General features: G+C 68.3%; 52 protein-coding genes (1 of these 52 running past the window's edge). 42 read left to right on the forward strand and 10 right to left on the reverse strand.

Annotated elements, in window-relative coordinates:
* The first annotated feature begins 42 nt into the window (after nucleotides 1-42).
* Both ctaC and ctaF read left to right on the forward strand, forming a co-directional pair.
* Nucleotides 43-1,155, forward strand: a complete 1,113-nt coding sequence (ctaC, locus tag ACTIL2_RS04010) for an aa3-type cytochrome oxidase subunit II (protein WP_442336168.1) — start codon at nucleotides 43-45, stop codon at nucleotides 1,153-1,155.
* Between the two features lie 36 nt (nucleotides 1,156-1,191).
* The gene (ctaF, locus tag ACTIL2_RS04015) at nucleotides 1,192-1,623 is read left to right on the forward strand and encodes an aa3-type cytochrome oxidase subunit IV (protein ID WP_442336169.1); all 432 of its coding nucleotides are present in this window, start codon (nucleotides 1,192-1,194) and stop codon (nucleotides 1,621-1,623) included.
* A gap of 82 nt (nucleotides 1,624-1,705) precedes the next feature.
* On the opposite strand, the gene trpD is transcribed toward ctaF, so the two are convergent.
* On the reverse strand, nucleotides 1,706-2,797 hold the full coding sequence (trpD, locus tag ACTIL2_RS04020; RefSeq protein WP_442336170.1) for an anthranilate phosphoribosyltransferase: 1,092 nt from the start codon (nucleotides 2,795-2,797) through the stop codon (nucleotides 1,706-1,708).
* A 368-nt stretch (nucleotides 2,798-3,165) separates the two neighbouring features.
* Here trpD and ctaE point away from each other — a divergent pair, with 368 nt between their 5' ends.
* From ctaE to qcrB, 4 genes are all read left to right on the forward strand, one after another.
* Nucleotides 3,166-3,777, forward strand: a complete 612-nt coding sequence (gene ctaE, locus ACTIL2_RS04025; RefSeq protein WP_442336171.1) for an aa3-type cytochrome oxidase subunit III — start codon at nucleotides 3,166-3,168, stop codon at nucleotides 3,775-3,777.
* Nucleotides 3,778-3,850: 73 nt separating this feature from the next.
* Entirely contained in the window at nucleotides 3,851-4,759 is a 909-nt protein-coding gene (gene qcrC, locus ACTIL2_RS04030; RefSeq protein ID WP_442336172.1) for a cytochrome bc1 complex diheme cytochrome c subunit, read from the forward strand.
* Entirely contained in the window at nucleotides 4,756-5,964 is a 1,209-nt protein-coding gene (gene qcrA / locus ACTIL2_RS04035; RefSeq protein ID WP_442336173.1) for a cytochrome bc1 complex Rieske iron-sulfur subunit, read from the forward strand. Before qcrC ends, qcrA begins: the two co-directional genes overlap by 4 nt.
* On the forward strand, nucleotides 5,961-7,607 hold the full coding sequence (qcrB, locus tag ACTIL2_RS04040) for a cytochrome bc1 complex cytochrome b subunit (protein WP_442336174.1): 1,647 nt from the start codon (nucleotides 5,961-5,963) through the stop codon (nucleotides 7,605-7,607). The genes qcrA and qcrB overlap by 4 nt, the downstream gene beginning before the upstream one ends.
* Nucleotides 7,608-7,788: 181 nt before the next feature.
* Here qcrB and ACTIL2_RS04045 read toward each other — a convergent pair whose 3' ends face one another.
* Complete coding sequence (locus ACTIL2_RS04045) at nucleotides 7,789-8,367, reverse strand: 3'-5' exonuclease (protein ID WP_442336175.1); 579 nt, start codon at nucleotides 8,365-8,367, stop codon at nucleotides 7,789-7,791.
* 395 nt (nucleotides 8,368-8,762) lie between these two features.
* On the opposite strand from ACTIL2_RS04045, the gene ACTIL2_RS04050 reads away from it, so the two are divergent.
* From ACTIL2_RS04050 to ACTIL2_RS04070, 5 genes are all read left to right on the forward strand, one after another.
* Entirely contained in the window at nucleotides 8,763-9,377 is a 615-nt protein-coding gene (locus ACTIL2_RS04050; RefSeq protein ID WP_442336176.1) for a C40 family peptidase, read from the forward strand.
* Between the two features lie 188 nt (nucleotides 9,378-9,565).
* Nucleotides 9,566-10,708, forward strand: a complete 1,143-nt coding sequence (locus ACTIL2_RS04055; RefSeq protein ID WP_442336239.1) for an NlpC/P60 family protein — start codon at nucleotides 9,566-9,568, stop codon at nucleotides 10,706-10,708.
* A 19-nt stretch (nucleotides 10,709-10,727) separates the two neighbouring features.
* Complete coding sequence (locus ACTIL2_RS04060; RefSeq protein WP_442336177.1) at nucleotides 10,728-11,918, forward strand: glycosyltransferase family 4 protein; 1,191 nt, start codon at nucleotides 10,728-10,730, stop codon at nucleotides 11,916-11,918.
* A 54-nt stretch (nucleotides 11,919-11,972) separates the two neighbouring features.
* Nucleotides 11,973-12,935, forward strand: a complete 963-nt coding sequence (locus ACTIL2_RS04065; protein WP_442336240.1) for an ROK family protein — start codon at nucleotides 11,973-11,975, stop codon at nucleotides 12,933-12,935.
* Nucleotides 12,936-12,940: 5 nt separating this feature from the next.
* The gene (locus tag ACTIL2_RS04070; RefSeq protein ID WP_442336178.1) at nucleotides 12,941-13,720 is read left to right on the forward strand and encodes a lysophospholipid acyltransferase family protein; all 780 of its coding nucleotides are present in this window, start codon (nucleotides 12,941-12,943) and stop codon (nucleotides 13,718-13,720) included.
* Here ACTIL2_RS04070 and ACTIL2_RS04075 read toward each other — a convergent pair.
* Together ACTIL2_RS04075 and ACTIL2_RS04080 are read right to left on the reverse strand one after the other, a co-directional pair.
* Complete coding sequence (locus tag ACTIL2_RS04075) at nucleotides 13,717-14,025, reverse strand: hypothetical protein (protein WP_442336179.1); 309 nt, start codon at nucleotides 14,023-14,025, stop codon at nucleotides 13,717-13,719. The two genes, ACTIL2_RS04070 and ACTIL2_RS04075, sit on opposite strands and share 4 nt — an antisense overlap.
* A gap of 11 nt (nucleotides 14,026-14,036) precedes the next feature.
* Nucleotides 14,037-15,311 carry a glycosyltransferase 87 family protein gene (locus ACTIL2_RS04080; RefSeq protein ID WP_442336180.1) on the reverse strand — a complete coding sequence of 425 codons (1,275 nt, stop codon included), beginning with the start codon at nucleotides 15,309-15,311 and terminating at the stop codon, nucleotides 14,037-14,039.
* Nucleotides 15,312-15,380: 69 nt separating this feature from the next.
* Between ACTIL2_RS04080 and ACTIL2_RS04085 the strand changes: the two genes are divergently transcribed.
* From ACTIL2_RS04085 to ACTIL2_RS04095, 3 genes are read left to right on the forward strand one after another with little or no spacing between them, the layout of a single operon-like run.
* Nucleotides 15,381-16,532: an acyltransferase family protein gene (locus ACTIL2_RS04085; protein WP_442336181.1), complete on the forward strand. Its 1,152-nt coding sequence runs from the start codon at nucleotides 15,381-15,383 to the stop codon at nucleotides 16,530-16,532.
* 25 nt (nucleotides 16,533-16,557) lie between these two features.
* Nucleotides 16,558-17,064 carry a polyadenylate-specific 3'-exoribonuclease AS gene (locus ACTIL2_RS04090; protein ID WP_442336182.1) on the forward strand — a complete coding sequence of 169 codons (507 nt, stop codon included), beginning with the start codon at nucleotides 16,558-16,560 and terminating at the stop codon, nucleotides 17,062-17,064.
* Between the two features lie 48 nt (nucleotides 17,065-17,112).
* Nucleotides 17,113-18,501 (forward strand): class II 3-deoxy-7-phosphoheptulonate synthase, encoded by a 1,389-nt coding sequence (locus ACTIL2_RS04095; RefSeq protein ID WP_442336183.1) that lies wholly within the window; start codon nucleotides 17,113-17,115, stop codon nucleotides 18,499-18,501.
* A gap of 8 nt (nucleotides 18,502-18,509) precedes the next feature.
* Here ACTIL2_RS04095 and pknB read toward each other — a convergent pair whose 3' ends face one another.
* Nucleotides 18,510-20,723, reverse strand: a complete 2,214-nt coding sequence (pknB, locus tag ACTIL2_RS04100; RefSeq protein WP_442336184.1) for a Stk1 family PASTA domain-containing Ser/Thr kinase — start codon at nucleotides 20,721-20,723, stop codon at nucleotides 18,510-18,512.
* A gap of 84 nt (nucleotides 20,724-20,807) precedes the next feature.
* Between pknB and ACTIL2_RS04105 the strand changes: the two genes are divergently transcribed.
* Nucleotides 20,808-21,200 (forward strand): Rv2175c family DNA-binding protein, encoded by a 393-nt coding sequence (locus ACTIL2_RS04105; RefSeq protein WP_442336185.1) that lies wholly within the window; start codon nucleotides 20,808-20,810, stop codon nucleotides 21,198-21,200.
* On the opposite strand, the gene ACTIL2_RS04110 is transcribed toward ACTIL2_RS04105, so the two are convergent.
* Together ACTIL2_RS04110 and ACTIL2_RS04115 are read right to left on the reverse strand one after the other, a co-directional pair.
* Nucleotides 21,114-22,718 (reverse strand): alpha-(1->6)-mannopyranosyltransferase A, encoded by a 1,605-nt coding sequence (locus ACTIL2_RS04110; RefSeq protein WP_442336186.1) that lies wholly within the window; start codon nucleotides 22,716-22,718, stop codon nucleotides 21,114-21,116. The two genes, ACTIL2_RS04105 and ACTIL2_RS04110, sit on opposite strands and share 87 nt — an antisense overlap.
* 7 nt (nucleotides 22,719-22,725) lie before the next feature.
* A complete protein-coding gene (locus ACTIL2_RS04115; protein WP_442336187.1) occupies nucleotides 22,726-23,850 on the reverse strand; it encodes a polyprenyl synthetase family protein in 1,125 nt (374 codons plus the stop codon).
* Nucleotides 23,851-23,977: 127 nt separating this feature from the next.
* On the opposite strand from ACTIL2_RS04115, the gene ACTIL2_RS04120 reads away from it, so the two are divergent.
* On the forward strand, nucleotides 23,978-24,976 hold the full coding sequence (locus ACTIL2_RS04120; RefSeq protein ID WP_442336188.1) for a methylenetetrahydrofolate reductase: 999 nt from the start codon (nucleotides 23,978-23,980) through the stop codon (nucleotides 24,974-24,976).
* Between the two features lie 4 nt (nucleotides 24,977-24,980).
* Here ACTIL2_RS04120 and ACTIL2_RS04125 read toward each other — a convergent pair whose 3' ends face one another.
* Nucleotides 24,981-25,595 carry a GNAT family N-acetyltransferase gene (locus tag ACTIL2_RS04125; protein ID WP_442336189.1) on the reverse strand — a complete coding sequence of 205 codons (615 nt, stop codon included), beginning with the start codon at nucleotides 25,593-25,595 and terminating at the stop codon, nucleotides 24,981-24,983.
* 146 nt (nucleotides 25,596-25,741) lie between these two features.
* Between ACTIL2_RS04125 and ACTIL2_RS04130 the strand changes: the two genes are divergently transcribed.
* The 24 genes from ACTIL2_RS04130 to ACTIL2_RS04245 all read left to right on the forward strand — a co-directional run bounded on the left by ACTIL2_RS04130 (nucleotide 25,742) and on the right by ACTIL2_RS04245 (nucleotide 54,655).
* On the forward strand, nucleotides 25,742-26,173 hold the full coding sequence (locus ACTIL2_RS04130; RefSeq protein WP_442336190.1) for an SAV_6107 family HEPN domain-containing protein: 432 nt from the start codon (nucleotides 25,742-25,744) through the stop codon (nucleotides 26,171-26,173).
* Between the two features lie 146 nt (nucleotides 26,174-26,319).
* On the forward strand, nucleotides 26,320-26,706 hold the full coding sequence (locus ACTIL2_RS04135; RefSeq protein ID WP_442336191.1) for a DUF3040 domain-containing protein: 387 nt from the start codon (nucleotides 26,320-26,322) through the stop codon (nucleotides 26,704-26,706).
* A 300-nt stretch (nucleotides 26,707-27,006) separates the two neighbouring features.
* Complete coding sequence (locus ACTIL2_RS04140; RefSeq protein ID WP_442336192.1) at nucleotides 27,007-28,515, forward strand: MFS transporter; 1,509 nt, start codon at nucleotides 27,007-27,009, stop codon at nucleotides 28,513-28,515.
* A gap of 564 nt (nucleotides 28,516-29,079) precedes the next feature.
* The gene (mraZ, locus tag ACTIL2_RS04145) at nucleotides 29,080-29,511 is read left to right on the forward strand and encodes a division/cell wall cluster transcriptional repressor MraZ (RefSeq protein WP_442336193.1); all 432 of its coding nucleotides are present in this window, start codon (nucleotides 29,080-29,082) and stop codon (nucleotides 29,509-29,511) included.
* A 201-nt stretch (nucleotides 29,512-29,712) separates the two neighbouring features.
* Complete coding sequence (gene rsmH, locus ACTIL2_RS04150) at nucleotides 29,713-30,753, forward strand: 16S rRNA (cytosine(1402)-N(4))-methyltransferase RsmH (RefSeq protein WP_442336194.1); 1,041 nt, start codon at nucleotides 29,713-29,715, stop codon at nucleotides 30,751-30,753.
* A gap of 12 nt (nucleotides 30,754-30,765) precedes the next feature.
* Nucleotides 30,766-31,494 carry a hypothetical protein gene (locus ACTIL2_RS04155; protein WP_442336195.1) on the forward strand — a complete coding sequence of 243 codons (729 nt, stop codon included), beginning with the start codon at nucleotides 30,766-30,768 and terminating at the stop codon, nucleotides 31,492-31,494.
* Between the two features lie 70 nt (nucleotides 31,495-31,564).
* A complete protein-coding gene (locus ACTIL2_RS04160; protein ID WP_442336196.1) occupies nucleotides 31,565-33,577 on the forward strand; it encodes a peptidoglycan D,D-transpeptidase FtsI family protein in 2,013 nt (670 codons plus the stop codon).
* Nucleotides 33,574-35,133, forward strand: a complete 1,560-nt coding sequence (locus tag ACTIL2_RS04165) for a UDP-N-acetylmuramoyl-L-alanyl-D-glutamate--2,6-diaminopimelate ligase (RefSeq protein WP_442336197.1) — start codon at nucleotides 33,574-33,576, stop codon at nucleotides 35,131-35,133. Before ACTIL2_RS04160 ends, ACTIL2_RS04165 begins: the two co-directional genes overlap by 4 nt.
* Complete coding sequence (locus tag ACTIL2_RS04170; protein WP_442336198.1) at nucleotides 35,130-36,635, forward strand: UDP-N-acetylmuramoyl-tripeptide--D-alanyl-D-alanine ligase; 1,506 nt, start codon at nucleotides 35,130-35,132, stop codon at nucleotides 36,633-36,635. Before ACTIL2_RS04165 ends, ACTIL2_RS04170 begins: the two co-directional genes overlap by 4 nt.
* Nucleotides 36,636-36,645: 10 nt before the next feature.
* Nucleotides 36,646-37,746, forward strand: coding sequence for a phospho-N-acetylmuramoyl-pentapeptide-transferase (gene mraY / locus ACTIL2_RS04175; protein ID WP_442336199.1), 1,101 nt, complete (start codon nucleotides 36,646-36,648; stop codon nucleotides 37,744-37,746).
* Between the two features lie 26 nt (nucleotides 37,747-37,772).
* Entirely contained in the window at nucleotides 37,773-39,206 is a 1,434-nt protein-coding gene (murD, locus tag ACTIL2_RS04180) for a UDP-N-acetylmuramoyl-L-alanine--D-glutamate ligase (RefSeq protein ID WP_442336200.1), read from the forward strand.
* Nucleotides 39,181-40,653 (forward strand): peptidoglycan glycosyltransferase FtsW, encoded by a 1,473-nt coding sequence (locus ACTIL2_RS04185; protein WP_442336201.1) that lies wholly within the window; start codon nucleotides 39,181-39,183, stop codon nucleotides 40,651-40,653. The genes murD and ACTIL2_RS04185 overlap by 26 nt, the downstream gene beginning before the upstream one ends.
* Nucleotides 40,654-40,658: 5 nt before the next feature.
* Entirely contained in the window at nucleotides 40,659-41,762 is a 1,104-nt protein-coding gene (gene murG / locus ACTIL2_RS04190) for an undecaprenyldiphospho-muramoylpentapeptide beta-N-acetylglucosaminyltransferase (protein WP_442336202.1), read from the forward strand.
* Nucleotides 41,759-43,246, forward strand: coding sequence for a UDP-N-acetylmuramate--L-alanine ligase (murC, locus tag ACTIL2_RS04195; protein ID WP_442336203.1), 1,488 nt, complete (start codon nucleotides 41,759-41,761; stop codon nucleotides 43,244-43,246). The genes murG and murC overlap by 4 nt, the downstream gene beginning before the upstream one ends.
* Nucleotides 43,247-43,280: 34 nt before the next feature.
* Complete coding sequence (locus ACTIL2_RS04200) at nucleotides 43,281-43,934, forward strand: cell division protein FtsQ/DivIB (RefSeq protein ID WP_442336204.1); 654 nt, start codon at nucleotides 43,281-43,283, stop codon at nucleotides 43,932-43,934.
* Between the two features lie 151 nt (nucleotides 43,935-44,085).
* Complete coding sequence (ftsZ, locus tag ACTIL2_RS04205) at nucleotides 44,086-45,378, forward strand: cell division protein FtsZ (RefSeq protein ID WP_442336205.1); 1,293 nt, start codon at nucleotides 44,086-44,088, stop codon at nucleotides 45,376-45,378.
* On the forward strand, nucleotides 45,359-46,123 hold the full coding sequence (pgeF, locus tag ACTIL2_RS04210; protein WP_442336206.1) for a peptidoglycan editing factor PgeF: 765 nt from the start codon (nucleotides 45,359-45,361) through the stop codon (nucleotides 46,121-46,123). Before ftsZ ends, pgeF begins: the two co-directional genes overlap by 20 nt.
* Before the next feature lie 46 nt (nucleotides 46,124-46,169).
* Nucleotides 46,170-46,745, forward strand: coding sequence for a cell division protein SepF (locus ACTIL2_RS04215; protein WP_442336207.1), 576 nt, complete (start codon nucleotides 46,170-46,172; stop codon nucleotides 46,743-46,745).
* A 5-nt stretch (nucleotides 46,746-46,750) separates the two neighbouring features.
* The gene (locus ACTIL2_RS04220) at nucleotides 46,751-47,050 is read left to right on the forward strand and encodes a YggT family protein (RefSeq protein ID WP_442336208.1); all 300 of its coding nucleotides are present in this window, start codon (nucleotides 46,751-46,753) and stop codon (nucleotides 47,048-47,050) included.
* Nucleotides 47,051-47,229: 179 nt separating this feature from the next.
* Nucleotides 47,230-48,261: a DivIVA domain-containing protein gene (locus ACTIL2_RS04225; protein WP_442336209.1), complete on the forward strand. Its 1,032-nt coding sequence runs from the start codon at nucleotides 47,230-47,232 to the stop codon at nucleotides 48,259-48,261.
* Between the two features lie 17 nt (nucleotides 48,262-48,278).
* Nucleotides 48,279-48,437 (forward strand): hypothetical protein, encoded by a 159-nt coding sequence (locus ACTIL2_RS04230; protein ID WP_442336210.1) that lies wholly within the window; start codon nucleotides 48,279-48,281, stop codon nucleotides 48,435-48,437.
* Between the two features lie 225 nt (nucleotides 48,438-48,662).
* The gene (gene ileS, locus ACTIL2_RS04235; protein WP_442336211.1) at nucleotides 48,663-51,851 is read left to right on the forward strand and encodes an isoleucine--tRNA ligase; all 3,189 of its coding nucleotides are present in this window, start codon (nucleotides 48,663-48,665) and stop codon (nucleotides 51,849-51,851) included.
* 177 nt (nucleotides 51,852-52,028) lie between these two features.
* On the forward strand, nucleotides 52,029-53,315 hold the full coding sequence (locus ACTIL2_RS04240) for an HNH endonuclease signature motif containing protein (RefSeq protein WP_442336212.1): 1,287 nt from the start codon (nucleotides 52,029-52,031) through the stop codon (nucleotides 53,313-53,315).
* A 23-nt stretch (nucleotides 53,316-53,338) separates the two neighbouring features.
* Nucleotides 53,339-54,655, forward strand: coding sequence for a DNA polymerase IV (locus ACTIL2_RS04245; RefSeq protein WP_442336213.1), 1,317 nt, complete (start codon nucleotides 53,339-53,341; stop codon nucleotides 54,653-54,655).
* Here the strand turns inward: ACTIL2_RS04245 and ACTIL2_RS04250 are convergent.
* Entirely contained in the window at nucleotides 54,639-55,520 is an 882-nt protein-coding gene (locus ACTIL2_RS04250) for an asparaginase domain-containing protein (RefSeq protein ID WP_442336214.1), read from the reverse strand. The two genes, ACTIL2_RS04245 and ACTIL2_RS04250, sit on opposite strands and share 17 nt — an antisense overlap.
* Before the next feature lie 86 nt (nucleotides 55,521-55,606).
* On the opposite strand from ACTIL2_RS04250, the gene ACTIL2_RS04255 reads away from it, so the two are divergent.
* A complete protein-coding gene (locus ACTIL2_RS04255; protein ID WP_442336215.1) occupies nucleotides 55,607-56,191 on the forward strand; it encodes a hypothetical protein in 585 nt (194 codons plus the stop codon).
* Here ACTIL2_RS04255 and ACTIL2_RS04260 read toward each other — a convergent pair whose 3' ends face one another.
* Nucleotides 56,192-57,163 (reverse strand): hypothetical protein, encoded by a 972-nt coding sequence (locus ACTIL2_RS04260; protein WP_442336216.1) that lies wholly within the window; start codon nucleotides 57,161-57,163, stop codon nucleotides 56,192-56,194. It lies immediately after the preceding gene.
* Between the two features lie 40 nt (nucleotides 57,164-57,203).
* On the opposite strand from ACTIL2_RS04260, the gene lspA reads away from it, so the two are divergent.
* Nucleotides 57,204-57,671, forward strand: the 5' portion of a protein-coding gene (lspA, locus tag ACTIL2_RS04265) for a signal peptidase II (protein WP_442336217.1). 57 nt of this gene lie beyond the right edge of the window; only the first 468 of its 525 coding nucleotides appear in the window; the start codon lies at nucleotides 57,204-57,206; its stop codon lies beyond the right edge, outside the window.

The following is a 57,671-nucleotide window of genomic DNA, read 5'->3' on the forward strand; positions in this document are numbered from 1 at the left end:
GTCCCGATGAACACGACGTGTGATTGAGGAAGGCATACTCGCGTGGAACAGCGAATAGTTCACGGTAAGGGCCGCAAGCTCGGCCTAGCCGGAGTGCTGGGACTTGGCTCCCTTGCCCTGGTCGGCTGCGATATCGCACCCCCCGACAACGGATTCTTCCATGCGCTGCGCATGGGGTGGCCGGACGGAATCACCACGGAGGCCCACGAGATGGGCAACTTCTGGGTGTGGACCTGGGTCGTGGCCTGGGTCATCGGCATCATCATGTGGGCCCTGATGTTCGTCGTGATCTTCCGCGACGGTGCGAAGCGCGCGGAGAAGCAGGGCAAGCCCGAGTTCCCGCGTCAGACGGCCTACAACGTCCCGCTGGAGCTGACGTTGACCGTTATCCCTGTGCTGATCGTGATGGGGCTCTTCTTCTTCACGGTCCAGACCCAGGACAAGGTCACCGCCCTGGACAAGGACCCCGAGGTCACCGTCGACGTCACCGCCTACCAGTGGAACTGGAAGTTCGGTTACGGCGAGGTCGCCGGCGGTCTCACCGAGGACGGCCAGACCTACGAGGGTGTCGACGAGGACCGCTCGGAGGCCGCGGAGGCGAACGCCGCCGTCCCGCAGGACGACCGTGACGAGCACGGCCAGTCCGTCGGGCCGATCCACGGCAAGTCCGAGGACGACTTCACCTACCTCAACTACAACCAGATCGAGACCCTGGGTACCTCCGAGGAGGTGCCGGTGCTGGTGCTGCCGACGGATACCCCGATCGAGTTCAACCTGGCGTCCTCCGACGTCATCCACTCCTTCTGGGTCCCGGAGTTCCTCTTCAAGCGCGACGTGTTCCCGCACCCGGAGGCCAACCAGTCCGAGCGCAGGTTCCAGATCGACGGGATCGAGGAGGAGGGCGCCTTCGTCGGCCGCTGCGCCGAGATGTGCGGTACCTACCACGCCATGATGAACTTCGAGCTGCGTGCCGTCAGCCCGGACGCCTTCAGTGACTACCTCGAGTTCCGCGAGAACAACCCGGACGCCAGCAACGCCGATGCGCTGCGTGAGATCGGCGAGGAGCCTTTCGCGACCTCCACCCAGCCGTTCCTGCCGGGCCGTGACGCGACCCGTGGCACCGGGGACGACAACATCATCGACCGTTCCGCCTGAGCTGGCAGAGCGCTACAGAGACACTAGGAGACAACAATGCGGCAGACAGCCAAGTTGATGTACGGACTGACACTGTTCCTCGCAGTGATGACGGTGGTGTACTTCTACGCGACGTCGCAGCTGAACGACGGTGCCAACCAGCAGGGCACTGAGTGGGCCGGCGGAACCGGAATGGTTCTGGCCACGCTGCTGACCCTCTTCCTCGGCGTGTACTTCCACCTGAGCAACGCCAAGGCCGACATCGAGCCGAAGGACTGGGAGGAGGCCGAGGTCGAGGACGGCGCCGGTGTGCTGGGCTTCTTCGCCCCGAGCTCGGGCTGGCCGTTCCTGATGTCCATCTCGATCCTGACGATGGGCTTCGGCATCGCCTTCTTCCACATCTGGTTGATCCTGCTCGGCGCCGTGATGCTGATCTGGTCGACCACGATGCTCAACCTGCAGTACGGCCTTCCCCCCGAGAAGGAGTAGTCCGGCACGCCGGACCGCACGAGAAAAGCACCCGCATCTTCCTCGCGGGTGCTTTTCTCGTGCGTGGTCGGCGCTCCAGGGGTCAGCGGCCGATGATCTCGTGCATCTTCTCCGCGGCGCGTCCCGACTCCAGGGCGTCCCGGGCGACCTCGACCTGCTCGCCGAGGACCGTCTTCAGGTCGCTGTCCTCCCAACCGTGCACGGCCGCCAGTGCCCCGGCGGCGTTGAGCAGGACGGCGTCCTTGATCGCGCCCTCGAGCTCGCCTGCCATCAGACGGCGGGCGACATCGGCGTTGAATGACGGATCCCCGCCCCTCAGTGCGTCATCGTCGTAGATGTCCAGGCCGAAGGACCGGGGGTTGATGGTGAACTCGCCGGTGCGTCCTGCGCTGTCGACGGTAACGACCTCGGTGGGGGCGCAGACGCTGATCTCGTCCATACCGTCCAGTCCGCGGACGATGAGCGCGCGGACACCCTGGTGGGCGAACGCGCCGCCCATGATGGGCATCAGGTCACGGAAGGCGCAGCCGATCAGCCCGTACTTCGGGCCGGCCGGATTCGTCATCGGCCCCAGGAGGTTGAACAGGGTCGGCACGGCGAGCTCGGAGCGCACCGGGCCGGCGAAGCGCATCGCCGGGTGGTAGGTCTTGGCGAACATGAACGCGAAGCCGGTGCGCAGTGCGTCCTCGTGGATGGTCTCGGGGGAGCGCTCGATGTCGAGGCCCAGGGTCTCGAGAACGTCGGCGCCACCGCATTTCGAGGACGCCGCGCGGTTGCCGTGCTTGACCACGGTCACCCCGGTCGCCGCAACGACGAAGGACGCCATGGTCGAGATGTTCACCGTGTGGTGGCCGTCGCCGCCGGTGCCGACGATGTCGACGGCGTCGGGGATGTCACTGAAATCCACCGGGGTGGCGAAGTCGCGCATGGCACCGGCCGCGGCGGACAGTTCGGCCGCGGTGATCCCCTTGACACGGAGACCGAAGGAGAACGCCGCGAGCTGCGCGTCGGTGGCGTTGCCCTCCATGATCCGGCTCACGGCCCAGTTCACCTGTGACTCACTGAGCTCCTCGTGGCGCCCGATGCGGTCGAGGACGCCGGGCCAGGTGAAGTAGCTCTCGGGGAGACGGTCGCTCCCCAACGGGGGTACGTGGTCCGGCCGTGTGTCGGCCATGGCTTCGGTCCTCTCGGTCGATGGTGTGGACCCTGACAGTCTATTACGGGGGAGGGGAGACGACCCCGTTGGGTGGGGAGAGGGTGCTGCGGGTAAGCTGTGGGGAACGCGTGGCAGCGGTGCCCACGTCCGGGGGTGGACGGGCCCGGTGTGACCCGTGGGGCCGTGGGGACGGCGGGTGGGGAACCAGTGGTTCACCTGCGGCAATGGCACCGCGTCGTAAGCGGGACCCCCAAAGTTCCCGACTAGCCCCATTTGTGGTGAGTTGCCAGGAAATCTGAAGAGGCGACCTGCACTTTTCCAGAAACACCGCTGTATCGCGGGGTTGCGAATCGACTACGCGGCCAGGGTCCGCCATACTTGTACGCGTGACGAGCGCAGTTGGAAACCAAAGCATGGCAGCACCACAGCGTGCCGTGACGCTGAACCGACCGAACATGGTCAGCGTCGGCACGATTGTGTTCCTGTCCCAGGAATTGATGTTCTTCGCGGGCCTGTTCGCGATGTACTTCGTCTCGAAGGCGAACTCGAACGGAAACTGGCCCTCCGAGCCTACCGAGCTGAACGTCCCGTTCGCTCTGGCGATCACCGTGATTCTGGTGTCGTCGTCGTTCACCGCCCAGTGGGGGGTGTTCGCCGCGGAGCGCGGCGACGTGTTCGGCCTTCGGAAGTGGTACGCACTCACCATCGTGCTCGGGACGATCTTCGTCCTCGGGCAGGGGTACGAGTACGTGGCCCTCGTGCAGGAGGGCACCACGATCTCAAGCAGCGTCTACGGGTCGGTGTTCTTCATCACCACCGGCTTCCACGGCGCACACGTCATCGCCGGCGTGCTTGCGTTCGTGGTGGTCCTCCTCCGCACGGTGAAATCGAAGTTCACTCCGGCCCAGGCCACCTCCGCCGTCGTCGTGTCGTACTACTGGCACTTCGTCGACGTCGTGTGGATCGGACTGTGGATCACGATTTACTTCATCCAGTAGGCCGAACGGGCCGGTGTGTGACGCTCGGCCGTTAAGCCCATCGCCTTCCAAATGACGAGTTAAAGGGAACAAGATGGATATCAACAATCCGACTCCCGAGGGGGAGCAGCCGGCGGCGGAGACCGCTCCGGCATCCACAACAGGCAGGAAGCGCCGTAACCGGCGCAAACTGCGCCGGACCCTGGCCGGAGCGCTCGCGCTCGTGCTCGGCCTCAGCGGTGCAGGCCTGTTGGCCCAGGCGTTCACGCCGGACCCGCAGTCCGCTACTGCGCAGCAGGACGCGGAGTCGATGGTCCGCCAGGGCCAGGAGATCTACGAGGTCGCCTGCATCACCTGCCACGGTGCCAACCTCCAGGGTGTCCAGGACCGCGGTCCGTCCCTGGTCGGTGTCGGCGAAGGAGCGGTCTACTTCCAGGTCCACTCCGGCCGTATGCCGATGAAGCGGAACGAGGCCCAGGCCGAGCGGAAGGACGCCCGTTTCAACGAGGCTCAGACCCTGGCGCTCTCCGCGTACGTCAACGCCAACGGCGGTGGACCCGGCCTCGTCAAGGACGATGACGGCGAGATCGCCATGGACTCGCTGCGTGGCTCGCACAACGAGGACGGCAAGATCGACCCGCAGGATGTCTCCCGCGGCTCCGACCTGTTCCGGCTGAACTGCGCGTCCTGCCACAACTTCACGGGACGTGGTGGCGCACTGTCCGGCGGTAAGACCGCCCCGCCGCTGGACGACGCGAATGAGCAGGAGATCTACCAGGCCATGCTCACCGGCCCGCAGAACATGCCGAAGTTCTCCGACCGTCAGCTCACCGCCGACGAGAAGAAGGACATCATCGCATTCATCAAGTCCGCCAAGGAGACCCCCAACCCCGGTGGCCTCGGCCTCGGCGGTATCGGCCCGGTCACTGAGGGCATGCTGATGTGGATCGTCGGGATTGTCGTGCTCATCGGCGCGGCCATGTGGATTGGAACTCGGTCATGAGCGAGAGCAACAGCACCTACTCAGAAGAAGAGATCAAGGGCATGAGTGACGAGGAGCTCGCCCGCCTCGGTACCGAGATGGACGGCGTCACCGTCGCCTTCCGCAAGGAGCGTTTCCCTGTCGAGGGCGACCCCGCCGAGAAGCGTGCCGCCCGCGGCATCGGTTTCTGGTGGGCGCTGGCGGTCGTGTTCGGCCTCGCGTTCGTCGCCGTGTACCTGTTCTGGCCCTGGGAGTACAAGCACCTGGAGGAGGACGGCCTCTGGTTGTACAGCCTGTACACCCCGGCGCTCGGCGTGACCTCGGGTCTGTCGATCATCTTCCTGGGAATCGGCGCCGTCCAGTTCTCCAAGAAGTTCATCCCCGAGGAGATCGCGGTGCAGAAGCGCCACGACGGCCCCTCGGACGAGGTCGACCGCCGGACGATGTCCGCGTTGCTCAATGACGCATGGAAGACGTCGACCATGGGCCGCCGCAAGGTTCTCATGGGTCTCGGTGGAGCAGGCGCCGCCCTGGCCGGCGTCGCCATCGTCCTTCCCCTCGGCGGCATCATCAAGAACCCGTGGAAGCCGACGTCCGCGATGGGCATCGCCGGCGACGGCACCCTGTGGACCACCGGCTGGACCCTCACCGATGAAGGGGAGAAGGTCTACCTGGGCCGCGACACCGGTGCCATCGCCGAGGAGCACGACGGTCACTGGACCACCCAGGGCGTCAACCGCCTGGTGCGGGTGCGTCCGGAGGACCTGGACTCCGGTGCGATGGAGACTGTGTTCCCGATGACGGAGGAGATGGTCAACGACCACGACGCCTTCGACGCGGAGCACGACGTCTACGAGGAGCAGATGCACTCCATCCACGGTTCCCGCAACGCGGTCATGCTCATCCGCCTGCGTCACGAGGACGCGCTCAATGCGGTCCAGCGTGAGGGCCAGGAGGACTTCCACTACGGCGACTACTACGCCTACTCGAAGATCTGCACCCACATCGGCTGCCCGACCTCCCTGTACGAGCAGCAGACCAACCGCATTCTCTGTCCGTGCCACCAGTCGCAGTTCGATGCACTGCACTGGGGTAAGCCGGTGTTCGGCCCGGCCGCCCGCGCACTGCCCGAGCTGTCCATCAACGTCGATGAGGACGGGTTCCTGTACGCCGACAAGAACTTCGTCGAGCCCGTCGGCCCTGCCTTCTGGGAGCGTCAGTCATGAGCACACCCACCAAGCCTTCCCACCTGGCCCAGGCGGCCAACAACTTCGATGAGCGCTACACCGCGGCCAGCGGCCTGCGCAAGCAGATCAACAAGGTCTTCCCGAGCCACTGGTCGTTCATGCTCGGTGAGATCGCGCTGTACTCGTTCATCATCCTCCTCCTGTCGGGTGTCTACCTGACGCTCTTCTTCGACCCGTCACTGTCGAAGGTGATCTACGAGGGCGCCTACGCACCGCTCAACGGTGTGGAGATGTCCCGCGCGTACGAGACGGCACTGAACATCTCCTTCGAGGTCCGCGGCGGCCTGTTCATCCGCCAGGTCCACCACTGGGCGGCACTGCTCTTCGCGGTGTCGATCATGGTCCACATGATGCGCATCTTCTTCACCGGCGCATTCCGCAAGCCCCGTGAGGCGAACTGGGTCATCGGCTGCGTCCTGCTGCTGCTGTCCATCGCCGAGGGCTTCATGGGCTACTCCCTGCCGGACGACCTGCTCTCCGGCGTGGGCCTGCGCATCATGTCCGCGATCATCATCGGCCTGCCGATCATCGGCACCTGGCTGCACTGGATCATGTTCGCCGGTGACTTCCCGGGTGACATCATCATCCCGCGTCTGTACATAGCGCACGTGCTGCTGATCCCCGCGATCCTGCTCGCATTGATCGCGGCGCACCTGGCGCTGGTCTGGTACCAGAAGCACACCCAGTTCCCCGGACCGGGCCGCACCGAGCGCAATGTCGTCGGTGGCCGCGTGATCCCGGTGTTCGCCGTGCACTCGGTGGCCTTCGGTCTGATCACCTTCGGCTTCGTCGCCCTGCTCGCCGGTGTCTTCCAGATCAACGCGATATGGAACCTGGGACCGTACAACCCATCGCAGGTCTCCGCCGGTTCACAGCCCGATATCTACATGTTGTGGACGGACGGTGCAGCCCGAATAATGCCGGCCTGGGAGTTGTACCTGGGCAGCTACACGATTCCTGCGGTCGTCTGGGTGGCCCTGCTGCTGGGAGCCCTGGTGATGCTGCTGTTCGCGTACCCGTGGATTGAGCAGCACTTCACCAAGGACACGGCACACCACAACCTGCTGCAGCGTCCGCGGGACGTCCCGGTGCGCACCGGACTCGGTGTCATGGCGATGGTCGCCTACATGATCCTGACGGTGTCGGGCGGTAACGACCATGTGGCGGCGTTCTTCGATATCTCGCTCAACGCGATGACGTGGGTCGGCCGTATCGGGTTCGTCCTGCTGCCACCGCTGTCGTACTTCATCACCTACCGGATCTGTCTGGGCCTGCAGCGCTCCGACCGTGCGGTGCTGGACCACGGTATCGAGACCGGCACGATCAAGCAGCTGCCCAACGGTGGCTTCATCGAGGTCCATCAGCCGCTGGGCCCGGTGGACGAGCACGGTCACCCGATCCCGCTGCCGTACGCCGGCGCCGCGGTTCCGCGCAGGCTCAACCAGCTCGGCTTCGCCGGTGAGCCCGGCCGTGGCTCCCTGTTCTCCCCGGACCCCGAGGACATCGTGTCCCAGGTCGAGGAGATCGAGGAGGAGAACGAGAAGGAGCACAAGGAGATGCTGGAGCGTCTCCAGGAGGAGAACCGCCGCCAGTTCGGCGACGAGGGTCACGAGAACCCGTAACCTCCCGCCTCCCGAAGGCGTCGAGTTCGCCCGCGTCCGCCGAGAACCACCCCACAGCCCCGAATGGGGCGTCGTGGGGTGGTTTTCTGTGTCGGCACCGACCTGTGGTGCCACACATGTCGACATCTGACCCCGAGGCGGGTCATCTCTTGCCCGGATGCAGCAACCTCCGGGACTGTGGTCAGGACGCGGCGCGCTGCTCCAGGTACCGCAGCAGGTCCACGGTCGCCAGGACGTCCTCGGACGCGCGGTGTGCCGGACGGTGGGGCAGTGCGAGGGTGTCAGCGAGGGTGGCCAGCCGGTAGCGTCCCACCTCCGACCGGGGGATGAGTTCCCTGGCGCACTCGGCGGTGCACAGCGTGGAGTGAGGGGGCATCCCTGTCCCGTCGGACGTCGTCCCGCGCGTCCTGCGGAGCTCGCCGTTGAGGAAGGCGAGGTCGAAGGCGACGTTGTGGCCGACCACGGTGCGTCCCCCGATCATCCGCAGGATGCCGCCCAGGACCTCATCCATGGCCGGGCGCCCGGAGAGTTCGTGGTCGGCGATCCCGGTGAGTTCCGTGATGACGTGGGGGAGCGGGACGCCGGGGTCCACCAGGGTGGCGACGGTCTCCCGGACCTCCCCGTCGACGACATGGATGGCGGCGACCTCAATGACGCGGTCGGACGCCGGTTCCAGCCCCGTTGTCTCGCAGTCGATCACCACGCATTCCCGGACGGCGGCACGGAGGCGCTGTGGAAGCGGAAGGGACGGTTGAGGCACGGCTCCATAGTAGAGGTCTGCCATGGCGGTGGTACTGATGTGACTGCTGTGAAGGCGTGCGGGGCCCGATCCTGAAATGTGATGAGTATCACAGTAACGCTCGTTTCCGGCACCTTTGCCGGTCCCGCAGGGGGTGTCGGAGACCGCGTCGATGGTACGTTGTTCCAGCGCAGGCAGCATGTTTGCAGGCCCCTCCTGTGGGGGCTCCCATAAGGTGTAGCTTTGGTCGCGATTGAATAACGGTTGAATAACGAAGCGCTCACGGTGACATCACGGCCGAAGAGTTGGACATGTCCGAGATCATTTCGTAATCTTCTCGTGACCTTAAGGGGCAACCGCAGAGACAAACGAGAGAGCGGCCCCCGACAGCGACCAGGAAAGGCACTATCCACCTCATGGGCAAGCACAGTCTGAAGAAGCACCACTCCCGCCGCAACGCCGTCGCCGTGGCTGCCGTGGGAATGGGCGCCATGATCGCCCTGCCCGCGACCGCGCAGGCCGTGACCGTCCAGGTCCCGGGCACCGACGTCTCCGTCGATGTTCCGGACGAAGCCGTCGACTTCGCCAACCAGCACGTCGACGCCGACGCCTACCTCGCCCAGGCGAACCAGGTGTCCGCACCCTCCGCCCCGGCACCGTCCGCCCCGGCACCGTCCGCCGAGAACAGCACCGGCCAGAAGATCGCCGACGCCGCCCTGTCCAAGCAGGGTGCCCCCTACTCCTGGGGTGCCACCGGCCCGGACGCCTTCGACTGCTCCGGTCTGACCAGCTGGGCCCACCAGCAGGTCGGGAAGTCCATCCCGCGCACCTCCTCCGATCAGGCTGCGTCCGGCACCCCGGTGTCCCTGGACAACCTGAAGCCCGGCGACGTCGTCTCCTACTACGGCGGCGCCTCCCACGTGGCGATCTACATCGGCGACAACAAGGTCGTCCAGGCCGTCAACGAAGGCACCCCGGTCCAGGTCAATGACCTGAACTACATGCCGGTCAACAACGCGGTCCGTTTCTAGACCCTCCGCTTCCCCCGGAAGTCCCCGGGGACAGTCCCGCGGCCCCGTCGACGCACCTCCATTGAGCAGTGCACGACGGGGCCGCATGCGGTACCAGCAAAATTACAAAAGAGTAACGGCTCTGTGGCATTATGGCCATATCCAGATCGACAGTCTAAAGAGGACCATCACAAGTGAGTAACCACCGTATGCGGGGGGCCGCCCCGATCGCCGGCAGCCGGACAGTCCGGGCGATCGCCGGACTCGGAATTACATCAGTGCTCGCGCTCGGGACCGCAGCCGTCGTCGGCGCAGACCCGGCCGACAATGCAGGCGGGGGTAACCATGCCGATGCTGGCGCTGTCGACGCCTCCCCGTTGCCCGATGACGCGGACGGCCTCCTCGAGCGCCTGGGTGAGGTCTCCCGCCAGGCACAGGCCACCAGCGACGAGGTCGAGGAGAACCGTATCGCCCTCGACGAGACGCGCGAGCGGCTCGACCGGGTCAACCGTGACTCCGAGCACTTCTCCGCCGAGGCCGACCGTGCCCGTGAGGCCGTGGAGCAGTCCCGTGGCCCGGTGACCGAGCTCTCGCAGTCGATGTACCGCGGTGCCGTGATCGACCCGGTGACCGCGGTCGCCGGCGCCGCCAACCCGCAGGACGCCATCGACCGCCGTGCCTTCGCATCGGCGCTCAGCGCCGACCGCACCGGCAAGGTCACCGATCTTCGGGAGAATCTCTCGGAGGCGGCGGACCTGCAGTCCCGTGCACAGCGTGCCAAAGCCACAGCGGACTTCCAGCTCTCCGATCTGACCACCCGCGAGAAGCATCTGGACGAGCGTTCCAGTGACCTCGACGGCCTCAAGGAGGAGATCTCGAAGGCGGTGGACGGTCTCAGCCCCGAGGAGAAGCAGCGCTGGGTCGACCGCAACGGCCCGATCGACATCGACGTCGAGGAGTTCCTCGGCGATATGGCCGACAGTGCCTCGGAAGGCGCCTCCGACGCGGTGGATGCCAGCGGTGCCGTGGGCGCGGCACTGAGCAAGCTCGGTTCCCCGTACTCCTGGGGAGCGGCCGGCCCGGACTCCTTCGACTGCTCCGGTCTGATGCTGTGGGCGTACGAGCAGAGCGGGCAGAGCATTCCGCGGACCTCCGCCGCCCAGGTCTCCGGTGGTACCTCCGTCTCCCGCGGGGACCTGCAGCCGGGCGACATCGTCGGCTTCTACCCCGGTGTGACCCACGTCGGCATGTACATCGGCGACGGCCAGATCGTCCACGCCTCCGACTACGGGATCCCTGTCCAGGTCGTCAGCGTGGACAGCATGCCGTTCGCCGGCGCCGCCCGCTACTGACCCCCGTCCCCTCCTCTCCATGTCGGAACGCGGCCGAGTCCTCCTCGTCACCAACGATTTCCCGCCGACTTTCGGCGGCATCCAGAGCTACCTGCGCGACTACTGCGCGGAACTGGAGCGCCGCGAACCGGGCAGGTTGACGGTTTTCGCCTCCACCCAGGACGCCGCTGCCGCCACCGGGTACGATTCCGCGCTCCCCACCGACGTCGTCCGCTGGCCACGGAAGGTCATGCTGCCCACCCCGGCGACGGCACGCCGGATGGCACAGCTGATCCGCGAACGGGACATCGACACCGTCTGGTTCGGCTCGTCGACGCCCATGGCGCTCATGGCCGGTGCCGCGCGTAGGGCCGGTGCGTCCCGCATCGTCGCGTCCACCCACGGCCACGAGGTCGGCTGGTCCATGGTCCCGGGGGGACGCAGCGTCCTGCGCGCGATCGGCCGCCGCACGGACTGCCTGACCTATGTCTCCAGGTACGCCCGCAACCGGTTCTCCGGTGCCTTCGGCCCGTCCGTCGCCTGGGAACCGATGCCGGGCGGGGTGGACGCCGGAGTCTTCCGTCCCGACCCGGCGGGCCGCACCGTGGTCCGCGCGCGCCACGGCATCGACGACCGGAAGGTGATCGTGTGTGTGTCGCGCGTGGTACCCCGTAAGGGCCAGGATACGCTGGTCGAGGCCATGCCACGGATCCTGCAGCACGTCCCGGACGCCCACCTGCTGGTCGTCGGCCCCGGCGACTACGCACGCGAGCTCTCCGGGCGTGCCCGGACACTGGGCATCACCGACCACGTCACCGTCACCGGCCCGGTCGACTACGGCGAGCTGGTGGCGCACTACTGCGCCGGCGACGTTTTCGCCATGCCGGTGCGCACCCAGGGCGGCGGTTTCAGCGTCGAGGGGCTCGGGATCGTCTTCCTGGAGTCCCAGGCGTGCGGCGTTCCGACGATCGCCGGTGAAGGGGGAGGGGCCCCCGAGACCGTGCAGGACGGGGTCACCGGCGATGTCGTCGACGGCACATCGACCGGTGCGGTGGCCGACACCGTGGCCGCCCTCCTCGACGATCCGGTTCGGGCGCGTGGGTACGCCGACCGCGGACGGACCTACGTGCGGGACGCCTGGAACTGGGACGTCCTCGGCGCGCAGCTCTCCGCCGTGCTCGACGGGGACGCCGCGCGTCCGCACCGGCACAGTTGGAACTGGCGTGCCTGACCGATACGCTGGACAGGTTGCGTTAAGGGTGTGTACGGCGGACAGGAGGACGAGATGGTGGATGGTCTGACCATCGGGATCGACATCGGTGGCACGAATCTCCGTGCCGCCGTGGTCGACGCGGACGGCCGGGTCCTCGACATCGAGCAGCTGCCCACGCCCAGTTCCGTCGGTGCACTGGAGAAGGCCATCAGCAACGCGGTCTCCGCACTGCGTTCGCGCCACGAGGTCGTTGCCGTCGGTCTCGCCGTCGCGGGGTTCATCACCGCCGAACAGGACCGGGTGCGCTTCGCCCCGCATCTGCCGTGGCGGGACAGTGACGTCCGCGACCGGTTGACCGCCCGACTGGGACTCCCGGTCGTCCTGGAGCATGACGCGAACGCCGCCGCCTGGGGAGAGCAGATCCTGGGTCCGGGCCAGGATGCGGACACGTGGGCCCTGTTCGCCGTCGGTACCGGCATCGGTGGGGCGCTGGTGCAGGACGGCGTGCTCTACCGTGGCGCCTACGGCACCGCCCCGGAGTTCGGCCACCTCACCGTCGTCCCGGGCGGGCGTGCCTGCCCCTGCGGGAAACGCGGCTGCCTGGAGCGCTACTGCTCCGGCAGCGGCCTGGAGCTCACCGCCCTGGAGTTCATCGCCACCGGACGCCACCCGGACAGCGTGCTGGCCCAGATGTTCCACTCGCGTCCCGAGGAGATCACCGGGCGCAGCGTGGTCAGCCTGGCCCGTGACGGTGACCCGCTGGCCATCGAGGTCATCGATGATTTCGCCCTGTGGCTGGGCCGTGGGCTGGCCGTCGTCCAGGACGTCCTCGACCCCGAACTCATCGTCCTGGGTGGAGGTGTCGCCGCCGATGCCGACCTGTACCTGCCGACCGCCCGCGCGGAACTGGCGGCCGGCGTGGTCGGTGCGGGGTACCGTCCGGTCGCGCGGGTCGAACCGGCCGCACTGGGCTCGGAGGCAGGTATGATCGGTGTGGCGTTGCTGGCGTCCACAGTGACTTCACGAAAGGGATAGGGAACGTGCAGAACCGTACCTACTGGTGGCTGAAGAACGTTGTTGTCGGGCCGTGGCTGTGGTTGATCAACCGCCCGTACGCCGCAGGGCTCGACAAGATCCCGTCCGAGGGGCCGGTGGTGCTGGCGTCGAACCATCTGGCGGTCATGGATTCCCTGTACTTCCCGCTGCTGTCGAAGCGGCAGCTGACTTTCCTGGCGAAGAAGGAGTACTTCACCACCCCGGGTTTCGCCGGGGGCATCCAGAGATGGTTCTTCTCCTCGGTCGGCCAGGTGCCGATCGACCGCGGTGACAAGAGTTCGCAGGACGCGGCCCTGAACACCGCACTGACGGTGCTGGAGAAGGGGGACCCGCTGGGCATGTACCCGGAGGGCACGCGCTCACCGGATGGGCGCCTGTACCGCGGCAAGACAGGGATGGCGCGGATCGCCCTGAACTCGGGTGCCCCGGTGTACCCGGTGGCGATGATCGACACGGAGAAGGCGAACATCGCCGGATCGTGGCTGCTGCGACCCCACCGCATCGGCGTGGTGGTCGGTGACCCCATTGACCCGGCGGATTTCAGGGAGGGCGGGGACGAGTACGCCCAGGCCCGTGCGCTGACGGACTACACGATGGAACGCATCGCCGAGCTTTCCGGCCAGGAGTACGTGGAGGGCATCTACGCCGCGGACGTGAAGAAGGCCCTGGAGGCGGGGGAGGGCTACCCGCAGGGCATGGAGCCGGGGACGGGTCGGACGCTGGCCACCAAGCCGACGCCGCGGTTCCTGCGCTACCGGCTCTAGGCTGGTCCGTCCGAGCCCGCCATCAGGAAGAAGGCGAGGACGGCCGCCGCCACCAGAGTCATTGTCCCTATGATCCAGGTCGCCCGGACGACGGATTTCGTGTTGCCCTCAGCTGTGGGATGCACCAGTGCCAGGACGATGGCGACGATGGAGAGCGGGACAGCCACGAAAGGATTGGGGATCAACAGCACGGCACCGAGGACGGCAGCGGTGATGCCTGAGATCATCAGCCAGTCGCGGGACTGCTTGGTGGGGGATGATCCCGGGGTGCGGGGAACTGAGTCCGGTGGAGAGACGGTACCCATGCTTGCTTCACCTATCTGCGTTGAGGGGGCGTGTCTTCAGGGTACCTTGCCGGGCCGACGGAAGCAGGCCCGTTACTGCGATGGGCCGCCCCGGCGACCACGAGCCAGAGCAGTCCCACCAGGACGAACTCCGACCCCAGCACCTTCATCCACAGAGTCCAGCCCGACTCCACCCCGCCGCCGGACTCGAGGAAGACGTGCACCGGCAGGACGAGGGAGATGACGGCCAGCGGAACGGCCACCACCAGCGCCACCCGCCCCGTACGTGCGTCCGACCGCCGCGACGGGAATGCAGCGGCCCCCGCGACTAGCAGCATGGGCAGTACCCACACCCAGTGGTGCGACCAGGACACCGGTGACGCGAGCAGACCCAGCAGGGCGTTCGTGCAGACGGCACCGGCGAACGCCCCCGCCGCGAGCTGGTGGAGCATCACCAGGACAATGGCCACCACCACCGCCACGACCAGGACGTACCAGATCCAGGTCTGCGCCGGATCACCGGTGAACCGGGCGACCAGCCCGCGCAGGGACTGGTTCGCCCCGTAGGCCAGGTCACCGATCCGCCCCGGGTCGCTGAGCGTGTCGGTCCAGTACGTGCGGGAGTCGGAGGGGAGGACCACCCAGGCGAGCGCGGAGAACACGATGCCGGAGACCACACTTGTCGCGGCCTCCCTCCACTGGCGGCGCAGCAGGAAGTACAGGCCGAAGACCGCCGGGGTGAGCTTGACCGCCGCCGCCAGTCCGACCAGCATGCCCCGCGGCCACGGGGTGCGGGGCAGAAGCAGATCCGCGACGACCAGCAGCATCAGGAGGATGTTGATCTGCCCGAACTGCAGGGTGTTGGTCAGCGGCCACAGCCACACGGCGGCAGGCAGGGCCAGGACACCACAGGCCAGCGACTGGGGCCCCGTGATCCGCCGGCCGTACTGCCCGGCGAGGCTGTACAGGACCACCGACACCGTCAGGGCGATGGCGATCACGCTCACCGTGGTGAACGCGATGTAACCCACACTCGAGGACAACTGCGCCAGGGGCACGAACGCGAGCGCCGCCAGCGGCGGGTAGGTGAAGGGCAGCATCATGTTCATGGCGGGGAACGCCCCTTCGTACAGTGCCGCGCCGTCGAGCACGGCACGCCCACCCGCCCGGTAGACCTCGAAGTCGATGTTGACGGTCGACGCGTGGTCACTGACGGCGGACCGGAACACCCCGGCCAGGGTGGCGGCAACCACGACGGCGACGTACCAGATGACGAGTGTGCGCGACCGTGCGCTGCGAAATCCCACGACCAGTGAGCTTACCCCCACCCGGTGCGAATTGATCACCCGCCCGGGATGCGGCACGCTGTATCCCCAGTGTCCGACGACAGAGGGAACCCACCGAACAAGATCCGGGCCCACCGCAGACAGCGGGGCCCGGGCACGTTCGCACGCCCGAAGGGCCAGGCGACGGGGATCCGGCTGTACTGGGCGGACTGCGCGAAGGGCATGTCCATCATCGGCGTGTGCTACATGCACGTCATCACCGGTGTTCCCGGCGGTCAGGACGGGGCCTGGAAATGGTTCAACGAGTTCCTGGACCCGATCCGGATGCCGATGTTCTTCCTGATCTCCGGTCTGTTCGCGCACCGCGTGATCGAGCGGACCATCGGTGACCTCTGGTACCGCCGCCTGTGGTTCCTGCTGGTGCCCTACCTGGTGTTCACCCCGTTCGTCGCGGCGTCCCGGCTGTACATCGACGGCAAGCTGTTCATCGACGGCAATGTCAGTGCGGCGAACCTGGTGCGGTCGATCGTCGTGGGCGATCCCGGCGTGTGGTTCCTCTACGCGCTCATGGTGTTCAACATCGTCGCCTGCCTCACCCGGAAACTCCCGCCTCTGGTGGCGGTCTGCTTCTCGGTGCTGCCGGCGGTGGCCGTCGCGCTGGCGGGCCTGTCGTCCTACAACGAGATCACCCACCTCACCGGGTACCTCCCCGCGTTCTTCCTGGGGCTGCACTTCCGGCAGGTGTTCATCCGGCTGGCCGGCCTGGCCGCCGATGTGCGGGTGATTGCCGCCTGTGCGGCCGTGTTCGTCTGGTGGGAGTGGATCGTCGACCTCGCCGCCGAATTCGTGGCCCCGGACGGGTGGAGCACCACCGAACAGTCGGTGATGAGCCTGCTGGGCATGGTCCGCATTCTGACGGCCGTGCCCCTGGGCATCCTGCTGGCCGTGTGGATATCCCGGATCCCGCTGGTCTCCAGCATCTTCGCCGCGATCGGACGCAATACCCTGCCCATCTACGTCTCCCACCAGCTCATGCTCTTCCTGGTCTACGACCGGCTGCTGCCGTGGCTCGTCGGGCTGGACGAGTCGACCTGGGGGTTCGTCATGCAGACGGATCCGCGCATTGTCATCGGTCTGGTGACCTGCGTGCTCAGTGGGCTGCTGTTCTACGGGATCGGCCGTGTTCCGGGACTGCGGTGGATCCTTTACCCGCCGCCGCTGCCCCGACGGCAGCCGGACTGAGCACCGCGGTCTAGACTGACCTACCGTGCGCTACTTCTACGACACCGAGTTCATCGAGGACGGGACCACCATCGACCTGGTGTCGATCGGCGTGGTTGCCGAGGACGGACGTGAGTTCTACGCCGTCTCCACCGAGTTCGATGAACGGCGGGCGGGTGACTGGGTCCGGCGCAACGTCCTGCCGCTGCTCCCGCCGCGCTCCAGTGCGGCGTGGATGTCGCGGGAGGAGATCCGCGGGGAACTGTTCTCATTCCTGCTGCCCGGCCACACCGAGGGGGACTGGCTTCGGGCGTCTGACCGCCCTGAACTGTGGGCCTGGGTCGGTGCCTACGACCATGTCGCCTTCGCCCAGTTGTGGGGGGACATGACCGAACTCCCGCGGGAGCTTCCCCGGTTCACCCGGGAGCTCAAGCAGTTCTGGGAGGACGCGGGACGCCCCAGTCTCCCCGAACAGTCCTCGCCCGCGCATGATGCGCTGGAGGACGCCAGGTTCAACGTCGTGAAGTACCGGCTGTCTGCCCAGGCACGTTAAGACCTCCCAGTTCACAATCCGGTAACCGCATCTCGTATGATGACGCGCATGGGTTGGACTATTGACGCACCACTTGACGAACTCCCCGATCTGCCGCCGCTGCCCGGCGATCTCGAGCGGGACTTCCAGGACGCTGTCTCGCGCGACGCGAAACAGCAGCCGTCCTGGGACCAGGGGCATGCTGACCGCGTCCGGAAGATCCTGGAGTCCGTGCCGCCGATCGTGGTGGCCCCGGAGATCCGGCGTCTGAAGGAGCAGCTGCGCGACGTTGCCCTGGGCAAGGCGTTCCTGCTGCAGGGCGGCGATTGCGCCGAGACCTTCGAGACCAACACCGAGCCGCACATCCGTGGCAACGTCAAAACACTGCTGCAGATGGCGGTCGTGCTGACCTACGGTGCTTCCACCCCTGTGGTGAAGATGGCCCGCATCGCCGGCCAGTACGCCAAGCCGCGTTCGGCCGACCGCGACGGCAACGGCCTGCTGAACTACCGCGGCGACATCGTCAACGGCATCGAGGCCACCGAGGAGGGACGCCGCCACGACCCCTCGCGCATGGTGCGCGCCTACGCGAACTCCGGTGCGGCGATGAACCTGGTCCGGTCACTGACCGGCTCCGGCACCGCCGACCTGGCGAAGCTGCACGAGTGGAACCGCGAGTTCGTGGCGAACTCGCGTGCAGGTGCCCGCTACGAGGCGCTGGCCGGGGAGATCGAGCGTGGCCTGGAGTTCATGGCGGCCTGTGGCGTGTCGGACGAGACCCTGCGTACCGCCGACATCTACTGCTCGCACGAGGCCCTGTTGCGCGACTACGAGCGCGCGATGCTGCGCCTGGCCCACGGCGAGGACGGCGAGGATGTCCTGTACAACCTCTCGGCCCACCAGCTGTGGATCGGTGAGCGCACCCGTGGCATCGAGGACTTCCACGTCGCCTTCGCTGCGCTGATCGGCAACCCCGTCGGTGTGAAGATCGGCCCGACGACGACGCCGGAGGAGGCCGTCGCCTACGTCGAGAAGCTGGACCCGGACAATGAGCCGGGACGCCTGACCCTGATCAGCCGCATGGGCTACGACAAGATCCGTGAGGCCCTGCCCCCCATCGTTGAGGCTGTCGAGGCCACCGGGCACAAGGTCATCTGGCAGTGCGACCCGATGCACGGCAACACCTACACCTCCTCCAACGGCTACAAGACCCGCGACTTCGACCGCATCATCGACGAGGTCCAGGGCTTCTTCGAGGTCCACCGTGCAGCTGGCTCCCACCCGGGCGGCGTGCACATCGAGTTCACCGGTGAGGACGTCACCGAGGTCGTCGGCGGCGCCCAGGACATCACCGACCTGGACCTGCCGTCACGCTACGCCACGGTCGTCGACCCCCGCCTGAACACCCAGCAGGCGCTGGAGCTGTCCTTCCTCGTCGCGGAGATGCTCCGGAAGTAGGGGGAGCCCTACAGCGTGTGCAGCGTGACCGTGTCGCCGAGCGCGGCACGTCCGGTGGGGCCGGGGGACTGGGTGATGACACGGCCGTCGTCCCGGCCGTCCACCTCGATCTCTAGCCCGGCGTCCTCCAGGATGTCCCGGGCGCTGTCGACCGAGCGTCCGATGACGAACGGCACGCGCACCATCGTGGACTCCTGGATCGTCACCGTCGTGTCCGCCGACGGGTCGACGCGGGTGCCGGAGGACGGCTCCTGTGCGGCGATGTCCCCGGCGTCGACATCCGTGTCCGAGACACCCTCGCCGGTTGTGGGGGACAGTCCGGCGTCACGGAGCTCCTCGGCGGCATCGTCAGCAGACATGCCCTCCACGTCCGGAACCTCGATCGCGTTCGACAGGATCAGGGTCACCGGCGAGTTCCCGGGGATCTCGTGCCCGGCGTCCACCCCGGTGCCGATCACGTCGCCACCGTCGACGTCCCCGTCGAAGCGCTCCTCGACCTCGCCGACCTCCAGGCCGGCGCGCTCGATCGCGCGGCGTGCCTGGTCCTCGGACATGCCGGAGACATCCGGCACCGTCACCGGGGCGACACCCTTGCTGATCTGGACGGTGACCTCCGTGCCGGTGTCCACCGTCTCCCCGGCGTCCGGGGAGACCTCGGCGACGATGCCGGACGGGACGTCGTCGGAGTAGACCTCCTCGCCGACCTCCCAGGTCAGCGTCCTGTCCTCGAGTCTGGCCTGGTAGGCGGACAGGTCGTCCGCCGCACCCGGTTCGGGCACGGTGGGCTGGCCCTTCGACACCAGCACGGAGACCTCGTCGCCGCGCGGCACCCGTTCGCCCTCGCCGGGGTCGGTGCCGGTGACGGACTGCTCCGGTTCGTCGTCGGAGAAGACCTCGGCGACCGTGGCGGAGAACCCGGCGGCCTCGATGGCGGCCTGGGCGCCGGAGACGTCCTGGCCCAGGACCTGGGGGATCTCACCGTAGCGTCCTGAGGTGACCCACCATCCGGCCACGGCGACCGCTCCGATGAGCAGGACCAGCAGGACGCCCCAGACGATCGCGGAGGCGGGGCTGCGGTTGGTCAGCGGCCGCTTCTTCGGTGCGGGGGGTTCAGGTTCCTGTGCCGCCTGTGCCTCCGGCGGTCCCTGGGCGGGGGGAGCCGGTTCGTAGGCGGGTTCCTGCTCCGCCTCCGCCCCGTACTCGGGCACCTGGGGTACCAGGGAGGTCTCCGCGGTGTGCTGGGTCGGCTCCGCTGCATCGAACATGCTGGTCGCCATGGCGTCGTCGTCCCAGCTCAAACGGTCAGCGGCGACCGATCCTGCCAGTGCGCGTCGCACGGCGGTGTCGGCCGGGGCGGGCACCTGGAAGTCGGGAAGCCCCAGGTCCTTCGTGACGGTGCCAACCGCGGAGAGGAAGTCCCCGCCGTCGGCGAACCGGGCACCGGGGTCACGGTCGGTGGCGCGAAGCACCAGGTCGTCCAGCTCCGGGGGCACCCCGGCGATCACCGAGGACGGGGGAGGGACGTCCTGCTCCAGGCGCATCAGGGCCGTCTCATCCGGGGTGGCGCCCTTGAACGGTGTCCGCCCGGTCAGCAGCTCGAAGAGCAGGATCCCGGCAGCGTAGACGTCCGCCTCCGGTCCGATGGCGCTGCCGCGGACCTGCTCCGGGGCCAGGTAGGCGGCGGTGCCGATGATCGGGGCACCGGCGGCCACGTCCCGGTGGGCCGGACGCACCAGCCCGAAATCGGCGAGCTTGACCTGGTGGTCGTCGCGGATCAGCACATTGTCCGGCTTGACGTCCCGGTGCACCATCCCGGCGTCGTGCGCCAGTGCCAGGGCCTCGAGCACCGGCCCCATCACCGCCAACGCGGCGTGCGGGGGCATGGGGCCACGCTCCCGCAGAAGTTCGCGCAGCGTCCCGCCCGGAACCAGTTCCATGACGAGGAAGACGTGGTCGCCGTCCGGGGACCGGTCCACCCCCTGGTCCACGACATTGACCAGACAGGGGTGGTTGAGTCTGGCCACCGCGCGGGCCTCGCGCTCGAACCGGGCACGGAAAGTGGGGTCCTCGGCGAACCCGGGATCCATCACCTTGGTCGCCAGATCCCGGTCCAGACGGGTGTCCACACAGTGGTAGACCACGGACATTCCCCCGTGGGCGATGGTTTCGCCGATCCGGTACCGGTTGTCCAGCAGATCACCTGCGCGCAGTTGCGGCTCCACGATTCTCGGCCCGCCTCCTTTCAATCAACAGCTAACCGGGAAGTATACGCAGGGCCCGGACGCACAAGGGTTAAGGTGGGCAGTGTGAGTACGAACGAGAGCACAGCGAAGATCCTGTCCGAAGCCGTTTCCGGGGTCCCGGCCGGCGAACCCGTCCTGAATGTCCCGGACGTCGCCGAACTGCTCGGGGTCATCGTCACCCGGGTGATGGACGACCTGGGCCAGCACCGCCTGATCGCCGTCGAAGTCGACGGGATCCGGCACATCCCGGCCCGCTTCTTCACCGACGGGGGCGAGATCAACAAGTTCGTGCCCGGGCTCATCGCCCTGCTGTCCGACGGCGGGTACTCGGACGAGGAGATCCTCGACTTCCTCTTCACCGCGGACGAGTCACTTCCCGGACGCCCCGTCGACGCCCTCCACGGGCACCTCGCCCGGGAGGTCATGCGCCGGGCGCAGGCCATGGCCATTATCTGAGGCCTGTTCCCGCATCAGGCAGGCCCACGCGGCCCACCACATCACCAGGCCGACGATGACGATCCACCACAGGTCGTAGAGACGGATTCCGCCGCCGCCGTCGAACATCATCGACAGCATCATCGTCACCCACGCCACGGCGAACAGGCCGCGGCGGTCGCGGAGCCACACGCCCACCAGCGCCAGCGGCGCCAGGTAGTACCACGGCAGGACCACCGCGTTGAACAGGCAGGTCACGAGGTAGGCTGCCGTGGCACCGATCACGGCGTCCCGGGTGCCCCGGCGCCAGACGAGCCAGCTGACCACCAGGCCGAGCACCATCAGCACCGTCGTGACGGGCCGGATGACGTCCAGGACGTTGTTGAAGAAGATGTCGTCATCGATCAGCCGGAGCGGACGGGCCACGAGCCCGGCGAGGAACGACGGCACCGCCAGTGGGTTGATCACCTTCGAGTTGCCGCTGATCTCCGCGATCCAGCCCCACGTCTGACCGCTGGCCCAGGTGATCAGGGCCACCGACCCCGCCATCGCCGCCAGGGAGGCCAGACCGCCGCCGACCAGGGTCCTGAACCGCGGCCACGTGAACTGCCGCAGGTCGCGCAGGACCTCCCGCGAGGAGCGGCGCTCCCCGCCGTCCCCGGGGAGCGCCCCGGCCCGGCGGGCGACGACGATCCACACCAGGAACGGCAGGGCGAACAGGGCGGTGGCCTTCAGTGCCACGCCGACCCCGATCAGTGCCGAGCCGGCCAGCAGGCCCCGCAGTGGCGCGGACGTGATGCCCACCAGCAGTCCGGCAACCACCAGCGGCATCATCATGACCTCGCTGTGCATCCCGCCGATGTAGTGGATCACCGCCAACGGGTTGGCCACGCCGATCCACACGGCGGTGTCCGGGGAGGCGCCGAGCCGGCGGGCCAGGGCGGCGACCGCCCAGACCAGTGCAGCGAAGCAGGCCACGGACACGATCTTGTAGACCAGCACACCCATGGTGATGTTGTCGCCGGTGATCCGGGTGATCCACTCGCCGATCCAGAGGTGCATCGGGCCGTAGGGGGTGGTGGTGTTGCGCCAGTCGGCACTGACCTCGAAGAACAGTGGTCCCGGGTTGGCGGATGCACCCACGTCGTAGGCGTTCAGGCCGTCGCGGGCCAGGGTGCCCTGCATCAGGTAGGAGTAGACGTCGCGGCTCATCAACGGCCCGGCGAAGACCAGGGGGGCGACCCATGCGATCAGCGGCCCCCGCCCCAGCGGCTCGCCCAGCCTGACCACCCGGCCGCCGATGATGATCCACGACGCGATGAGCATCAGGATCGATATCCACATCACCACGATGACGATGCCGTAGAGGTGTCCGAAGCCCAGGTTCGTCCACCCGATCTGCTGCAGCAGTCCGCCGCGGTCCCGCGTCGCCCCGACCGAGTACGAGCACAGGGCCAGCAGGACGGACCCGACGAGCCCCAGCATGATCGCCCTCCGGCGGGATATGTCCCGTAACCGGGCACCCAGTTGCTTCACCACGTGGCCGTCAGCTCCTTCGATCGGTGAGGCTCTCGGCGACCTCCACGAGTTCGGCGGTGACCCCGGCCCCCAGGCCACCGGAACGCAGGGTGCCGGTGGCGCGGTCGGTGAGCGTCCGGATCCGGGACTCGGAGTCGGCGGCGGCGCCGGAGTCCACGATGATCTGACGTAGGGAGTCCACCTCGTCCTCCGTGGTCACCGTCCCGATGCCCGCCCGGAGCCGTGCCGCGGCGACCGGATCGGAGTGGTCGGCCGCACGCAGGGCGTTCATCAGGAGGTAGGTGCGCTTCCCGGAGCGCAGGTCGTCGCCGGACGCCTTGCCGGTGACCACCGGGTCACCGAACACCCCGAGGTGGTCGTCCTCCAGCTGGAAGGCGATGCCGACATCGCGGCCGACCTCGCGAAGCAGGCCGATGGTGGTGTCGTCGGCGTCGGCGAGGGCGGCGCCGAGGTGCAGCGGGCGTTCCACCGTGTACGCGGCGGTCTTGTAGGTGTTCACCTTGTAGGGTGCCCCAGGGTCCTCGGAACCGCTGGCCTCCACGGAGATGTCGAGCATCTGCCCGGCGACGACCTCGGTACGCATCCTGCGCCACGGTTCCCGGGCACGGGCCAAGGCGGTCGCCGACACACCCGAGTCGCAGAGCATGTCATCGGCCCAGGCGAAGGCCAGGTCGCCGACGAGGATCGCCTGGCTCACGCCGTAGTCGGCGGCGTCGCCGAGCCACGCGTCCCCACGGTGGCGCGTCTCGAAGGAGCGGTGGACGGTCGGACGTCCGCGACGGGTGTCGGAGTGGTCGATGATGTCGTCGTGGATCAGGGCGCAGGCCTGGATGAACTCCAGGGAACTGACGGCGCCGAGGAGGCCGTCGGGCCCGGTGCCACCATCGAGCCGACCACCGCCGCCGTCGAGTGCGGCGCGGACGCCGGCCCAGGCGAACAGGGGACGCAGCCGTTTGCCGCCCACCGTGAACCCCGCCAGTTCGGTGATGCCCTGCTGCACGACCGGGTCGATGCCGTCGAACTCGTCGTGGCGTGCGGCGAGGAAGCCGCGGAGTGTGTCGTCGACGGCCGGCGGAACCTCGGCCAGTGGGCTGTCGACGTGCCAGGTCGGCGGCGGTACGGCATCGGCCATCGGTGGGTTCCTCCAGGGGTGGGTCGTCGGGGGTCGGGGTCGGTACACCCCAATAGTAGGGACCGGTGGGCGCAAACCGGGCCTCGCCCTGCCGGAGGGTGCCCACCATTCTCTAGGATGGGGTGCCATGTCACTGGAATCTTCCCGCGAGCCGTTCCAACCGGCCCCGCCGAGCCTGCAGGTCGCGGTGACGGACACACTCACCTTCGGGACACCGGGGCGTGTCCCGTTCTCGGTGGAGTTCATGCCACCCCGCGATGACGCCGCGGAGCAGCGGCTGTGGTCGGCGGCCGAGGCGTTCCACGACCTGGGGGCGAGTTTCGTCTCGGTCACCTACGGGGCCGGCGGGTCGAGCCGGGAGAGGACGGAGCGCGTCGCGACCAGGTTGGCGATGAAGCCGCTGACCACACTGCTCCACCTCACGCTGGTGGACCACACCGTGGACGAGCTGCGCGGCATCCTGAGCGAGTTCGCGTCCCTGGGCATGACGAACCTGCTCGCCCTGCGCGGCGACCCCCCTGGCGACCCGATGGGGGACTGGGACCCGGTCGACGGCGGACTGGACTTCGCCCTGGAACTCATCGAACTGGCGCGGTCGATGCCGGAGTGCGCCGACTTCGACATCGGGATCGCGTCCTTCCCGGAGGGGCACTACCGCGCACCGACGCTGGAGGACGACACGCGCTACACGTTGGCGAAGCTGCGGGCGGGTGCGAACTACTCGATCACCCAGATGTTCTTCGACGTCGACCATTACCTGCGTCTGCGCGACCGGCTCGCCGCCGACCCGGTCCACGGCGCCAAGCCGGTCATCCCCGGTCTGATGCCGATCACCTCGCTGCGGTCGGTGCGCCGCCAGCTGGAACTCTCCGGCGCGTCACTCCCCTCGGACCTGGAGTCGCTGTTCACCCGGGTCGCCGCGGGCGACGAAAAGAAGAATGCGCCGGCCATCCGTGAGGCCGGTATCGAGGTCACGTCGAGGATGGCGGAGCGGCTGATCGCTGAAGGTGCCCCCGACCTGCACTTCATGACAATGAACAATGTGCGTGCGACCCAGGAGGTCCTGCACAATCTCGGGATGGCCCCGGCGTGGGGTCCGGAGCTCGGCCAGGACATGGTGCGCTAGTCCGCTAACCGGCGGTCCTGTCGAGGGAGAGGATGCCGAACGGCCGGGTGTCCGAGCCGAAGCGGAAATCCCGCAGGACGTCCCGGAAGCCCAGTGAGCGGTAGAGTGCCCACGCCGCGTTCCCCTCATCGGCGACCTCGGGGGTGGAGAGCATTGCCCGACGGCTGTGGAGCTGGGGGAGCAGCAGGTCGAGCATGCGGTGGCCGATGCCGTGGCCCTGGAAGTCGGGGTGGACGTGCACCTCCGAGATCTCGTCGTAGTCGGAGAGGATCTCGGCGACCTCGGGCGCCGTCAGTCCGCGGCCGCGGAGTCCGCGGTTGACCTCGCCGTACAACCAGGTACTGCGACTGCCGGGGAAGCCGTAGGCGACGCCGACGCCCCGGTGGCCGGGGTTCGACGGGTCGGCGGGCGTGTCCCGGGGGTGCTCCAGCGCGATAACGCAGACGAAGCCCTGCTTGCGTGAGTTGGCGGCCCACAGTAACCGGCGCTGCGTGAAGGCGGAGCGTGGGTAGGCCATAGCGTCGAGGTGGAGGTCGACGAGTTCGTCGACCCGCGACAGGAAGTCCCGCACCGGGAGGGTGCACACGCTGATGCTGCTGTCATCGTTCACCGTTACCATCCTGCCAAACCGGGGGTCGTCGGGAGGCGGAGTGGTCAAATACGAACATGTGTTCGAGGCGTACCGGGGTGTGTCCGTGGTCGCCCGTAACGTCCATGACCAGATGGCGCGGAGGACACCGCACCACACGAGGAAAGGAACCGGTCATGTCGCAGGGAACGGCATCCACGGTCGCCAGGTTGAGCCGGTCCGGCAGAGGAGGGGCGGCGCTCCCGGAGACCTTCATCATCGAAGCCGAGCGTCTGCTGGAGCGAAGCCGGCTGGAGCCGGACACCGAACAGCAGCTGACCTGGGCCTACCGCGGTGCACTGCGGGCCGCCGGTGCGGTCATCCAGTACGCCCGCAAGAAGCGTCGTCGGCTGCCCGCCGGAAGTGCCTGGGCGCGGGTGCGGGTCCTGGCGGAGGACATGGACCACTGGTGCGATCTCTTCGAGAAGCACTCCCGTCTGGTGACCAGGACCGAGATGGGGTTGGAGCCTGACCTGGCGGAGAGCGTGGTGGCCGAGGTCTACCGCGATGCCTGTGACTTCCTCGATGACGTGCGGGGAATGGTCGGGTATCTGCCTGAGGTGGCATGAGGTGGTCGGCAGTGCGCTGGGGTAGGATGGGTACAGCAACATCGGCGGACGTGCCTGTGGCGGCGCGGGAACTTTTTCCCGGCGCCGGGCGTTGACACTGATGACAGGAACTTCACCTACACCCGACACCTCAGGGGAGGACGATCGTGGCCCTTTCAGAACAAGAACGGCGCATGCTGCAGGAGATTGAGCAGGCGCTGATCGCCGAGGACCCGAACCTCGCCAAGCAGGCCTCGGGAAGTGAGACCCAGGGCGGGCTGAACATCGGTATCCGTTCCATCGCCGTCGCACTCCTCGGACTGTGCATCCTCTTCGCCGGCATCGCGCTGTCGCAGAACAGTCTCTGGTTCGTCATCCTCGCGGTGGCCGGGTTCCTCGTGATGTTCGGCGGCGGGCTCCTCGCCTTCCGCTCCTCGGGCCCGAAGAAGTCCGAGAAAAATGGAGGGGCACCGTCCGGCGGAAAGACCGGGAATGGTGGCAACGGGGGCGTCGCTGACCGCATGGAGGACAGCTTCCGTAAACGCTTTGAGTAATCAGCGTTAACCACTCCGTCACCACGGAGAATAGCGGGCCACGGGTATTCCCCGTGGCCCGCTTCCTTTATTCTCTACCGGAGTCACTGACCCTCACGCAGACCCTTGACCTGCACTTTACGTGAGCGACGTTCACCTCTTTTCAATTCTCTGATCCACTGGATTTTTCATCTCATCGCGCTATAGTGGCCTACCGTCCATTGCTGAACCGACCGATTCAGGAGGCTGCAGGAGCACAGGATCCGTTGGAGGGACGGGCTTATTCTCCCGTCCGAAACAAGCGATGAGGAGTGAACTCCTTTGAAGAATAAAGAACGCGGGGCATCGCCCCGACTTGAGTTCGGGCACGTGAATGTCGTGTCATCTAAGAAGATCCGGCCGGCCATCAGGGGGACGGTAGTCGGCAATTTCATGGAGTGGTACGACTTCGGCATCTACGGGTACCTCACGGTCACCATGTCGTCCATCTTCACCGAAGGGTTGCCCGAGCAGTGGCAGCTCCTGGCTGTGATGTTCGGTTTCGCCGTCAGCTACCTCGTCCGGCCGCTGGGCGGCATAGTGCTCGGCCCGTTGGGGGACAAGATCGGACGCCAGAAGGTCCTCTACGCCACGATGGTGATGATGGCCCTGTCGACCGCGTTGATCGGACTGCTGCCGACATCCGCGGCAATCGGTGGCTGGGCACTGGTGCTGCTGTACCTCCTGAAACTCATCCAGGGGTTCTCCACCGGTGGTGAGTACGCCGGTGCAACCACGTACATCGCGGAGTTCTCCCCGGACCGTCGACGGGGATTCTTCGGGTCCTTCCTCGACATGGGTTCCTACATCGGCTTCGCCGCCGGAGCCATGGTTGTCGCCATCACGACATGGATCGTGGAGGCCCAGGTCGGGCCCGGCGGCATGGAGGACTTCGGCTGGCGCATCCCCTTCCTGACGGCGATTCCCCTGGGGATCATCGCGGTCTACCTGAGGACGCGTATCCCGGAGACCCCCGCCTTCGAGGACAACCGGGATGACGAGGCGGACGAGATCGTCAAGGACACGGACGACCCGCTGGCCCGGCTGACGCTGGCCGGCGTCGTGCGGCACCACTGGAGGGCCCTGGTCATCGGGTTCACCATCGTGGCCGCCACGAATACCGCAGGCTACGCGTTGACCAGCTACATGCCGGTGTACCTCGAGGAGCAGATCGGTATGCACTCGGCCTCCGCCGCGGCGGTCACCGCCCCGGTGCTCGTCGTGATGTCCCTGTCGCTGCCCTTCATCGGAAGGTGGAGTGACCGGCGTGGCCGCAAGCCGGTCTACGCCGCTGCGGTGCTGTGCACCCTGGTCCTGATGGTCCCGGCGTTCCTGATCATGAACACGGGATCGACCACGGCCGTGGTCATCGCGTTGATCCTGGTGGCCATCCCGACCGGGCTCTTCGTGGCACTGTCGGCGTCCGCCCTGCCGGCACTGTTCCCGACGGCGTCACGCTTCAGCGGGATGGGGATATCCTACAACCTCGCGGTGTCCATCTTCGGTGGAACGACCCCGCTGGTCACGCAGTTCCTGCTGCAGCAGACCGGACTGGACATCATTCCCGCGCTGTACATCATGCTGTTCTCGGCGATCGCGGGTATTGCCCTGCTGTTCATGACCGAGTCGTCACGTCGTCCGCTGATCGGTTCCTTCCCGACGGTGGAGACCGACAAGGAGGCGCACGCCCTGGTGAAGAACCAGGACAATGACCCCACGCTCGACCCGGACGTTATGCCGTTCACCGACGAGGAGCGGGCCGCCTGCTCCGAGAAGGTGGGCGCCCCGTAACGGTCACGGGAGGGACCAGGGGGGATTGAAGGACCGGGCACGCGGCCCGGCCGGTTGAGTACGTCAACCGGCCGGGCCGCGTGCGTGGTCGAGGGGTGGCGTGAGACCGCACATGGGTAACGGGCATGGGGTCCCGGTTCCCGATTCCCCACTTCCCCCCACCGGCTAACCGGCACACGGCGGGCGGGGCGGGGGCAGGGCTCCACGAACTGGGGTTTCTTCGTTCCGGGTGACGTGTTGGAGGTGGGGGACCCGGGTGACGGCGGACGGTGGGGCGCCGTGTCCGGAGTGTTGCCCCACCCGCGCCCCACCTTTCACCACTGGCCACCATGTGGCTATAATCCCATGTCAGTGAGGTTGACTGGGATTCTCTGCCGGTCGCGCCTCTGCAAGTTCCTGCAGAAAGCCGCGCGTGGGGTAGCCACTGTGGTTGAAAGTGGGGTATTGTGGGGCGCGTTGGAGCGAAGAGGGTTCCAGCGACAACTTCACAGAGAACGCACACGGCAGCAATGATTCAGTGCCACCAGCGCCAACAGGACCGGATGACCGGGGAAGGGAGCCGACGTGTTCTTCGGTACCTTCACCCCGAAACTCGACGACAAGGGTCGGTTGACCCTGCCGGCGAAATTCCGTGACCAGCTGGGTGACGGCCTTGTCGTCGTCAACGGCCAGGACCACAGCCTCGCGGTGCACACCAGGGCCGAGTTCCAGGTCCGTGCGGCGAAGGCGGCGGCCGCCTCGCGGTCGAATCCGCGGGCCCGCGCCTACGTCAGGAACCTGGCGGCCAGCGCCGACGAGCAGGAACTCGACAAGCAGGGGAGGATCACCCTCTCCGCCGGGCACCGCAGCTACGCCGGGTTGGACAGGGAATGCGTGGTCATCGGATCCGTCGACTTCATCGAGATCTGGGACGCCGACACCTGGCGGACCTACCTCGACGAGCACGAGACCGACTTCGCCGAAGGTGACGACGACTCCCTCGCCGGAATCCTCTGACCCTGACCGGTTGACCGTGTGCCCCCCCGCAGACGCCGGCGGGACTGTGTGCCGGCCCTCATCTGCGCGGACGACCCCTTTTGATGTACTTCCCCAACGTCAAACCGGGCCCGTGCAGGTGAGGCCCCGTGTACAGTCCCGCCGGCCCACGCACACAAGGACACACCACCCGTACAACCACCACCGCAGAAGGAGATGACCATGACCGACAGTGACGCGCCCCGGCGGGTCTCCGGTGAGCACGGTCATGTCCCGGTCATGCGTGACCGCATGGTGGAACTGGTTGGTGGGGCACTCGGGGGTGCGGACGGCACGGACACCCCCTCCGCCCCGATCATTGTCGACGGGACCCTGGGCGCGGGTGGACACACCGAGGTCTTCCTCGAGGCATTCCCGCAGGCCACGGTCGTCGGCCTGGACAGGGACCCCGCCGCCATCGCCCAGTCCGAGGAACGCCTCGCACGCTTCGGCGACAGGTTCGTCGCCTACCGCACCCGGTTCGACGGACTCGGTGACGCCATCGACGACCTCGTTGACCGGGGACGCATCCCGGCGTCCGCCAGGGACAGCGGGATCTCCGGCTACCTCTTCGACCTCGGCGTCTCCTCGATGCAGCTCGACCAGGCCGACCGGGGCTTCGCCTACGCGCAGGACGCCCCGCTGGACATGCGCATGGACCCGGAACTGCCGGTGACCGCCGCCGACATCCTCAACACCTACGCCCACGGCGATCTGGCCCGCATCCTCAAGACCTACGGCGATGAGCGTTTCGCGGGGAAGATCGCCTCCGCCGTGCTGCGCGAGCGGGAGGTGGAGCCGTTCACGACCTCGGGTCGTCTCGTCGACCTGCTGTACCGCACCATCCCGGCGGCGACCCGCCGCACCGGCGGCCACCCGGCGAAGCGGACCTTCCAGGCGCTGCGCATCGAGGTCAACGCCGAGCTCGATTCGCTGGCGGCGGTCATCCCGGCGGCGACATCCCGCCTGCACACCGGCGGAGTCGCCGTTTTCATGAGTTACCAGTCGCTGGAGGACCGCATCGTGAAGAAGGCCCTCGCCGGTCTCACGGTGGACCGCACACCGCCAGGCCTGCCCGTCGAACTGCCCGAGTACGCCCCCGATTTCGCCCAGGTGACCCGGGGGGCGGAGAAGGCCTCGCCCGCGGAGATCGAGCAGAACCCGCGCGCCGCCCCGGTCCGGGTCAGGGCAATCCGCAGAATCCGTACACCCCGACACGCTTGAGTGAGGTAATCGATGAGTACCACCACAGCCGCGCCGTCCCGCACGTCCACGAAGCCCCGTCCGGCGGCCGACCACGCCGGGACGTCCTACGCGGATCCCGGGACCAGGCGTACTGGCGGCGGTAGGACCGGTCGTCGTACCCCGTACACGAGCCCGGTGCGCCGCCCCGGTTCACGTCAGCAGCTCACGGTGCGCGGCCGGCGCGTCACCGGCCGCAACCCCCGGGACCGTTCCGTCGTGTGGACCTGGGTGGTCCTGGTGGCGCTCTTCGTTGCGGGGGTGACCATGGCGATGTACCTCTCGGGGCGCACCACCGAGCAGTCCTTCGAGCTCTCCGAGGCCAGGGAGACGAGCACCACCCTGTCGAACGAGATCGAGTCGCTGAACCGTGACGTGGAGCATGCGTCATCGACGCAGAACCTCGCCGCCGAGGCGACGCGGATGGGCATGGTCGTCCCGGGCCAGACCGGGGTGCTGAACGTGGACGGCGAGAACGTCGACGAGGTGCGCCCCGCGGATTCCGCGGAGGGCACGCCGCTGACCGACGTCAACGGCGACGTCCGGTCGCAGGGCCCCACCAGTGATCCGGAAGACACCAGCCAGGTCCCGGGTCTCGCGCCGCAGGCGCTCGAGGACCGTGACGCCGCCGGGCAGGACGCGGAGGGTCGGGAGGCCCCGGACGGCCAGGCTGCCCCGCAGGCGCCGGCGGCCCCGACCGGGGATCTGCCCTACGCCCCGTGACACGCATGGTGTAGCTGCGGATCCGACACGCCCTTTCCAATGACCCGGGTTCGGTGTCCCCACGGCGACAATGGACGGCGGACTGACACTTACCGTCACACACAAGTACCAACCGGCGCAGCGGAACGGAGGCGATCACGTGGCTCACGGCGAGGCACGGGGCAGGAAACCGGGCAACTCCTGGAGCTCCTGGAACACCCTCGACACCGGCGCGTCGCGGTTCACCCGCCGGGGCGGGATCGTGGTCATCATCGTGGTCGTCCTGGTCGCCGCACTGATCCTGCGCCTGACGTGGGTTCAGCTGGTCAAGGGACCTGAGTTGTCCGCGATGGCGAGTGAGCAGCGCACCGCCGTGATCTCCGAACCAGCGCACCGGGGCGGCATCGTGGACCGCAACGGCCAGCAGCTGGCGTACACCATGGAGGCGCGCTCCCTGTCGGTGAACCCGCACCTGCTGATGGACTGGATGGAGGAGAACCACAACCTCCACAGCGACACGGTCTCGCCGCCGGAGGAACGGCTGGAGGAGATCGTCACCGGACTGCCGGAGATGCTCTCCGAACTCCACGAGGACACCGAGGAGACCGGCAACGAGGATTCCGGGGACGACGAGGAGAGCGTCGACAACGTGCGCGAGGAGGACATCCGCGAGAAGCTCACCTCCGACTCGACCTACGAGGTCCTGGTGCGCGACGTCGACCCGGACGTCGCCGAGCAGATCGTCGACGAGTACCCGGAGATCACCGCAGAGCGCCAGGACATCCGCCAGTACCCCAACGGGGCGGTGGGGCAGAACGTCGTCGGCAAGATCAGCCGCGACAACGAGGGCCAGTTCGGCATGGAACTGTCGCAGGATTCCCGGCTGCAGGGCACCAACGGCTCGCGCACCGTGGATGTCGGGGCCAACGGCCTGGCGATCCCCGGTTCGACCCGCGACCGTCACCCTGCCGTCGACGGCGACACCTACGAGCTGACCATGGACCTGGAGGCGCAGACCTACATCCAGCAGCTCGTCCAGCAGGCGAAGGACAACTCCGGTGCGGAGTCCGCCAATGCCGTGGTGCTCGACGCGGAGTCCGGCGAAGTGGTCTCCATGGCCTCCTCGGACACGATCAATCCCCAGGGCGACCTGGAGGAACAGCTGGATGACGGCAAGGTCTTCGGCAACCGCGTGGTGCAGGACGCCTACGAGCCGGGCTCGGTGGCGAAGGTGATCACCGCGGCCGCGGCGATCGAGGAGGGCAAGACCGCGCCGGACGAGGTCCTGCAGGTCCCGGGGAGCATCGACATGTCCGGCGTCACGGTGAAGGACGCCTGGGACCACGGCGAGGTCCCGTACACCACCACCGGCATCTTCGGGAAGTCCTCCAACGTGGGCACCCTTATGCTCGCCGACCGGGTCGGGGAGGACGCCTTCGCCGACTACATCGACAAGTTCGGCGTGGGCCAGGCCACCGATGTCGGACTGCCCAGCGAGACCAGCGGCTACGTCCCGGACCTGTCGCAGTGGTCCGGCGGCACCTTCGCCAACCTCCCCATCGGGCAGGGCATGTCGATGAGCCTGCTGCAGATGGCGAGTATCTACCAGGCCGTCGCCAACGACGGTGTGCGCATCAACCCCAGCATCGTGCGGTCGGCCACCGATTCCTCCGGCGCGGAGATCCCGCAGGACGAGCCGAAGAGCACCGAGGTGGTCTCCCCGGAGACCGCGAACACGGTCCTCGACATGTTCCGTGCGGTCAACCAGTCCGACCCGGCCGGCGTCCAGCAGGGCACCGCCCCCGCCGCCGGCATCGAGGGCTACCAGACCAGCGGGAAGACCGGTACCGCGCAGAAGATCGACCCGGAGACCCGGGCGTACTCGAACTCGGACTACTGGATCACCTACGCGGGGATCGCACCGGCCGACGACCCCCGGTTCGTTGTGGCGATCATGCTCGACGACCCCGAGCGCGGCACCGACGGTGGCGGTGGGCAGTCCGCCGCACCGCTGTTCAGGGACATCACGTCCTGGCTCCTCGACCACTACAACGTGCCGCTCTCCCCGGAGGCCGCACCCCGACTGACCCTGGAGGAACAGTGAGTGCGAACCCGACCCTGTCCGCGCTGGCGGAGCTGACCGGCGGGCGTCTCGTCGTCCTCGGTGACGGTGCCGGCGCGGCCGGCGGCGTGGCCGTGCCCGACGCGGCGATCGACGCCCGCTCGGTCGCCCCCGGCGGCATGTTCATGGCCGTGCCCGGCACGCGCGCCCACGGGGCGGTCTACGCGGACCAGTCCGCCGGGGCGTCGGTGCTGACCGACGAGGACGGCCTGTCCGTGCTGCGGGACGCCGGACTGTCCACCACCGTGCTGGTCGTCGACGACTGCCGTGCCTGGCTGGGTCCGGTCGCCGCCGAGATCCACGGCCACCCCTCCCGCGCGATGACGGTGATCGGGGTGACCGGCACCAGCGGCAAGACCACCACGTCCTACATGATCGAGCGGGTGCTGCTCGACGACCACCACGTCGGACTGGTCGGCACCACCGGTACCAGGATCAACGGCCGGGCCGTACCGACCACCCTCACCACACCCGAGGCCCCGACCCTGCAGGGTCTCTTCGCCCGGATGCGGGACGAGGGTGTCACCCATGTGGTGATGGAGGTGTCCTCGCACGCCCTGGTCATGGGCCGGGTCCGCGGCGTCGACTTCGACGTCGCCGCATTCACCAACCTCAGCCAGGACCACCTCGACTTCCACCCGACCATGGAGGACTACTTCCGGGCGAAGTCTCTGCTGTTCACCACCCCGCAGGACCCGGGTGGGACGCTGCCCACCCCCGTGGTGTGCGTCGACGACGACTGGGGACGCCGTCTCGCCGGGCAGCTCGTCGCCCCGGTCACGGTCTCGACCGACGGCGGCCCGGCCACATGGACGGTCACCGGGGTCGATGTCGGCGCGGACGGTCTCCAGCATGTCGCGGTCGACCACGACGGGTCGGCCGTGGACTTCTCCGTCGCCCTGCCGGGCGCGTTCAACGTGGCGAACGCGACGCTCGCGCTCGGCTGCCTGTACGCCGCCGGTGCGGGCACCAACGCCGCCGCACTCGCCGACGTCCGGGTTCCCGGACGGATGCAGGCGGTCACCGGCACCGGCGTCGGGTGTGCGGAGCAGGACTTCCTGGCCCTGGTCGACTACGCCCACAAGCCCGCCGCCGTCGCCGCCGCGCTGGACACCCTCGCCGACCAGTCGGCCCGCGCCGGTGGTGGGGGCCGCATCGCCGTCGTCCTCGGCGCCGGGGGCAACCGCGACCACGAGAAGCGGCCCCTGATGGGGGCCGAGGCGGCGCGTCGGGCCGACGCCGTCTTCGTCACCGACGACAATCCGCGTGACGAGGACCCCCCGTCCATCCGCGCACAGATCCTCGACGGCGCACGCGGGGCACTGGAGGCCGGGGGACGCACCGTCGACCTCCGCGAAATCGGCGACAGGGCCGACGCGATCAGGGCTGCCGTGGATTGGGCCCGCCGGGGCGATATCGTCATAGTCGCGGGCAAGGGCCACGAGACGGGCCAGATCGTGGGCGACACGGTGATCGACTTCGATGACGCGGCAGTACTGGCACAGGCGATAGACGACAGACAGGAACCGAAACGATGATTGAGATGACGAGCGGCGACATCGCCGATGTCACTGGAGGGCAGCTCGTCGACGGTGCCACCGCAGACACCGTCGTGACGGGTCCCGTGGAGTTCGACTCCCGCCGCGTCACCCCGGGCAGCGTCTTCATGGCGCTGCCCGGTGCCCGGGTGGACGGCCACGACTTCGTCCCCGGTGTCCTCGACGACGGTGCCGCCCTGGTCATGGTCGGACGCCCCGTCGGACTGCCGTCCCTGCTGTGCGAGGCCCCCGGATCCGGGGCGGAGGAACAGCGCAATGCCGCCTACCTCGAGAACGACCCGGACGGCCTGGCCGAGCGGGTCCTTACCGCGGTGGGACGCCTGGCGCGCCACAACACCGACACCCTGGTCCGCGAGGAGGGTCTCACCGTGGTCGGCGTCACCGGTTCGGCCGGGAAGACCTCGACCAAGGACCTCCTCGGTGCGGTCCTGTCCCGCGGCGGGGAGACCGTCGCGCCCCCCGGCAGCTTCAACAACGAGATCGGCCACCCCTACACCGCGCTGAAGGCGGACCGTTCCACCCGCTTCCTCGTCGCCGAGATGTCCGCGCGCGGCCAGGGCCACATCGCCCACCTGGCGCGGATCGCCCCGCCCCGGGTCGGTGTGGTGCTCAATGTCGGCACCGCCCACCTGGGCGAGTTCGGGTCACGCGAGGCCATCGCCCGGGCCAAGGGCGAGCTGGTCGAGTCCCTGCCGACGGCCGCCGACGGTGGCCTGGCCGTCCTCAACGCCGACGACGACCTGGTGACCGCGATGGGCACCCGCACCGGTGCCCGGGTCGTCCGGTTCTCCGCGACCGACGCGGCCGGATCCACCGCCGAGTACTACGCGACCGGAACCTCCCTGGACGAGGTCGCCCGGGCGTCCTTCACGATGCACCACCCCTACGGCGATCCCGTGCAGGTCACCCTGGGTGTCTTCGGCGCCCACCAGGTCTCCAACGCGCTGGCGGCCGCCGCGGTCGGCATGGAGTGCGGCCTGGACGCCGCCACCGTCGCCGACGCACTGAGCGGTCACGTCGCCGCCAGCGAGAACCGGATGGACGTCCGCACGCGCGGTGACGGCGTCACGGTGATCAACGACTCCTACAACGCCAACCCGGACTCCATGCGTGCCGGGGTGGACGCCCTGGCGTACACCGCCGCGGGACGCCCCGACGCGGAGAGCTGGGCCGTGCTGGGCCAGATGGGTGAGCTGGGCGATGACGCGCAGACCGAGCACGAGCAGCTCGGCGAACTGCTCGCCAAGCGGATGATCGGCCACGCCGTGGTCGTCGGCAACGGCGTCAACCAGAACGCGCTGGCCCACGCGGCCCAGACGCACGGTGTCGACGTGCGGCAGGTCGACAACGTCGACGCCGCAGTGAACTTCCTTGACATGAACCTCGGCGGGGACGATGTTGTCCTGGTCAAGGCCTCCCAGGTCGACGGTCTCTGGCACGTTGCCGAGGGGCTGCTCGCCGGCGAAGACGAGAGCAGGTAGCTGAGAAACCATGACACAGATCATCGTTGCCGGACTGGTCGCGTTCTTCGTCTCGATATTCATGACCCCCGTGCTGATCAGGCGGTTCTCCGCCGAGGGCATCGGCCAGGAGATCCGCGAGGAGGGACTGAAGTCCCACCTGCGCAAGCGCGGGACGCCCACCATGGGCGGAATCGCGATCCTCTCCGGCATCACCGCCGGCTACGTCGTCTCCGTCCTGGTCGGGATCCTCACCAACGGCAACGGCCCAGGCGCCTCGGGCTGGCTGGTGCTCGGACTGACCCTGGCCCTGGGCCTGGTCGGATTCACCGACGACTACATCAAGGTGGTCAAGGGCCGTAACCTCGGCCTGAACGCCAAGGCGAAACTGGCCTCCCAGCTGGTCATCGCCCTGGTCTTCGGCATCCTGGTCCTGCAGTTCCCCAACTCCGACGGGCTGAACCCGGCCTCGACGAAGCTGTCCTTCACCCGGGACATCAACACCTTCGACATGTCCGTCGGTGGGCCCGTCATCGGCACGGTCCTGTTCCTGCTGTTCATCTACGTGGTGATCTCCGCCTGGTCGAACGCGGTGAACCTCACCGACGGCCTCGACGGCCTGGCGTCCGGCGTCACCGCGATGGTCCTGTCGGCCTATGTGGTGGTCACGTTCTGGCAGTTCCGGAACTCCTGCTCCGGGGGAGCCGAGGCCGGCTGCTACGCCGTCCGCGACCCACTCGACCTCGCGATGCTGGCGGCCGCGGGCCTCGGCGGCTGCGTGGGCTTCCTGTGGTGGAACGCCGCCCCGGCGAAGATCTTCATGGGCGACACCGGTTCGCTCGCGCTCGGTGGGCTGGTCGCCGGTCTGTCGATCGCCTCGCGCACCGAGCTGCTGATGGTCATCGTCGGCCTGCTGTTCGTCATGGAGGCGGCCAGCGTGGTCATCCAGGTGGTGTCCTTCAAGACCACGGGACGCCGGGTGTTCCGTATGGCGCCCTTCCACCACCACTTCGAGGCCGGAGGCTGGGCGGAGACCACGGTGACGGTCAGGTTCTGGCTGCTGTCGGCACTCTTCGCCGCCATCGGCGTGGGCGTGTTCTACAGCGAGTGGCTGAGCAGCGCAACCCTCTAGCGGAACGATGAGTCAGGAGTGAAGACATGGTGACACCAGAGACTGTGCGGACACTGCGCTCCGGCCGGGTGCTCGTGGCCGGCGCCGGTGTCGCCGGCGCGGGTGTGGCGAGGATGCTCGCCAGGCTGGACTGCTCCGTGACCCTCGCTGACGACAACGGTGACGCAGGCACCCGGCTCGCCCGGGAGACCGGTGCCCGCTGGATCGGTGTCGGTGACGCCGTCGACATGTTCGCCGCCGGGGAGGTGGACCTGCTGGTCACCTCCCCGGGATGGCGCCCCGACGGGGTGCTTCCGGTTGCCGCGGCCGCCGCCGGTGTCCCGGTGATCGGCGACATCGGGGCGGCGTGGCTCGCCGACCGGGCCGGACTGTTCGGCAGTCCACGGACCTGGCTGGCGGTCACCGGCACCAACGGAAAGACCACCACCACGGCGATGCTGGACGCGATCCTCACGGCCGACGGCCGACGGTCACTCGCGGTCGGCAACATCGGCACCCCGCCGGGGGAGGCGCTGCTCGCCGAGCCGCCGGTCGAGGTGCTGGCCGCCGAGGTCTCCAGCTTCCAGCTGCACTGGTCCCCGGACTTCGCCCCGGACGCCGGCTGCGTCCTGAACCTGGCCGACGACCACCTGGACTGGCACGGCTCCTTCGCCAACTACGCGGCGGACAAGATGCGGGCCCTGTCCGGGGACGTCGCGGTGATCGCCGCGGACGACGCCCGGGTCGAGGCGCCGCAGGGTGCGGGCCACCGCCGCGCCTTCACCACCGGTGACCCGGCTGCGGCGGGCGTCGCCGGTGCCGAGGTCGTCACCGGGGTCCGTGACGGGCGGATCGTCGAACTGGACACTGCGACGGGGGACCTCACCGACCTCGCCCCCACGGAGGGGATCTCGCCGCCCGGCCCCGCCGGGGTCGCCGACGCGGCTGCGGCCGCGGCACTGGCCAGGACGGTCGGTGCCGCACCGTCCTCGGTCGCCACCGCACTGTCGGGGTTCCGGGTCCAGGCCCACCGCGGCCAGGTCGTCGCCGACGTCGACGGGGTGCGTTGGATCGACAACTCCAAGGCGACCAACCCGCACGCCGCCCGCGCCGCGCTCCAGGGGCTCGACGGGGTGGTCTGGGTCGCCGGCGGCCAGCTCAAGGGTGCCCGTGTCGACGACCTGGTCGCCGCCGTTGCCCCCACGCTGCGGGCGGCGGTGCTGCTGGGCGTCGACCGGGACGTCCTCGCCGGGGAACTGGCCTCGGTCGCTCCGGGTCTCCCGGTGACGGTCGTCGACACCCCCGACCCCGGGCAGGCCATGGCCGAGGCCGTGGCCGTCGCCCGGTCCTACGCCCGACCGGGCGACTCGGTGGTGCTCGCCCCCGCGGCGGCGTCACTGGACATGTACGGCGGCATGGCACAGCGCGGGGAACTTTTCGCGGAGGAGACGGGACATGTCCACACCGACCAGGCAGACTAACGAGTCCCCGTGGCGGGGACTGGGGGAGAAGTACCGCCGGGTGCTCTCCACGCCCCAGCTGAACTACAAGGTCATCATGTCGGTGACCGCGATCCTCGTGGTCGTGGGACTGACCATGGTGCTGTCGTCCTCGATGGTTACCTCGATCCGGGACGACACCGGCGTGTTCACCGAGTTCATCAAGCAGGCGGTGGTGGTCGCCGGCGGCCTGGTGGCCATGTGGTTCTTCCTGCGGATCAGGCCGTCGACCGTGCGGAACCTCTCGGTCGCCTTCCTCGGGATCTCGCTGGTGCTGCTGATCCTGGTGCTGATCCCGGGCGTCGGCATCGGCAGTTCGGAGGTGGGGTCACGGTCGTGGATCCGCTTCGCCGGCGTCGGCATCCAGCCCTCGGAGATCGCCAAGTTCTCGCTGGCTGTGTGGGGTGCCGCGGTGATCACGATGCGTGCCCGCAAGTACACCACCGCCCTGCAGGTGCTCAACCCCTTCATCATCGTCTCCGCCGTGGTGCTCGGACTGGTGCTGCTGCAGAACGACCTGGGCATGATGCTCTCCCTGGGCGCGGTGATCCTGGCGCTGCTCTTCTTCGCCGGGGTCAGCACGGTCGTCCTGGCGGGCCTCGCGGTCTGCGTGGCGCTGCTCGGCGTCGTGGCCAGCCTGGGCCACGCCTTCCGCAGCTCCCGGTTCAGTTCCTGGGTGGAGACCCTGACCCTGTCCTTCGATGACGCCACCTCCCGCGGGGAGACCTTCCAGGCACGGCAGGGGATCCTGTCGCTGTCCGACGGCGGACTGCTGGGACAGGGACTCGGCCAGTCGCGCGCGAAGTGGCTGTACCTGCCGGAGGCCGCCAACGACTTCGTCTTCGCCATCATCGGCGAGGAACTCGGCTGGATCGGGGCCGGGCTGGTGGTCGCCCTGTTCGGTGTCCTGGCCTGGTTCGGCCTGCGCACCGCCATGGCGCAGACCGACCCGTTCCTGCGGCTGATGGCCGCGGCACTGACCATGGGCATCACCGTCCAGGCGTTCTACAACATGGGCTACGTGGTCGGACTCTTCCCGATGACGGGCGTGCAGCTCCCGCTGATTTCGGCGGGCGGGTCGTCCGCCGTCGTCACCCTGGCGTCGCTGGGCCTGCTGGCGAGCATCGCCCGCCACGAACCGGAGACGATCTCGTCGATGCAGCACGAGGGCCGGCCGCTGATCGACCGCATCCTGTTCCTCCCGGAGCCGGACCCCTACCGTCCCGGCCGCGAGCAGCGTGAGCGGGTCCGACCGCAGCCGAAGCGGTACGGTGAACCGGTGACCCGGAGACGCCAGTCGCCCCCGGGTGAGCCCCGGCCGCGGGGCGGTGGACAGCGGATCTCACGTGAGTCCCTGCCGCCACCCCGGCGATCACGCAACCAGCACCGGTCAGAACCCTGGCCGGATCCCCGACACAGGAGACAGTGACCCCAGTGACCCCGCCCACCGAACCGCTCTCCGTCGTCCTCGCCGGCGGCGGCACGGCCGGACACATCGAACCCGCCCTGGCCGTGGGTGAGGCCGTGCGACGTGCCCGGCCGGACGCCAGGGTCACCGCGCTCGGCACCGAGCGAGGCCTGGAGACCAGCCTGGTTCCCGCGCGGGGGACCGACCTGGAACTGATACCCCCGGTGCCGGTACCGCGGCGGATCAACAAGGACCTGTTCACGCTCCCGTTCCGGCTCGTCGGTGCGCTGCGGACGACCCGCCGGACGCTGAAGAGGTTGGACGCCGATGTGGTGGTCGGCTTCGGCGGCTACGTGTCCGCCCCGGCGTACCTGGCCGCCCGGTCACTGAAACTGCCGGTGGTCGTCCACGAGGCGAACGCCCGCGCCGGCATGTCGAACAAGCTCGGCGTCCGGCTCGGTGGACGCGCCCTCGCCGCGACGCCGGATTCCGGCCTGGACGCCGAGGTGGTGGGCATCCCGGTGCGGGAGGACCTGCTGTCGCTCGACCGGTCCGCCCTGCGTGATGAGGCCCGCGCGTTCTTCGGCCTCGACGCCGACGCTCCCGTCCTGCTGGTCACCGGTGGCAGCCAGGGGGCCGCGTCGATCAACGACGCGGTCAGCGGTGCGGCCCAGACCTTCGCGGACGCCGGGGTGGGCGTCCTGCACGCCTTCGGACGCAAGAACTCCGTCACCGTGGAGCAGGTCCCCGGGGCCCCCGCCTACGTCGCGGTGCCCTACATCGACCGGATGGACCTGGCGCTGGCCGCGGCGGACATGGTGCTCTGCCGGTCCGGGGCGATGACCGTCGCCGAGATCTCGGCCTGCGGCCTGCCGGCGGTGTACGTCCCCCTGCCGCACGGCAACGGTGAACAGGAACTCAACGCCCGACCCGTCGTCGACGCCGGGGGCGGCAGCATCGTCCACGACTCCGAGCTCGACGCGCGCCGTGTGGCCCGCGAGGTCATCCCGCTGCTGCGTGACGGCACGCGTCTGGCCGCGGCAGGCAGGGCGGCGGCCCGGGCGGGGCACCGCGATGCCGCCGGGAAGATCGCGGACATCGTCATCAGTGAAGCAGGGAGCAGGAAATGACAGGCATCGAGGACCTCCGCGACATCCACCACGTGCACATGGTCGGCATCGGCGGTGCCGGGATGTCGGGCATCGCCCGGATCCTGCTCGACCGCGGGATCACGGTCAGCGGCTCCGACATGAAGGAGTCACGGGTGGTTCTCGCGCTGCAGGCGGCGGGAGCGACGGTCGACGTCGGGCACCGGGCGGAGAACCTGCGTGGCGGGACGCCGGACGGGCCCCTGCCGGACGTCGTCGTCACCTCCTTCGCCGCCATCCCGCAGGACAACCCGGAGCTTGTGGCGGCCCGGGAGGCGGGCGTGCCGCTGCTGCGCCGTTCCGATGTCCTGGCCCTGCTGATGGCGGATCGCCGGGCGGTGCTGATGGCGGGGACCCACGGCAAGACCTCCACGACCTCCATGGCCGTCGTCGCCCTGCAGTCCGCGGGGCTCGACCCGTCCTTCGCGATCGGCGGGCAACTCAACCGCGCCGGCACCAATGCGCACCACGGCACCGGCGACGTGTTCGTCGCGGAGGCGGACGAGTCCGACGGCTCCTTCCTGTCCTACGCGCCGGAGGTGGCGGTGGTGACGAACATCGAGCCCGACCACCTGGACTACTTCGGCACCCCCGAGGCCTACCGTGAGGTCTTCGCCCGGTTCGCCGGACGCATCGTGGCCGGCGGAACGCTCGTCGCCTGCCTCGACGACGACGGCAGTGCACACCTGGCGGAGGAGGTCACCGCCGGGCGCGTCACGGTCGCCGAGGGCGTGCGCGTGCTCGGCTACGGCACGTCGGAGGCGGTCGCCGCCCACCCGACCGTGCCCGTCGGCGCGGAGATTCGTTCGACCGTGCCCCTGGGCGACGGTGGCACCGCGGCACGCGTGGCGGTCGCCGGGGGAGACCGTGAACTGCTCGTGCGTACCCCCGGGCTGCACATGCTCCTCAACGCCACCGCATCCGTGCTCGCGGGGCACCTGGTCGGCGCGCCCGTGGACGGTCTCGTCGACGGGGTCGGGGACTTCGACGGCGTGCGCCGCCGCTTCGAGTTCCACGGCAGTGCCGCGGACGTCGAGGTCTTCGACGACTACGCCCACCATCCCACCGAGGTCAGGGCGGTCATCACCGCGGCCCGCGGGAAGGTCACGGCACGCGAGTCGGAGACCGGACGGCCGGGCCGCGTCGTCGTCGTCTTCCAGCCGCACCTCTACTCGCGGACGCTGACCTTCGCCGCCGAGTTCGCCGCGGCCCTGTCACTGGCCGATGTCGCGGTCGTCCTCGACATCTACGGAGCACGCGAGGACCCGGTCGAGGGGGTCGACAGCCGGGTCATCACCGACCGGATGGACGCGGGGACCGAGACCCACTTCGAGCCGCATTTCTCCCGTGCACCCGAACTCGTCGCCGGGCTGGTGCGTGGGGGCGACGTGGTGCTGACCGTCGGCGCGGGCACGGTGACCATGCTCGCCGACGAGATCCTGCGGGAGATCGATCAGCGTGGCTAGGCAGGCGACGTCCGGGCGGAAACGGAGGAGGCCGGTGCTCCTCGGGGCACTCGGCGTGCTCGTCCTGGTGGTGGTCCTCGCCGGGGTGGCCCTGCTCAGCCCGCTGTTCAACCTCCGGGAGATCGACATCGAGGGGGCGGCCCAGCTGGACACGGAGGAGGTGGAGTCCGCCTCCGGTCTCTCGCAGGGGGAGAACCTCCTGTTCACCGACACCGACGCCGCCGCCCGGGCCGTGTCCGGGCTGCCGTGGGTGGAGAAGGTCACCGTGTCCCGGTCCTGGCCGTCGACGGCGGTGGTGCGGATCACCGAGTACGAGGCCGTCGGTGTCGTGGAGGACGGCGGGGAGTCCGCCGTGATCAACGGGGACGGACGCGTGTTCCTGCGCGGTGCGGCACCGGAGGGCACGACGCCGGTGAAGGCGTCCTCCGACGACCAGGATGCGGTGGAGGCGGCCGGGTCGGTCCTGGGGTCGCTGCCGGAGGGGTTGCTGGAACAGGTCGAGGAGGTGGACGCACCGTCGGCGGAGGACGTGACGCTGCGGTTCCCCGAGGGCCGCGAAGTCTACTGGGGTTCAGCCGAACGCGCCGAGGAGAAGGCGGAGGCGACCCGGGTGGTGCTCGGCCGTGAGGGGAGCGTGTGGAACGTGTCGAATCCGGCGGTCCCCACCGTGCGTGACGAGGCAGGATAACTCTCAACCTGACCTTTAAGGATACGACACGCCACAAGAAATGTGCGCGGAAATGACGTCGGTGTCACACACAATTGGTCCCGAGAAACAGGACAAGTTCCGGGCACCCGTTCACGACAGCGAAGTCTTCCAGAAAGAGAGAGCGCACACCATGACCCTCTACGACAACCATCTCGCCAAGATCACCGTCGTCGGTGTCGGCGGCGGTGGAGTCAACGCCGTCAACCGGATGATCGACGCGAATCTCCAGGGCGTGGAGTTCGTCGCGATCAACACCGACGCACAGGCGCTGCTCCTCACCGACGCGGACACCAAGCTCGACATCGGCCAGGCCGAGACCCGCGGTCTCGGCGCCGGCGCGAACCCGGAGGTCGGCCGCAAGTCCGCGGAGGACCACAAGGAACAGATCGAGGAGGTCATCGAGGGCTCCGACATGGTCTTCGTGACCTGCGGCGAGGGTGGCGGCACCGGTACCGGTGCGGCACCGGTCGTCGCCAACATCGCCAAGAAGAAGGGCGCACTGACCGTCGGTGTCGTCACCCGCCCGTTCTCCTTCGAGGGCGCGCGGCGTTCCAAGCAGGCACTCGAGGGCATCGAGCAGCTCCGCGACGTCTGCGACACCCTGATCGTCATCCCGAACGACAGCCTGCTGCGCATGGGCGACCAGGATCTCCAGCTCATGGACGCCTTCCGCAAGGCGGACGAGGTACTGCACTCCGGTGTCGAGGGCATCACCCGCCTGATCACCACCCCCGGCGTGATCAACGTCGACTTCGCCGACGTCCGCTCCGTGATGACCGACGCCGGTTCCGCCCTGATGGGCATCGGCAGCTCCCGCGGGGACGACCGGTCCCGCAAGGCCACAGAACTGGCGATCAACTCGCCGCTGCTCGAGACCACGATGCAGGGCGCCAAGGGCGTGCTGCTGTCCTTCGCCGGCGGCTCCGACCTGGGTCTGTTCGAGGTCAACGAGGCGGCGTCGATCGTCCAGGACCTCGCCGACGAGGACGCCAACATCATCTTCGGGACCATCATCGACGACCAGCTCGGCGACGAGGTGCGGGTCACCGTCATCGCCACGGGCTTCGACGACTCCCCGAACGTCCAGGCCTCCCCGCGCCGCGGCCAGCACCGCGCACCCGAGGGCGATGCCCAGCCGGCCCAGCCGCAGCACGCCTCCCGGACGCAGCAGTCCTCCGGTATCTTCTCCGGCGACGAGGCACCGGCCCCGTCCCAGTCCCCGGCACCCGCCGCCGAGTCCACGAGCTTCACCCGCCGTGAGCGCACCGGCGTCCCCGGGTCGTCGTCCGAGCCCTCCCACGGCGGCCAGGGCAACTCCGGGCTGTTCACCTCGACGGAGCCCCGCCGTGACGACCGTCGCGCGGACCGCCGCGACGAGGGCGACGGCGGGGAAGACGACCTCGATGTCCCGACCTTCCTCTGATCCCCGGGTCCGCAAGGTCGTCACCGACCGCAACGGCGGGAACCTCGCCGACCACGTCGGTGACGACCCGGACACCGTCGCCGCAAACCGGGCCCGGCTGGCGGGGTTGATCGGCCTGCCCGGGGACAACCTGGTCTACATGGAGCAGATCCACTCGCCGAATGTCACGGTGGTCACCGGGGACCTGCTCGACGGGCTGCACGGTGCCCCGGTGGAGGTCACCGACGCCCTGGTCACGGACCTCCCCGGTGTGGCGCTGGTGGTGCTCACCGCCGACTGCGTCCCCGTGCTCCTGTCCGACGGGGAGGCCGGCGTGGTTGCCGCGGTGCACGCGGGACGCATCGGCGCCCGCAACGGCGTCGTCGCCCGGACGGTGGAACGGATGGTGGAACTCGGTGCCACCCCCGCACGGATACACGCGCTGATGGGTGCCGCGGCGGCGGGCGAGGACTACGAGGTCCCGGCGGAGATGGCGGAGGACGTCGAGTCGAAGCTCCCCGGGTCGCGCACCACCACCGGGAAGGGGACCCCCGGGCTCGACATCCGGGCCGGGATCACCCGCCAGCTCCTGGGCCTCGGGGTGCGTCTGATCGACGCAGACCCCCGGAGCACGGTGACCGCCCGGAATTTCTTCTCGTACCGGCGGGAGGGGACCACGGGCCGCCAGGCCGGGGTGGTCTGGATGCCTGCCGGGGCGTGTCGTCCGGAGCAGGACGGGCCCACTAACGGTAATTTCGACAGATGACGCACACGGGTACACCGGTACCGTCCCACAGAAAGCGAGAGAGACCATGGCAGATGGATTCAGCGAAAAAGTCAAGGGCTTTTTCGGCTTCGGTGAGGTAGACAGCTACGAGGACCCCTACTACCGCGACGAGTTCGACGAGGACCGGGGACGCGGGGCCTCCTACGACGACCGTGAGGACGCCGCCGCCCCCGGGCCGGGGGAGTACCGCCGTGGCGACCGGCCGAGCCGCTACGCCGACCTCGACCGGCGCGACAGCCGGGACGTCGGGGATGACCGGGACGGCAGGGATTACGAGCCCCGTTCCTCCCGTAGTGCCGCGGCGACCCCGCCGGTGTCCCCGGTGTCCGCACGCGAACCCCAGGTCGTACGCCTGGCGCTGAGCTCCTTCCAGCAGGCCGGTGAACTCGCTACGGAGTTCAAGGCCGGCGACATCGTCGTGCTCAACCTGTCCGGCATGGAGAAAGCCGAGGCCAGCCGTGTGCTGGACTTCGCCGTTGGTCTGGCCAAGGGACTGGACGGTACGCTGAAGAAGTTGGGAGGCCTGCGCAACTTCGCTCTGGTCCCCGCGTCCGTGACCCTTGACCAGAGCCAGCTTGACCAGCTGGTGGAGGACCAGTAAACCCCGTGGCAACCACCCTGTACATTCTCGCTCTCCTTCTCCGCGTCTACTGGTTCGTGCTCCTGGCACGGGTCATCGTGGAGATGGTCCGCTCATTCTCCCGCAACTGGCGCCCGTCGAGGCGGTTCGCGCTCTTCGCCGAACCGGTGTTCGTGCTCACGGATTTCGCCGTGAAACCACTGCGCCGTCTGATCCCGCCGCTGCGTCTCGGTGGTGTTGCGCTGGACGTGTCCATCCTGATCCTGTTCTTCGCGGTGTCCATCCTCAGCAGCATTCTCATCAGCGTGGGCAATGGTGTGGCCTGATCTTTTCCTGATCGTTCTTGCAGGTGGGAAAAGAAGTGGGGTATAACTGTGCGGAAAGGCTGCACATGAGGTTGAGCTTGAGCCCAGCCCCGTGACCGTAGTCGCTGATAACATCGTGACTGACTCTTCCGTTGGCCTTCCCGGCCAGCGGAAAACATCGACTGTGAAGGGAACTACCGATGCCGTTGACTCCCGCTGACGTTCATAACGTGGCATTCAGCAAGCCGCCGATCGGCAAGCGTGGCTACAACGAGGACGAGGTTGACCAGTTCCTCGATCTCGTCGAGGACACGCTCGCCGAACTCCAGGACGAGAACGATGAACTCCGCGGGCAGGCGGGTTCCGGCGAGGGCGCCGCCCCCGCCGCGGCCGTTGCCACCGACGCAGGCTCCGCAGACGCTGCGCTCACCGCCGATCTCGAGGCCGCCCAGTCGCGTGTCGCCGAGCTCGAGGCCGAGCTCCAGCAGGCGCAGGAGTCCGCGGCATCCGCCGACCAGCGTGCCGCCGACGCCGAGCAGTCCGCCGCGGACGCCGAGAGCCGCGCGGCAGCCGCCGCGGAGGCCGGTGCCGCCGCAGGTTCCGGGGCCGAGGCACCTGTCGCCGCCGCAGCGGCAGCACCCGCCGACACCACGGGGCTCGCCAGCGCCGAGACCCACATGCAGGCCGCCCGCGTCCTGTCCCTGGCGCAGGAGATGGCCGACCGGCTCACCGGTGACGCCAAGCAGGAGTCCCAGGCGATGCTGGACGACGCCCGCGCGGAGGCCAACAGCACCCTCGAGGACGCCAACAACACCTCGACCGCGCAGCTGGCCGATGCCCAGGAGCGTTCCGAGAAGCAGCTCGCCGATGCCGAGCAGAACGCCCAGACCACTGTGGCGGACGCCCAGCAGAAGGCGGACACCCTCCTGGCCGACGCCCAGCAGAAGTCCGAGACCCTCATCTCGGACGCCACCGCGCAGGCCGATGCACAGGTCCGCTCCGCCCAGGAGAAGGCCACCGCACTGCAGCAGGACGCGGAGCGCAAGCACACCGAGATCATGACCACCGTCAAGAAGCAGCAGACCGCACTTGAGGGCCGGATCGAGGAACTGCGCACCTACGAGCGCGAGTACCGCACCCGGTTGAAGACCTTCCTGGAGTCCCAGCTGGAGGACCTCAACAGCCGGAGCACCGCGGCGCCGAACTCGAACATCGACTTCGGCGACAAGTGATCCGACGCTGACCGGCGATGCTCGCACTCTCCCTCCTCCTCGCGCTGCTGGGCTTCATTGCCCTGCTCGTGGCCCTCTACGTGGGCTCCACACTGTGGGCGTGGATCTGCATCTGCATCGCCGTCGTCGGCGTCGTGACCTTCGTCGTGGACCTGGTTATCCAGCGACGGCGCTGAGGCGTACACTCACTCAGCAGCAACCGCACTGATCCGGCCATCACCGGGGAGCGGATCCGGAGGAACAGGCGCGAGCCCCAGTAGAACCGGACGGAGTCGCGGCACGTCACAGCCGTAGGAACAAGAGGGATTCCCACCGGAATCCAAGCGGGGTGGTACCGCGTGGCCCAGAAGACGGGCCCCGTCCCTGTGGAATGCACGAGACATCCCACAAAGGAGACCGCAATGACCAGCCCCGCCGGCGGTGCCTACCCCCGCAACGACATGTCGGACGGCACCAATTCGTTCCCCCTGATGGAACGCAACGTCCTGGACTACTGGGCGCAGGACGACACCTTCCAGGCATCCCTCGACAACCGTGAGGGGTCGCCGGAGTACATCTTCTACGACGGTCCGCCGTTCGCCAACGGCCTGCCGCACTACGGCCACCTGCTCACCGGCTACGTCAAGGACATCGTCCCGCGCTACAAGACCATGCGCGGTTACCGGGTGCCCCGCGTCTTCGGCTGGGACACCCACGGCCTGCCCGCCGAGCTCGAGGCGGAGAAGCAGCTGGGGATCACCGACAAGGCCGGTGTCGAGAAGATGGGGCTGGCCTCCTTCAACGACTACTGCGCCAAGTCGGTGCTGCGCTACGCGGGTGAGTGGAAGGACTACGTGACCCGCCAGGCCCGCTGGGTGGACTTCGACAACGGCTACAAGACCATGGACCTCTCCTACATGGAGTCGGTCATCTGGGCCTTCAAGGAGCTCTACAACAAGGGCCTGGTGTACCAGGGTTTCCGCGTCCTGCCGTACTCCTGGGCGGAGCACACCCCGCTGTCGAACCAGGAGACCCGCCTGGACGACTCCTACAAGATGCGCCAGGACCCCACGCTCACCGTGACGTTCCCGGTCACCGGTGCGCAGCCCGGAACCGCCGCCGAGGACACACTGGCCGCGCACCCCGAGCTCGCCGATGCCGCGGCGCTGGCGTGGACGACCACGCCGTGGACCCTGCCGTCGAACCTCGCCCTCGCCGTGCACCCGGAGGTCACCTACGTGCTGGTCGACTCCGCCGTGGGATCCGTACTCATCGCGAAGGATCTGGTCGGCGCCTACGCCAAGGAGCTCGGCGAGGACGCACCGGCCGTCGCCGAGTTCACCGGTGCACAGCTGGTGGGCCTGACCTACGAGCCGGTGTTCGGTTTCTTCGCCGACCGCGCTGAGCTGGGGGAGAAGCGGGCCTTCCGCATCCTCGCCGCGGACTACGTCACCACCGAGGACGGCACCGGCATCGTCCACCAGGCCCCGGCCTTCGGTGAGGACGACATGATCACCTGCAATGAGGCGGGCATCGACGTCGTCGTGCCCGTCGACCTGGACGGCAAGTTCACCTCCCTGGTGCCTGACTACGAGGGGCAGCTGGTCTTCGACGCCAACAAGGACATCATCCGCGACCTCAAGGACGCGGGCCGTGTGGTGCGCCACCAGACCATCGAGCACTCCTACCCGCACTCCTGGCGCTCCGGCGAGCCGCTGATCTACATGGCGCTGCCCAGCTGGTTCGTGTCCGTGTCGTCCTTCCGGGACCGCATGGTGGAGCTCAACCACGAGCAGATCGAGTGGATCCCCGAGCACATCCGTGACGGGCAGTTCGGCAAGTGGCTGGAGAACGCCCGCGACTGGAACATCTCCCGCTCGCGCTACTGGGGTTCGCCGATCCCGGTGTGGGTCTCCGACAACGACGAGTACCCGCGCACCGACGTCTACGGCTCTCTCGACGAGCTGGAGGCGGACTTCGGCGTGCGACCGGAGTCACTGCACCGTCCGTACATCGACGAGCTGACCCGTTCCAACCCGGACGATCCGACGGGCCAGTCGACCATGCGCCGCGTCCCCGATGTGCTGGACGTCTGGTTCGACTCCGGTTCCATGCCGTTCGCACAGGTCCACTACCCGTTCGAGAACAAGGAGTGGTTCGACTCCCATTCCCCGGCGGACTTCATCGTGGAGTACATCGGCCAGACCCGCGGCTGGTTCTACCTGCTGCACGTGCTGGGCACAGCCCTGTTCGACCGTCCGGCGTTCACCAAGGTCGTCTCCCACGGCATCGTCCTGGGCGATGACGGCCTGAAGATGTCGAAGTCCAAGGGCAACTACCCGGACGTCAACGAGGTCTTCGACCGCGACGGCTCGGACGCGATGCGCTGGTTCCTGATGAGTTCCCCGATCCTGCGCGGTGGCAACCTCATCGTCACCGAGCAGGGCATCCGCGAAGGTGTGCGCCAGGCGATGCTGCCGATGTGGAACGCCTACTCCTTCCTGCGGCTGTACGCCCACACCCCGGCGCAGACTGACACGTCCTCGACGAATGTCCTCGACCGTTACATCCTGGCGAAGCTGCACGACACCGTGGCGGCGACCGCACAGGCACTGGACGACACGAACATCGCCGCGGCGACCGACGAGATCCGCCAGTTCTGCGACGCGCTGACCAACTGGTACGTCCGGCGCTCCCGCGACCGTTTCTGGGCGGGCGACTCCGGGGAGAACGGCCACCCGGAAGCCTTCAACACGCTCTACACCGTGCTGGAGACGCTGAGCCGGCTCGCGGCCCCGCTGCTGCCGATGACCACGGAGGTCATCTGGCGTGGTCTGACCGGCGAGCGTTCCGTGCACCTCACCGACTACCCGTCGGCGTCCGAACTGCCCGAGGACCGGGAACTCGTCGCAGCGATGGACGCGGTGCGTGGCGTCTGCTCCGCGGCGTCCTCGCTGCGTAAGTCGCACAAGCTGCGCAACCGTCTGCCGCTACCGGGGCTGACTGTGGCACTGCCCGATTCCGCACGGCTCGACGATTTCTCCTCGATCATCCGCGATGAGGTCAATGTCAAGGAGGTTTCCTTGACTGACGATGTCGCGTCCGTGGGTCGCTTCGAGGTCGTCGTCAATGCGCGCGTCGCCGGACCACGCCTGGGCAAGGACGTCCAGAAGGTCATCAAGGGTGTGAAGAGCGGCAACTACACCGTGTCCGACGCCGGCGAGGTGGTCGCCGACGGGATCGTGCTGCTCGAGGGCGAGTTCAGCCGCAAGCTGGTGGCCGAGGACCCGGACAACACCGCCGAGATCACCGGCGGGGACGGCCTGGTCGTGCTGGACACCGCCGTCACCCCCGAACTCGAGGCGGAGGGCTGGGCGGCGGACCGGGTGCGTGGCATCCAGGACGCCCGCAAGGCCTCCGGATTCGACGTCTCCGACCGGATCTCGCTGACGCTGTCGGTGCCCGAGGAGAAGGAGCCGTGGGCCCGCGCGCAGGCCGGCACCATCGCCGGCGAGGTGCTGGCCACCTCGGTGACCGTGGTCGTCGGGGAGTCCCTGGCGCATGACGTCGGTGACGGGTGCTCCGCTGATGTCGCGACGGTGGCTGTGTAGGTCACTGCTCCGCATCATCTGAACCGGGACCGTCCATGTCAGGGACGGTCCCGGTTCCTTGTTTCCGCATGCCATCCAACGCCGAACCAAGAATCGAACATGTGGTTGACTAGAATGTGAAGACGCGGTAGTATCGGGGGAGAAAACACACCGTATCTCGTGCTATCAGGGGACATAATGCCACGACCGCCGGACGACATCCTTCCAGTTCACCGCCTCGACATCACCGAGCCTTTCCCCGGTGTTGACTACTGGGCGACCGGCTGCGGTGACGGGAACATCGTCAAGTTGCAGATCAATCGACTCGAACTTCTGCTCGCAATCGGTGCCACCCCGTCGCCGCAGACCGAGGTGTCCCGCCATATCCGGGCGGTTGCCGTCCAACTGGGGGTATCCACGGGCAAGGCCCTGGCCTACAGCGACATCGGCACCATGTTCGCCCGCTGCCCCGAGATCGGCAGGGCGTTGAGTTGTGGGGCGTTCTCCTTCGACCACATGCGCGTGCTCGCTGACGCGGTCGGCCCGGTCGCCGACGAGCACATCACCGCGGTAGACCGTGCCATCTACCGGCTGTTGACGCCGGTGCGCCCCCGCCAGGTGGTTCCCGGGGTGTATGTCCTGCGGCGTCAGGTCGCGGAGATCATCGCCGAAATTGCCCCGGAGGCCCGGCCCATCGAGCCCGACGGTGACGGCGAACTTCCCCCACCGCAGGCCCAACTGGACTTCCAGGTTGACGACCGCGACCTCACGACCACCGGTCTGCACATCACCGTGCCCAGTGACGAAGGCCTCGGCGCAGTCCGGATCATCGACGCCGTCGCCGAGAAGCTGGACTGCTCGCGGGCGACAGCGTTCATTGAACTGCTCCACGGCCGGGCGCATGCCGCCGGAGCAGTCACCGTGACATTGAACTGCTACCGCAACCTCGACACCGCCACGATGCACCTGGAGAACACCTGGCTGTCCGGCACCGCCACCGAGTGCTGGATGGCCCGGGTCACCGAACTGTGCGTCGCCGGGCACAGCGAGGTCGACGGCTACACCAACACCACCCACCAGCGCGCGACGATCGCCGGACGCGACGGGGCCTGCCGCGGCCCGGGGTGCGACAAGGCTGCCGCGACCGCGCAGATCGACCATGTCGCCCGGTTCGACACCGACGATCCCAGCGCACGGGGGAAGACCGCGACCTGGGCCGAGCATTCACTGTGTCCGGCGTGCCACGCACTGAAGACCCGCGGGATCTGGGACGTCACCCTCAACCCCGACGGTACCGACCACTGGACCAGCATCGACGACGGCCACACCGTGGTCGATGTACCCACCGGGCCGCTGGCACAAGCGGTGATGACCTTCGACAAACGCCTGCACCGCAAAGTCCGGACCCTCGCCGAACACAACGGCAAGCGTCTCGCCCACATCGCCGAACTCGAGGAAGTCTTCGCCACGGAACGACCGTTCTGAGCACAGGGCATAGAATCTCACTCATGAACTCCACGCCGCGCTGGGTGGTCCACGTCGACATGGACGCGTTCTTCGCCTCCGTCGAACAACTCACCCGGCCCACCCTCGCAGGACGTCCTGTCCTCGTCGGTGGGGCATCCGGACGTGGCGTCGTCGCCGGTGCGTCCTACGAATCACGGGTCTACGGCGCACGCTCCGCCATGCCCATGCACCAGGCTGTCCGTCTGTGCAGGGGAAAGGCTGTCGTGGTCGTCCCACGTTTCAGTGTCTACTCCGCTGTCTCCGCCCAGGTCTTCGAGATCCTCGGCCGTAAGGGCGGCATTGTTGAACACCTCAGCATCGACGAGGGTTTCCTCGAACCCGAGGACCTGCAGGGCCTGCCCGCCGCCGACGTCGAATCCTGGGCACATGCCCTCCAGGACGTCGTCGACAGGGACGTCGGCCTGCCCTGCTCCATCGGTGTCGCCAGCACCAAGCTCGACGCAAAAATGGCCTCCGACCTTGCCAAGCCCCACGGTGTCACCGTGGTCAGTGCCGAGGACCGTCAGGCGACCTTCGGCCCGCGTCCGGTCGGCGAACTCGGGGGCATCGGCCCGGTCGCCCAGAACAAGCTCGCGGACATCGGGGTGACGACCATCAGGGACTTCACCGACATGGACGAGGTCGACGTCAAGGGACTCCTCGGCTCCGTCGGGCTGCAGGTGCAGGCCTATGCGAGGGGCAACGACACCCGGCCCGTGGCACCCCGGGCACGCGCCAAACAGGTGTCCGCGGAACGCACCCTGGCCGTCGACGCCGCCACCACCGCCGGGGTCGATCCCGTCCTCGTGCAGACCGCCACCGCCGCGCGCCGCCGGCTGATCGGTGACGGACGCGCCGCCCGGACCGTCACCGTGAAGACCAGGACCGCGGACTTCCAGGCCCACACCCGGTCAACGACCCTGATCGCGCCGACCGACGACCTCGATGAGATCATCGCCGCCGCCCGTTCCGTCGTTCCGAGACCGGAGAGTTCCGGTGCCGTACGGCTGGTCGGGGTCAGCCTGTCGGGTCTGACGGAGGAACGCCAGACCGTCCTGTTCCCGGAACCCGGGATGCTGGAGGTCGGTGACGTCGAGACGGAGGACGAGACAGTGCCCACGGCCAGCTCGAGTACCAACTGGCTCCCCACCCAGGACATCCACCACGCCGAACACGGTCATGGTTGGGTGCAGGGCACCGGGGCCGGGGTGGTCAGTATCCGGTTCGAGACCAGGTCCTCCGGCCCCGGGCGCACCCTGACCTTCCCCGTCGATGATCCGGACCTGAGCCCCGGGGACCCGCTCAAGAGCCTCGAGTAGGGCAACGGGCGACCGCCAGCCCGCAGAGCAGCTCCATCCGTGCCTGCGCGGGGCTCAGCTCCCCGGCGCTGCGGACACCGCTGCGCTCCATCTCGCGTCCGCCGCCGGCGCCGCCGTAGACCAGGTGCACCCCGCCAGCCGGAACCCTGCTGGCGACCACAACGGGAACCCCGGCAGCCACCGCCCGCTGCACCCCGGGTGCCAGTCCGCCGACATTCCCCGACCCGAAGGCCTCGACCACGATGCCGTCCGCACCGTGGTCCACCGCCGCGTCCAGGAGCCGGGAATCCGCCCCCTGGGACGCAGGGATAATGTCCACGCGCAGGCCGGCCAGGGGAGCGGGGGCCGACGGGAGTGTGCCGGGACGCACGGCACCGGCAGAGGAGAATGCCCGGTCGGCGGTGGTGTGGACCTTGCGGACCCCATAGGCGGGCACGAGCCCGCCGCCGAGCGCGACGACCGGGGATGCCACGCGGGACGCCGCAGCCACGGCGTCACGCAGGTTGCCCGGCCCGTCCGGGGAGGGGTCGTCCGCGGGACGCTGGGCCCCGGTCAACACCACCGGTCCACCGACCAGCCGGTCGACGGCCATCGCCGTCTCCTCCATCGAATCGGTTCCGTGCGTGACCACGACCGGGCCGTCCTGCACTGCGGCATGCACCGACGACAGCAGGGAATCCAGGTCAGACAGGGACATCGAGGACGAATCCAGCTGGAGGACGTCCCGCGGGACAACGGTGTCCGGGCTGACCCCGGCGTCCTGCAGGAGGTCAGTGATGCTGCGGGTGGGCACGAGGTCGCCACGGGCGTCGGCGGTGCAGGCGATCGTGCCGCCGGTGCCGAGGACAGAAATACTGGGGGTCACGGATTACCAGGGTACAGCCACACGGGCTGTAGACTCTGCCGGGAACACACGCCTGACCCGCTCGACCCTCGAAGGAGCACCCCACCGTGAAAAATCGCACCCGCATCCTCGCCGCCGCCGTCGCCATGACCGCCGGCCTGTCCATCACGGCCTGTTCGTCCGATGATGACGACAGCGGGGACAACGGCGGGGGAACCACCGCCGCGCAGGACGCGCAAGAGCAGGAGATTCCCACCCCGGCCGCCGCTGACCTGCAGGTGGTCATCGACGAGGCCATGAACCCCGAGGTTCCGCCGGAGGAGAAGGCCAACACGGTGGAGGAGGGTGAGACCGCCGTGGAACTGTTCGACGTGATGATCGCGTCGCAGCAGGAGTCCGGCGCGACCTTCGAGATCGTCGACCCGGTTCTGCCGGGCATCACCCCACAGGAGGTCACCGCCACCGCGAACCTGGTCCAGCCGGACCAGGAGCCGATCGTGATGGACGGTGTGCAGTTCATCAACGAGAACGGTGAGTGGAAGCTGTCACGCGAATGGGCCTGCACCCTGGTCCAGAATGTGGCGCCGGACGACGTGCCGCCGATGTGCGGGGACGTCCTCGACGACGCACCCGCACCCGAGGGCGAGGCCCCCGCACCCGAGGGCGAGGCCCCGGCACCCGCACCGGAGTAGTTACTCCTCCGGGGCGTCCGACGGCTCCCACGCGGAGGTGGCACGGGAGGTCTGGATGACCTTCACCGGCGACTCCGGTTCGCCGTAGGTGACCGTCGACGAAGTCTCGATCTTCCCGGACACGGGCACGGGGCGCCGCAGGTCAAGGGTGATGTTTCCGCTGGACTCCCCGGAGGAGTCGAGGACGTGGAGATCGGAGCCCGGCACCTGCTGCACCGACGGGGAGCGGTCCACGGAGACGTCGAGTTCGACGCGTGAGCCCTCCCGGTTCACCAGTGTGTAGGTCACGGCCTGGCGCATGGAGATGCCCAGCATCTGGTCGTCCGCCTGGCCGTTGACCGTCCAGCGGGCCCCGACGCCCAGTTCATCGCTGGGGAAGACGAGCGGGATGTCCGTCATCTGGGTCAACGACTGCTCCACGTTGAGCCGCGCCGAGTCCGAGGCGTTCTCCGGGGCGGAGAAACCCCGTGAGCTCACCCGGCCGTCCTGGGAGTGGTTCTGGGTCATGGTGAAACCCTCGCCGGAGGCGATCTCCTCGTTGAGGTCGGTGTTGTCACCGGTGGGCGGGCCGGAGACGGCCACGGTGGACTCGAGTTCCTCGCCGTCGGTGTCGGTGGTCGCGCTCAGGGGGAGTTCCATGGTGACCTCCTCGTAGGGCAGGTCGTCGGATTCGAGGACGTCCGAGTCCTCGGTGTCCAGGTCGGAGGCGTCGCCGCCCTCGGTCCGCTGCTCCAGTCCCTGGGTTGCGCGGAAGACGGAGTGCTGTTCGGTGTCGTCGTTGAACCAGACCAGGGGTTCGGTGGGACCCTCGCCGGGATCATCGACGGTCACGGACACGCCCGGGACCGGTGCATCGACGGGCCCCTCGGTGGTGTCCTCCTCGTCGCCGGAGGAGCAGGCGGTGATCACGGATCCGGTGAGGAGGGCGGTCATCAGGGCCGACAGGGCCCGGGACAGCTGTTTTGTGCGCACGTCCGACAGGGTACCAATGACCGGGAGGGTGACGGCTAGGATGGTCGTCGTGACTGCAGTGAAAGTCCGCCCGTGGGCGCTCATACCGTTGGCCGGGATCGTAGCCGTCGACCAGCTGACCAAATGGCTGGTCGTGGAGAACCTCGAACCGTATACGTCGTATCCGGTGATCGGGGAGTTCGCCCGGCTCTACCTGATCCGCAACTCGGGCGCGGCGTTCTCGATGGGGGAGGACTTCACGGTCGTGTTCTCCATCCTGCAGATGGTCGCGGTGGTCGTCTGCGCGGTCCTCGCGTTCCGGGTGACCTCGCCGTGGACGGTGGCGTCGGTGGCGATGATCGGCGGTGGCGCGGCGGGCAATCTCATTGACCGCATCTTCCGGGACCCGGGTGGGTTGCACGGGCACGTCGTCGATTTCGTGTCCATCGGCGATTTCGCGATCTTCAATGTCGCGGACGCGGGCATCACCGTCGGTGTCATCACCTACCTGGTGTACGTGCTGTTCATC

The sequence above is a fragment of the Corynebacterium sp. genome (assembly GCF_052107835.1).
GTDB lineage: Bacteria > Actinomycetota > Actinomycetes > Mycobacteriales > Mycobacteriaceae > Corynebacterium.

Coding starts and splice junctions, on each gene's coding strand:
- qcrA (WP_442336173.1), top strand. CDS start 4,756: ATGAGCGAGAGCAACAGCACCTACTCAGAAGAAGAGATCAAGGGCATG.
- ACTIL2_RS04155 (WP_442336195.1), top strand. CDS start 30,766: ATGAGTACCACCACAGCCGCGCCGTCCCGCACGTCCACGAAGCCCCGT.
- murD (WP_442336200.1), top strand. CDS start 37,773: ATGGTGACACCAGAGACTGTGCGGACACTGCGCTCCGGCCGGGTGCTC.
- ACTIL2_RS04120 (WP_442336188.1), top strand. CDS start 23,978: ATGTCACTGGAATCTTCCCGCGAGCCGTTCCAACCGGCCCCGCCGAGC.
- ACTIL2_RS04095 (WP_442336183.1), top strand. CDS start 17,113: ATGGGTTGGACTATTGACGCACCACTTGACGAACTCCCCGATCTGCCG.
- ACTIL2_RS04170 (WP_442336198.1), top strand. CDS start 35,130: ATGATTGAGATGACGAGCGGCGACATCGCCGATGTCACTGGAGGGCAG.
- ACTIL2_RS04225 (WP_442336209.1), top strand. CDS start 47,230: ATGCCGTTGACTCCCGCTGACGTTCATAACGTGGCATTCAGCAAGCCG.
- ACTIL2_RS04065 (WP_442336240.1), top strand. CDS start 11,973: ATGGTGGATGGTCTGACCATCGGGATCGACATCGGTGGCACGAATCTC.
- murC (WP_442336203.1), top strand. CDS start 41,759: ATGACAGGCATCGAGGACCTCCGCGACATCCACCACGTGCACATGGTC.
- ACTIL2_RS04160 (WP_442336196.1), top strand. CDS start 31,565: ATGGACGGCGGACTGACACTTACCGTCACACACAAGTACCAACCGGCG.
- ACTIL2_RS04185 (WP_442336201.1), top strand. CDS start 39,181: ATGTCCACACCGACCAGGCAGACTAACGAGTCCCCGTGGCGGGGACTG.
- ACTIL2_RS04125 (WP_442336189.1), bottom strand. CDS start 25,595: ATGGTAACGGTGAACGATGACAGCAGCATCAGCGTGTGCACCCTCCCG.
- ACTIL2_RS04075 (WP_442336179.1), bottom strand. CDS start 14,025: ATGGGTACCGTCTCTCCACCGGACTCAGTTCCCCGCACCCCGGGATCA.
- ACTIL2_RS04215 (WP_442336207.1), top strand. CDS start 46,170: ATGGCAGATGGATTCAGCGAAAAAGTCAAGGGCTTTTTCGGCTTCGGT.
- ACTIL2_RS04055 (WP_442336239.1), top strand. CDS start 9,566: ATGCGGGGGGCCGCCCCGATCGCCGGCAGCCGGACAGTCCGGGCGATC.
- ileS (WP_442336211.1), top strand. CDS start 48,663: ATGACCAGCCCCGCCGGCGGTGCCTACCCCCGCAACGACATGTCGGAC.
- qcrB (WP_442336174.1), top strand. CDS start 5,961: ATGAGCACACCCACCAAGCCTTCCCACCTGGCCCAGGCGGCCAACAAC.
- ACTIL2_RS04050 (WP_442336176.1), top strand. CDS start 8,763: ATGGGCAAGCACAGTCTGAAGAAGCACCACTCCCGCCGCAACGCCGTC.
- ACTIL2_RS04240 (WP_442336212.1), top strand. CDS start 52,029: ATGCCACGACCGCCGGACGACATCCTTCCAGTTCACCGCCTCGACATC.
- ACTIL2_RS04115 (WP_442336187.1), bottom strand. CDS start 23,850: ATGGCCGATGCCGTACCGCCGCCGACCTGGCACGTCGACAGCCCACTG.
- qcrC (WP_442336172.1), top strand. CDS start 3,851: ATGGATATCAACAATCCGACTCCCGAGGGGGAGCAGCCGGCGGCGGAG.
- ACTIL2_RS04245 (WP_442336213.1), top strand. CDS start 53,339: ATGAACTCCACGCCGCGCTGGGTGGTCCACGTCGACATGGACGCGTTC.
- rsmH (WP_442336194.1), top strand. CDS start 29,713: ATGACCGACAGTGACGCGCCCCGGCGGGTCTCCGGTGAGCACGGTCAT.
- pgeF (WP_442336206.1), top strand. CDS start 45,359: ATGTCCCGACCTTCCTCTGATCCCCGGGTCCGCAAGGTCGTCACCGAC.
- ACTIL2_RS04130 (WP_442336190.1), top strand. CDS start 25,742: ATGTCGCAGGGAACGGCATCCACGGTCGCCAGGTTGAGCCGGTCCGGC.
- ACTIL2_RS04230 (WP_442336210.1), top strand. CDS start 48,279: ATGCTCGCACTCTCCCTCCTCCTCGCGCTGCTGGGCTTCATTGCCCTG.
- mraY (WP_442336199.1), top strand. CDS start 36,646: ATGACACAGATCATCGTTGCCGGACTGGTCGCGTTCTTCGTCTCGATA.
- ftsZ (WP_442336205.1), top strand. CDS start 44,086: ATGACCCTCTACGACAACCATCTCGCCAAGATCACCGTCGTCGGTGTC.
- trpD (WP_442336170.1), bottom strand. CDS start 2,797: ATGGCCGACACACGGCCGGACCACGTACCCCCGTTGGGGAGCGACCGT.
- ACTIL2_RS04060 (WP_442336177.1), top strand. CDS start 10,728: ATGTCGGAACGCGGCCGAGTCCTCCTCGTCACCAACGATTTCCCGCCG.
- ctaF (WP_442336169.1), top strand. CDS start 1,192: ATGCGGCAGACAGCCAAGTTGATGTACGGACTGACACTGTTCCTCGCA.